A 53,496-nucleotide genomic window follows, 5' to 3' on the forward strand; every position below is an offset into this window, starting at 1 on the left:
CTGTCGCCGTTTCTGGCCAATGTCCTGCTTGATGAGGTGGACAAGGAACTTGAACGCCGCGGGCATTGCTTCGCACGCTACGCCGACGACCTGAACGTTTACGTTCGCAGTCGCCGGGCTGGTGAGCGGGTGATGCGTTTGCTCAGGCGGCTTTATGGCCGATTGCATCTGACGGTCAATGAGACCAAAAGTGCCGTCGCCAGCGTCTTTGGTCGCAAATTCCTGGGCTACACACTTTGGGTGGCTCCGGGCGGTGTGATCAAACGCAAAGTCGCCGACAAGCCGCTGGCGACGTTCAAGGCTCGCATCCGCCAAATGACCCGACGAAACGTCGGGCGCAGCATGGCCGATGTGGTGGGGCAGTTGCGGCCCTACGTTCTGGGATGGAAAGCTTACTTCCGATTGGCGCAAACACCAGGCATCTGGCTGCGGCTGGATGAATGGCTGCGCCATCGGTTGCGGGCCATACAGCTCAAACAGTGGAAGCGCGGGCCAACCATGTACCGGGAACTGAACGCATTGGGCGCAAAGCCCGATATTGCGCGAAAGGTGGCGGCCAACAGCCGTCGCTGGTGGCGCAATAGCGGCATGCTCCTCAATGCGGTGCTGACCTTGTCATGGTTCGACCAGCGGGGCCTACCCCGGCTCTCATGACCTCAACTTCTCGAACCGCCGGGTGCGGACCCGCTTGCCAGGTGGTGTGGCAGGGGTGCGACTGATAAAGTCGCCCCCTATGCCGATTCCGCGCTCGCCCTGTAAGATTGCCGACGAAGCCAACCGCATGAGGCGATATCTCGCAGCTCGCCGGATTCACTTCTTCGGCTGGATGCAGTATGGAGGGCCGACGAAACCCGGGAGAGCAGATGAGCCAGGACAGCGCGCAATTTCCGCCGGTCGATCCGGTCAAGGTCGGGCTGAAAGGCTGCTGCCCGCGCTGCGGCGAGGGCAAGCTGTTCGAGGGCCTGTTGGCGCTGAAGCCCCGTTGCGCCGCCTGCGGCCTCGATTATGCCTTCGCCGATTCCGGTGACGGCCCGGCGGTCTTCGTCATTCTCATTGTCGGTTTCGTCATCATCGGCCTTGTGCTCTGGCTGCAGGTCAATTACGGCCCGCCGATCTGGGTGCATGTGCTGCTGTTCGGGCCATTGACCATCATCCTTTCGCTTCTGTCGCTGCGATGGTGCAAGGGGATCTTCGTCGCCATGCAATATCGCCATAATGCGAGCGAGGGGCAGATCAATCATGACTGACGCCATCGTCCCCACGCGCCGTGCTCGCCCGATCTGGCAGGTTGCCAAGGCTGTCTTCCTGCTCGCGGTGCTCGGCATTCTCCTGTCGCTCGGCACCTGGCAGGTCCAGCGGTTGCACTGGAAGGAAGGGCTGCTGGCCGATATCGCCGCGCGCCGCACGGCTCCCGCCGTGCCACTCGTCGACATAGAGGCGATGGCCAACAGCGGCGGTGACATCGAATACCGCAACGTGACGGCATCGGGCCAGTATCTGAACAACAAGGAACGGCATTTCTTCGCGACCTATGACGGCGCGCCAGGCTTCTATGTCTATACGCCGCTGCAGCTGTCCGATGGGCGCTATCTCTTCGTCAATCGCGGTTTCACGCCCTATGAGGTCAAGGAACCGGAAATGCGGATGCAGGGCCAGTTGACCGGCCAGCAGACTGTGACCGGCCTTGCGCGCGCCAAGCTCGCCGGCAAGCCATCGTCTCTCGTTCCCGACAACGACCTTGCCAAGAACATCTTCTATTGGAAGGACCTCGACGTCATGGCGTCGAGCGACGGCCTTATGAAAGACAAGGTACTGCCCTTCTTCGTCGACGCCGACGCGACGCCAAACCCGAAGGGCCTGCCGATCGGTGCTGTCACCATCATCGACCTGCCGAACGATCACCTGCAATATGCCTTCACCTGGTACGGCCTTGCCGCGACGCTGGTGGCGATCGTCGCGATTTCCTGGTTCCGCAAGCGTCTTCCGGACGCGACGCCTCAGTGACAGGTTTCACGGCTGTTCCCGCGTGCCAGCCGAGGATGTCCGCTGGTCGTCGTCGTCGAGGTCCGTTGCGACGAGGTAAGTATCGCTGTGTTGCCGGGCGGCCTCCCGCATCGCCCGCGGATTGGCCAGATCGTCACCTTCGAACGTGTCGCTATCGGTCCCGGCGGCGTTCTCATCCTTTGGCCCCAATTCCTCTTCTGCCTGGCGCCAATGATCGAGATCGGCACCTTCAGGACGTCCTTCGCGCTCCCATATAGCGTGGGCGACGCGCTTCAGTTGTTCTTCTCTGTCGGTATGCATGATGTTCTCCTCCTTGATGTCAGGTGCACATGAACCGACAGGACGCCTCGGTGTTCCAGATTTGGCTGCCGTTACGCAAATGTGATCGCCTGCTTTTGATCATTCTATGCAGGAGAGCTGTCGGAGGGATGACAATGGTATTGCGGACCCGACCGTCGCCTTGAATTTTGCTGGCTTTGCCGCACCCGACATCCTATATGGCTCTTGAACCACCGCCCTTCGGCTCGACGTGCAGGATGACGATGAACATTGCGGTTTCCAAGCCTCCCTTGACCATCCGGCTCTGCGGTCCGCGCGGCTTTTGCGCCGGCGTCGACCGGGCGATCCAGATCGTCGTTCTGGCGCTGAAAGCCTATGGCGCCCCGGTCTATGTCCGCCACGAGATCGTCCACAATCGCTACGTGGTCGAAGGCCTCGAGGCCAAGGGCGCGATCTTTGTCGAGGAGCTCGGCGAGATCCCGCCAGAACACCGCAAGCAGCCCGTCGTGTTCTCGGCCCATGGCGTGCCGAAATCGGTGCCCGAGGATGCCGACAGCCGCAATCTGTTCTATCTCGACGCGACCTGCCCTCTGGTCTCAAAGGTCCACAAGCAGGCGATGCGCCACAATCGCCTCGGCCGCCATGTCGTCCTCATCGGCCATGCCGGACATCCGGAAGTGATCGGCACGATGGGCCAACTGCCGGAAGGCTCGGTATCGCTGGTCGAGACCATCGAGGACGTCGATGCCTATGAGCCGGCCGACCCCGATAATCTCGGCTATGTTACGCAGACGACGCTGTCGGTCGACGACACGGCTGGCGTCATCGAGCGGCTGCAGCAGCGCTTCCCCAATCTGACGGCGCCATCTGCCGATTCGATCTGTTACGCGACGACCAACCGCCAGGAAGTGGTGAAGGAAGCGGCTCCCGGCTGCGATCTTTTCATCGTCGTCGGCGCGCCGAATTCGTCAAATTCGAAGCGCCTCGTCGAAGTGGCGCTCCGGGCCGGTGCAAAAAAATCTATTCTCGTCCAGCGCGCGTCGGAAATCGACTGGGTTGGCATCGGCGATATCGCTACGGTCGGCCTGTCGGCAGGGGCGTCGGCGCCGGAGGTAATCGTCAACGAGATCATCGAGGCGTTCCGCGCCCGTTACGATGCCGAGGTGGAGCTTGCCGAGACTGTCAAGGAAACCGAGAATTTCCTTGTCAATCGCGAGCTGCGCGCGATCGAACTGACGGCGGCCGACATGGCCTTCGTCAACGGCGAATAAAACATATCCAGATTTGCGTTCCCCGATGCGGGTCATTCCAGATTTGTGACATCCCAGATTTACGCCAACGCAGGAACAGCTCGTGGCAGTTTATACCGATATTACCGAAGACGATCTCAAGCGTTTCCTGGCCGAATATGATGCCGGCGAACTCACCTCTTACAAGGGCATTGCCGAGGGCGTGGAGAACTCCAATTTCCTGCTGCACACCACGCGCGAGCCGCTGATCCTGACCCTCTATGAAAAGCGTGTCGAAAAGAACGACCTGCCTTTCTTCCTCGGCCTGATGCAACATCTGGCAAGCCGTGGGCTGTCATGTCCGCTGCCGCTGCCCCGTCGCGATGGCGCGCTGCTCGGCGAGCTCTCCGGCCGCCCGGCCGCTGTCATTTCCTTCCTCGAAGGCATGTGGCTCCGAAAGCCCGAGGCCCGGCACTGCCGCGAGGTCGGCAAGGCGCTGGCGCAGATGCACGTGGCGGGCGAGGGGTTCTCGATCGCCCGGCCGAACGCCCTGTCGCTTGAAGGCTGGCAGGTGCTCTGGGACAGGTCGCAGGCCCGCGCCGACGAGGTCGAACATGGCCTGCAGGACGAGATCCGCGGCGAGCTCGAATACCTGGCCGAGCATTGGCCGCGGGATCTGCCTGCCGGCGTCATCCATGCTGATCTCTTTCCCGACAATGTGTTTTTCCTTGGCGACCAGCTATCGGGTTTGATCGACTTCTATTTCGCCTGCAACGATCAGCTCGCCTATGACGTCTCGATCTGCCTCAATGCCTGGTGCTTCGAAAAGGACGGCGCCTACAACATCACCAAGGGCACCGCGATGCTGGACGGCTACCAGAGCGTGCGGCCGCTGAGCGACGCAGAGCTTGCGGCATTGCCGATCCTGTCGCGCGGGTCGGCGCTGCGCTTCTTCCTGACACGGCTCTACGACTGGTTGACGACGCCGGCGGGCGCGATGGTGACGAAGAAGGACCCGCTCGAATATCTGCGCAAGCTGCGCTTCCACCGCCAGATCGCGACATCGGCCGAATATGGACTAACTCCACGATGAAACATGTCGATGTCTTCACGGACGGCGCCTGCTCGGGCAACCCGGGTCCCGGCGGCTGGGGCGCGGTCCTTCGCTATGGTGATATCGAAAAGGACCTGAGCGGCGGCGAGGCTGAGACGACCAACAACCGCATGGAATTGATGGCGGCAATCTCGGCACTTTCGGCATTGAAGACGCCCTGCGAGGTCGATCTCTATACCGATTCCAAATATGTCATGGACGGCATTTCGAAGTGGATCCATGGCTGGAAGAAAAACGGCTGGAAGACCGCCGACAAGAAGCCGGTGAAGAACGCCGAACTTTGGCAAGCGCTCGACGAGGCACAGCAACGCCACAAGCTGACGCTTCACTGGGTAAAGGGCCATGACGGCCATATCGAGAACGAACGCGCCGACGAACTCGCCCGCAAGGGCATGGAGCCGTTCAAGAAGCGGTAGAAAAAAGACGCCTTCCCACAAGGGAGGGGGAGGGGGTTAGGACGCTGCTCCTTGCCGTTCTAGCAAAGTCGCTTGTCCTGCTCGGAGCGGCCCACAGGTTTACCCCCCCTTTGTGGGGAGGGTCTTTCTTTTTGCGGAAGGGTCTTCCTTGTCACGGCTTTCCCTCTATTCTGCGCCTCGACCAAAGGGAGGTTTCGAATGATACAGCATTGCGTGTTCATGCGCCTGAAGGCAGCCGTCACACCGGCGGAGAAGCAGTCGCTTTTTGAAGCCGTCGCCGCCCTGAAGCAGGTTATTCCAGGGATACTCGACGTGAAATACGGCCCCAACGTTTCGCCCGAAGGCCTGCATGGCGGCTTTGTCGATGGGTTCATCGTCACGTTCGACAGCCTCGAGGCGCGCGACGGCTATCTGGTCCACCCCCAGCATGTGGCGGTCGGTGAGCGCATAGTCTCCTCGTCCGACGGCGGGCTTGCCGGACTGCTGGTGTTCGATCTGAATGCCTGAGAGCAGAACGACCCAATGAACGAAGCCGCGGTTTGAGCCGCGGCTTCCCTTATTTTTGATCAGCTCGATTTTTCCATCGCCGCGGCCAATTGGTCGACGTTGTAGCGGAACATCTTCTCGTAGGTCGGAGCCGGTCCGTTGGCCTTCGACAGCGACTCGACATAGAGCTCGCCGCCGGGCACTGCTCCGGTTGCCTTGGCAATCTGCTCGACGAGGCGCGGATCGTTAGAGTTCTCAATGAAATATGCCTTCACATGCTCGGTCTTGATCTGCTCGATCAGCTTGGCGACGGTGGCGGCCGATGCCTCGCTTTCGGTGGAAAAGCCGGTTGGAGACAGGAAGCTGACTTTGTATTCCCGGCCGAAATAGCCGAAGGCATCGTGGCTCGTCAGGATCTTGCGGCGATCGCCGCTCACCTTGTCGAATTTCGAATGGGCATAGGCGTCGAGGTCGGCCAGCGTCCTGGTGTAGGCCTTGGCATTGGCCTTGAAGTCGGCAGCGTCCGCAGGATCGGCGGCTGAAAGCGCCTTCTCGATGTTGGCGACCCAGACCTTGACGTTGACCGGGCTGTTCCAGACATGCGGATCGGTGATCGTCTTGCCGTCGTCGACCATGGTGCGGGCATTGACGCCCTCGGAAGCTACGACCGGCGTGCCCTTGTAGCCTGACGCGCTGATCAGTCGGTCCATCCAGCCTTCCAGTCCTTCGCCGCTGACAAAGGTAAGCCTCGCTGCGTTGAGCTTCATGGCGTCAGCCGGCGAGGGCTCGAACTCATGGGGGTCTCCGTTCGGCCCCACAAGGTTCGATACCTTCACATGGTTGCCGCCGACATGGGCGACGACGTCCGCAAGTACCGTGAACGAGGCAACGACATTCAACGTTTCGGCGGAAGCGGGAGCGGCAAGGCCGAGCGCAAACAACGTCGGCAGTGCGGCGGAGAAATGCAGTCTGCGGCAATTCATGGATATATCTCCTTTGAAGAATCTGATGAAAGCTAGCCTTTGAGATGCGGGCTTGGGTAGAACCGCCTGATGACGCCAGATGGTGCGAAGAGGATTGAGACGACGTAGATTGTGCTCGCCGTGATGATGATGGTCGGGCCGGAGGCAAACTCGAGATGGTAGGAGGCGATAAGGCCGATATAGCCGGAGGCCGTCGCGGTTAAGGCGGCGATCGCCATCATCGACGGCAGGCTGCGCGACCAAAGCTGGGCGATTGCCGCCGGCAACATCATCAACCCGACCGCCATCAGTGTTCCCAGCGCCTGAAAGCTGGCGACAAGATTGAGCACGACCAGAAGAAGAAAGACGAAGTGGTAGACAGGCCCGCGCCCGCCGATCGCCCTCAAGAAGCCGGGGTCGAAGCATTCGGCGACCAGCGGACGGTAGATCAGCGCCAGGGCGATCACTGTCATCGTGGTGATCGCGCCTATCAGGTATAGCGCCGAGGCATCGATCGCAAGGATCGTCCCGAACAGCACATGCAGAAGGTCGATGTTCGATCCGCGCAGCGACACGATCAGGACGCCAAGCGCCAGCGAGGTCAGGTAGAAGCTCGCAAAGCTCGCATCTTCCTGCAGCACCGTCGCGCGGCTGACGAAGCCCGAAAGCAAAGCCACCGACAGGCCGGCGACAAGCCCGCCGAGCCCCATCGCGGTCAACGACAACGAACCTGCGATAAGATAACCCACAGCAGCGCCGGGAAGCACCGCATGGCTCATCGCGTCGCCGACAAGACTCATCCGCCTCAGCATCAGGAATACGCCGATCGGCCCCGAACCGAGCCCCAGGCAGACGCAGGCAATCAGTGCCCGTCGCATGAAGCCATAGTCTGCAAAGGGTGCGAGCAGGATGTCGTAGGCCGTCATTCGGCTGCCTCCGACTTATCTTGATGGGTATGGGGAACGCAGGCATTGGCTTCCTCGTCCCAGCTTTCCGCCATCGCCCTTGCGCGAACGAGGTTCTGCCCCGACATAACGTCCTCTGTCGGTCCCCAGGCGATGAGCTCGCGCGCGATCAGCAGGGTCTGCGGAAAATGGCTGCGAACCTGCTCGAAATCGTGCAGCACTGCGATGACGGTGCGGCCGTCGCGGTGCCAGCCGAGGACAATGTCGAGAAGATCGCGGGTCGTGCGCTGGTCGATTGCGGTAAAGGGCTCGTCGAGCAGAATGACGCGGGCGTCCTGTAGCAGTAGCCGGGCAAAGAGTACGCGCTGAAACTGCCCGGCCGACAACGAGCCGATATGGCGGCGCTCGAAACCGGCAAGCCCGACGGCGGCCAGCGCTTGCCGGGCCTGCCTGATATCATCGCTGGAAAATGCGCCGAAGGCGCCGGATTTCTTCCAGGCTCCCATCATGACGGTGTCGGCGACCGAAATCGGAAAACGGCGGTTGATCTCGGCTGACTGCGGCAGATAGCCAAAATCCGCCCGCTGGTACGGGCCGCGGTCGATCGAGCCGGTTGCCGTCTTAAGTTCGCCGATGATCGCCTTCAGCAGGGTCGACTTTCCTGCCCCGTTCGGGCCCGCCACCGCTGTCAGGCTGCCGGCGCCAAAGACGCCCGAGAGATGATGGACCGCAGGGTGGCGCTCATAGGTGATGGTGACATTGTCGAGTTTGATCAGCGGCGCATTCATGGAAGAACCACCGCCCAGCCGATCGCCAGCCATAGTAGCGCGATCCCCAGGACGACGAAGACGATCCGCATCAGCGCAGAGCGCCCGATCAGGGACGAGGATAAGGGATCGCGTTGAAATGGCATGCCGCCGCCCATCATTAATGTAATAACATAACATCTGATAACGGGATGATTGCGGCGGAAAAGAGGCGAGGTCCGTCTATCGGGCTTTTGAACTGTTCAGGGTTGCGGCGGCGCGGATCAGCGCCTTGAAGGCATCCTCATCAATTTCCTCGCCCTCGTGTACATCGATGGCGCGCCTGGTGTTGCCCTCGAGGCTGGAGTTGAACAGTTTAGAAGGGTCGTCCAGCGAAGCGCCCTTGGCGAAAGTCAGCTTCACGGCGCTCTTGTAGGTCTCGCCAGTGCAGATGATTCCGCCGACGGACCAGACCGGAACGCCTCGCCATTTCCACTCCTCGACCACATCGGGCTCGGCCTGCTTGATGAGCGCGCGGACATGGGCGAGCGTCTTGCCCCTCCAGTCGCCCAGCTCCCTGATCCTCGCGTCGATCAATTCAGAAGGGGATTCATCCGTGGTCGCTGCGCTCTTTTTCATAGTGTTCGCACCTCGTTTGGCCGATTTTCTGTCCTGGCAAGGTACCAATCAGCAATCGTAAGTGCCAGCCAGCGGACATCGACGACGACTCTGAACGATAGAGCAAAAAAAGGGCGCCCACGGGGCGCCCTCATGGTCGATCGGGCCTAAAGCTGCTCGATCATCGCCGCCGCGCCAGAAACCGTCGCCTGGCCGGGGCTTTCCTCGATGTTCAGCGATTTGACGACGCCGTCTTCGACCAGCATCGAATAGCGCTTGGAACGAACGCCGAGACCGCCGCCGGAAAGGTCGATATCAAGGCCCAGCGCCTTGGTAAAGGAGCCGTCGAAATCGGCGAGAAAATGGATCTTGCCCAGCCCGCCGGCAGATTGCGCCCAGGCGCCCATGACGTGCCAGTCATTAACGGCGATAACGGCAATGTCGTCGACGCCCTTTGCAAGGATCGCATCGCGGTTTTCGAGATAGCCCGGCAGGTGGTTCAGCGAGCAGGTCGGCGTGAAGGCGCCGGGAACGGCAAAGAACACGACGCGCTTGCCCTTGAAGAGCTGTTCCGTCGTGATCTCCACCGGACCGTCAGAGGTCTTTTCCTTGAATGTGGCAGCAGGCAATGCGTCGCCGATAGCGATGGTCATAGGCGTCTCCTCGTGGATTGACAGGATGCGGCAAGCTCCTTGCCGGTTGGATCGGAATATAAAAGCGGATCAGTCGAAAGCAAGCGTGGTCTCCATGGCGCGGTTGCCCGAAACGACCAGAATGCCCCAGCTCTTGCCATGGATATCGTAGCTATTTGGCAGCTTGCTGAGGGCTATGTCGACATCAAAATTTGTGCCTTTGCGCTCGCCGTTCGCTTGTCTGAAGAAGGCATATCCGCTCGGCCCGGTGACATAGATTCGTGGGGCAGGGCCATCGGTGTCCGGCAGCGCCAGCTTCAACGCCAGCGTTTTGCCATCAGTCGAAAGCGTGTGGCCGAGGACGGAGAAATCGGGCGAGGGGGCCTCCGGAAGCGATGCTGTTGCGGCATTGAGGACGGAAAATTCTTCGGCGCTCGCCTTGCCTGCTCCCGGCAAAGGCAGCGAGAAACTGGCCTGGAAGGGGATGCAGATATCCCGGCATATGCCGATAAAGGCGGTCAGGTCGAGCTTGGCGGATTTGGCCGGGCCGGTGACCTTGAGATCAAGTGGCAGGGTCACCGGGCCGTCATAGCCGATCTCCTCGATCGAGCCGATCATCAGCGGTTTCGGTACCGGATAGGCGATCGCCTTCAGCGTCACGTCGTCGCCGGTGACCGTCAGTTGCGGCGGGATACCGCTCTCTCCCGGTTCGCGCCAGTAGGTTATCCAGCCGGGTTTGGGCTCGATCTGCAGCCCTGCCCGAACGGTGCCGTCCGCGTCCGGGGAAAGTGCCACGACACGCATCCTGCCGCCTTCGCTTGACGCCCAATCGCTGGTTGCGGCAAAAGCCGGAAATGACGCAAATCCGACCGCTGCAAGCATGGCGATCAGTTTCAGCGCTATTTGAATTCTCTTGGAATTTATCAACATGGATCAATGGTTTACCGGATGGTGGCCAACTGTACCAGAACGGCCATCAAATAAATCGATCATTTTCAGTTGATTGATTTATGACATTGGCCCATCTTTCTTGATGTCGAGGCGCGGTTGCACGCTGAAGTCAGGAGGAATCATGTCCTTATCGACTCTGAAAAATAGGCGCGAGCGCGGTTTCCTCGATGGCCAGTTCCTGATCGCTATGCCCGGGATGGCCGATACCAATTTTGCGCGCACGGTCATCTACATCTGCGCCCATTCGGACGCCGGCGCCATGGGCTTCGTCATCAATCGGCCGCAGACCCTGACCTTTACCGATGTGCTCCTGCATCTCGAGATGATCAAGAGCGATGACGCAATCATGCTGCCGCGCGCAGCGCGCGAATTTCCGATCCAGACTGGCGGCCCTGTCGAAAGCGGCCGCGGCTTCGTCCTGCATTCGGACGATTATCTGAGCGACAGCAGCATCCCGGTCAGCGACGACATCAGCATGACGGCGACGCTCGATATCGTCCGCGCCATATCCAAGGGCGGCGGTCCCAAGCGGGCGACGATGCTGCTCGGTTATGCCGGTTGGGGTGCAGGCCAGCTCGAGGCGGAAATCGGCAACAATGGCTGGCTCAATTGTGCGCCGAACGAGGAATTGATCTTCGATCGCAGCCTCGACGACAAGTATGAACGCGCGCTTGCCCTGCTCGGCGTCACCCCGGCGATGCTCTCCAGCGAAGCCGGCCACGCCTGAAGCGCGCCATTGTGGCGGTCAAATCGGTCGGAACGAAATTGTTTGAACCACGTTCCCTTCTCACAACGGCGGACACGGCGTTCGTCGCTGAACAAGGAGATGACCGATTATGGGCAGCACCAGTGATAAGATTTCCGGTAAGGCGAACGAAGTTGCCGGCAAGGCGAAGCAGGCCGTCGGCAAGGCCGCCGGCGATGGCGAAATGCGCGCCAAGGGCATGGTCCAGGAAGCCAAGGGCAGGGCCCAGGTCGCTTCCGGCAAGGTGAAGGAAAAGATCAAGGGCGCCGTCGACCGGACGTGATATGCCAGATATTCCAAGGAAAAAGCCTGCCGTGCCATCCGCGGCAGGCTTTTTCTTGGGGGATGGGCCAATCGAAAAGGGACTGAGATATGCGGCTATTCGACTGCGACCATTGCGGCCAATCGGTGCATTTCGACAATCGCCAATGTGTGCGCTGTGGCTATCGTCTCGGCTTCGTCCCGGACCGGCTGGCTATGTTTTCGCTCGAGCCGGCGATGGAGCCGAACTGGCACCTCGTCGTCGAGCCAGCCCGCTCCGTTCGCTTTTGCGCCAACGCCGCGCTCGACATCTGCAACTGGATGGTCGACGCCGATGATGTCCAAGAGCTCTGCATCGCCTGCCGTCATAACAGGCTGGTCCCCAATGTCGATACGCCTGACGGGGTTAACCGCTGGCGCCGCATCGACCAGGCGCAACGCCATCTGTTCTACTCGCTGCTGAGGCTGCGGTTGCCGCATCCGGACCGCAAGCAAGATCCCGTGGGCGGCCTCGTCTTCGATTTCCTCGAGGACAAGGTCAACAGCATGGGCATGGTCGAGCCGGCAATGACAGGCCACGAGGAGGGCCTGATCGCCATCCGCGCGGCGGAGGCCGACGACGTGACCCGAGAGATGGCGCGCATGTCGATGCACGAGCCCTACCGCACGCTGCTCGGGCATTTCCGCCATGAAACCGGGCATTTCGTCTGGAACAAGCTCGTGAGAAACCGCGACGATTTCGATGGCTTTCGTGCCATCTTCGGCGACGAGCGCGAAGACTATGACACGGCCCTCCAGCGGCACTACGAAAGCGGTCCTAGGCAAAATTGGCAGACAAGCTTCATCAGCGCCTATGCAAGTTCGCATCCCTGGGAGGACTTTGCAGAGTGCTTCGCGCATTACCTCCACATCGTCGACACGCTGGAGACGGCACGCTCCTTCGGCCTCGCTGTCGACCCGCGCGGCCATGAGGAAATGGCAAGCGAGGTCGATTTCGATCCCTACCGGGCAAACAACGCCGAGCAGCTCGTCAGTGCCTGGGTCCCCCTGAGCGTCGCTGTCAACAGCATTCAGCGAAGCATGGGCCAGCCGGATTTCTATCCATTCGTCTTGTCTCCGCCGGTGGTCGAAAAGCTGGAATACCTTCACCGATTGATCCAGGCGGCGGGACGCGAGAGCGAGGCGAGGGCGGCTTGAGGGCACTTCAACCCTCCCTCTTGGGAGCAGGCAATTGGATATGGGAGCGGATTAGCGGCTGCTTGCTACAGCCCTCATGGTGAGGAAGCCCGAACGGCTTTCTCGAACCACAAGGGGTTGCCCCGCGGCCGCTTGCGTGCACAAAACCGCGCACATCGGCGCCCTCGCCCTTCGAGGTAATTCTTCGAATTTTACCTCAGGATGAGGGCTCAAAGCCCCGGCCCCGGTTCCGGTCGCTCTTTATATGGGACCACCCTCCTCTTGGTGGCAAGGGTCGGCACGAAGTGCCGGGGTGGGTGTGATCTCTTGCGACATCCAATGGTTCCCCCCACCCGTGTGTTCGGCGCGACCGCCAAGCGGGAGGTGAAGGGTAACTTTAAGCCCGCTTCGTCAGCGGAAACCGCTCTTTCAGCAGTCTCAACACCGAATCCGAGCCCATCGGTGGGCCGAAGATGAAGCTTTGGCCGTAGGTGCAGCCCATCTTTGCAAGCTCAAGTGCGTCGTCTTCGGACTCGATGCCTTCGGCCACAACCTGCATGCCGAGTTCGCGCGCCATCGAGATCACCGAGCGCAGCAGGACGGCCTTCTTGTCGCTCTCGTCGCGCACCATGCTCTTGTCGAGTTTGACAGTGTCGAAGGGGAACCGTGTCAGATAGGAGAGCGAGGAATAGCCGGTGCCGAAGTCGTCGAGCGACAGGCCGAGGCCCGCTTCCTTGAGCTTGTCGAGCACGAGGCGCGCCTGTTCCGGGTTCTCCATCACCATGGATTCCGTCAGTTCCAACTTTATGCGGCTTGGGTCGCAATGAGTCTTGGCCAGAAGCGCGCGGACGTCGTCGTAAAGCTCCTTGTTGAGGAGCTGCGCGCTCGAAAGATTGATCGACACGAACATCGGCAGGTCGCCGGTCTGCCGCCGCCACGCCATCAGGTCGTTTGTCGCCTGCTCCATCGCGAACATGCCAAGCGGCACGATGATATCGGAGGCCTCGGCGATCGGGATGAATTCCGATGGCGGTATGCTGCCGCGCTTCGGATGCTCCCAGCGCATCAACGCCTCGAAGCCTGCGACTTCAGCATCCTCCAGCCGAACGATCGGCTGGTAGACCATGGAAAGCTCCTTGCGCTCGATGGCCCGGCGCAAGTCCGTTTCGAGCTGCAGGCGGTCGGTGCCGAAGCTGCGGAAGGCCGGCCGGAACGGCTCGACGCGATTGCCGCCGGCGCGCTTGGCGCGGTACATGGCAAGTTCGGCGTCGCTCAAGAGGCCGGTTGCGTTCTCCTGCTGGTCGACCCAGGATGTCAGCCCGATCGAGGCCGTCAGAATGATCTCGCGGTTGGCGAAATTGAGCGGCACCATGATCGCCTTGCTCACGGCATCGGCGAAATCAGCGACCTTGGCCGGGTCGCGCTCCGAAACAAGGATCAGGCCGAACTGGTCACCGGAAAGACGCGCCAGCGTGTCCTGCGGCTTGAGCAGCCGGCGCAGCCGCCGCGTCAGCGCAATCAGGATATTGTCGCCTGCAGCGAAGCCGAGTGCGTCGTTGACGAGCTTATAGCGGTCGATATCGATGACCATGACGGTCGGGCGGACCAGGTCGCCGCTGGGCGCAAGCGTCAGTACCGCCTGCAGGCGGTCGATAAAGATCTGCCGGTTTGGAAGCCCGGTCAGATTGTCGTGCAGCGCCTCGTGCAGCAGCCGTTCGATCGAGTTCTTCTGCTCGGTCACATCGACGACCGTGCCGACGCAGCGGATGATCTCGCCATTGGACCCGAGCACCGGACGCGCACGGATTGCCAGCCAGTGAAAATGACCGTCCTCGGCGCGGATGCGGAATTCGTGGTTCAACCGCCCGCGGCGATGTTCGAGCAGAACGTCGAGTGTCGCGCGAAAGCGGTCGCGATCGTCGGGGTGCAGCCGCGGCAGCCAGTTTCGCGCCGGCCCATGCATACTTCCGGGCGAAAGGCCGAGCTTGTAGGAAATGTCGGGAATGGTGACGACGCGGTCTCGCGCCACATCCCAGTCCCAGACGGTATCGCCGGACCCGGTCAGCGCCAGCGACTGCCGTTCGAGATCGGAGAACAGGCCCTGCTGGAATGCGCCGCCGGCAAAGGCATGCTGCATAACGGTAAAGCCGATCAGCAGCACGATCAGGACGAGGCCGCCGCCGAGCGCCGGCTGGATGATGTCGTTGTCGAGCTTGCCGGTGATCGTCATCCACGCCCCGAACAGCCAGACCATGATCAGCACCCAGGCGGGCACCAGCAGAATGGCGCGGTCGTAGCGGTTGAATCCGAGATAGACGATGAGCAGGATGCCGGATGTTGCCGTCAGCGCCAGCGATACGCGCGCGATGCCAGCGGCGATCGACGGATCGTAGATCGCCACGCCGAAAAGCAGCGCGAGGCCAAGCACCCAGGCAAGCGTCACGTAGCCCAGATGCGCATGCCATCGGTTGAGGTTGAGATAGGTGAACAGGAAGATGACGAGGCTGGAGGCAAGCGCCACCTCCGCGCAGGCCCGCCATATTCGCTGATCTCCCGACGTGATGCTGATGAGCTTGCCGAGAAAGCCGAAGTCGACGCAGATATACCCGAGCACCGCCCAGGCAAGCGCTGCCGTCGCCGGCAGCATGGAGGTGCCCTTGACGACGAAAAGGATGGTCAGGAACACCGCAAGCAGGCCGGCAATACCGAGCACGATGCCGCGATAGAGCGTGAAGGCGTTGACCGTATCCTTGTAGGCGTTCGGTTCCCACAGATAGATCTGCGGCAGGTTGGGTGAGGAGAGTTCGGCGACGAAGGTGATGACCGAGCCCGGATTGAGGGTGATGCGGAAGACATCGGCCTCGTCGCTCGGCTGCCGGTCAAGCGCGAAGCCCTCGCTCGGAGTGATGGCGATGATGCGCTGCGAGCCGAGGTCCGGCCAGAACAGCTTCGAATTCACCAGGCGAAAATGCGGTGCGACGATGACGCGCTCCAGCTGTTCTTCCGAGACGTTGGCAAGCGCAAAGACCGCCCAGTCGCCCTGGTGGCCCGGCGAACTCGAGCGCACCTCGATCCGCCGGCGGATGCCGTCGGCGCCGGCAGCGGTAGAGACCTGAAAGGCCTGCCCCTGGTTGGCGTAGATCTCGGTCGTTGCCGTCAGGTCGAGCGCGGTATCGTCGCGGGAAATCTTCACAGGCTCTGCGGCGCGGGCAGCGCCGGTGCAGGCAAGACCAATCATTGCCATCATGGCAACAAGGATCGAAAGAACGATCCGTCCAGACGGCAGCATTGTCGATAGGCGGTCGGTGGTCATAGGTTCTCGGTTTTCCTGATCGGACCCGTGTCCGTTGCCAATCGGGAAAACATCACGTGATCGCGCCATTGACCGTTTATTTTCAAATATCCGCGCAAGTAACCTTCCCGTTGAAAACCGGCCTTCTCCAGAAGCCTCATACTACGTTCATTGTCTGGAATACAGGCTGCCTCGATACGGTGCAACTCAAGTCCTGAAAAGATGTACGGTATAACCATCTCAAGTGCGGCGAACATATGGCCTTTGCCCGAGTGGCGCTCGCCCATCCAGTACCCAATCATACAGCTTTGCGCAGCACCGCGCCTGATATAGCCGATGGTAACACCGCCGAGCAGCGTGCCGTCCTTGTGGAATATGAACAGCGGAATAGCCTGGCCGGAATTGTATTCCTGCTTGCCGCGAATGACGCGGGCGCGATAGCTGCCTTCCGTCAATTCGTCGTGGCGCCATGTCGGCTCCCATGGCTCGAGGAACCGGCGGCTTTCAGCCCGCAGCTTGTGCCACTGGTTGAAGTCGGAATAACGGGGCAGGCGGAGGATATGGTTGGGGCCATCAAGTTCCAAGGTGTCCGGCTGCCGCGACAGAAACCGAAAAACCGACTTTGGCATCCGTCCATTTCTCCCGGAAAGGTTGAACTCGTGGTTATCAGACCCCGCTGGCCGCTGGCGGTGGATCAGCCGCGCGCTTTTTTAATGGCGGTTTCTGGCAGTGAAAGAGAGGTGACGATGTCTTCCATCGGCGCGAGCTGCTCCAGCGGACCGATTGCCGAAAGCGTCGGCACCGTGTCGAAGAACAGCCGGCCGGCAAGGTCGGTCAGGCGCTCGATCGTAATACCCTCGAGACGCTCCATCATCTCGGGATTGGGGATCGGGCGACCGTAAAGCATCATCTGGCGGGCGATCTGGCCTGCACGCGCTGCCGGGCTTTCCTGGCCCATCAGCAATTGCGCGCGGATCTGGGCGCGGGCGCGCTGGATTTCCTGCTCCTCGATGTTGTGCGAGGACTTGCGCAATTCCCCGACGATGACGGGCAGCAGTTCCGGCAGGTTCTCGCCCCCCGTCGCGGCATGGATGCCGAAGATGCCGGTATCGGAAAAGCCCCAATGGAAGGCATAGACCGAATAGCACAGGCCGCGAACCTCCCGCACTTCCTGGAACAGCCGCGAGGACATGCCGCCGCCAAGGATATTGGCAAGGATCTGCGAACAGTAGAAGTCACGGGCGTGATAGGCGCGACCCTCGAAGCCGAGGAGGATCTGCGCGTCCATCAGGTCGCGCGTTTCGCGGACGCTGCCGCCAATATAGCGGGCGGTCTCGATAACGGGCGTCGCTGAGGGAGCGGTGGGAAGACCCGCAAACCGCTTCTCGACTTCGCGCACGAAGCTGTCGTGATCGACCGCACCGGCAGCAACGACGAACATGCGGTCGGTCGTGTAGTTGCGGCTGAGATAGCCGCGGATCTGTTGCGGCGTGAAGGAGACCACTGTCTGCGGCGTGCCGAGGATCGCCCGCCCGAGCGTCTGATCGCGATAGGCGACTTCGGAAAACTTGTCGAAGACGACGTCGTCGGGCGTGTCGTTCGCCGCGTTGATTTCCTGCAGGATGACCTGCTTCTCGCGCTGCAGTTCGTCTTCCTCGAACGCGCTCTCGATCAGGATATCCGCCAGGATATCGACGGCAAGCGGCACGTCTTCCTTGAGGACGCGCGCATAATAGGACGTTGTCTCGGTAGATGTCGCAGCATTGACTTCGCCGCCGACATTCTCGATTTCCTCGGCGATCTCGCGTGCGGTGCGCCGCGCGGTGCCCTTGAAAGCCATGTGTTCGAGCAGGTGAGCGATGCCGTGCTCCGCTTCAGTCTCGTTCCGTGAACCCGATTTTATCCAGACTCCGAGCGCAACGCTTTCAAGATGCGGCATCGTCTCAGTTACTATCGTCAGCCCCGAATTAAGCCGGGTGCACTCAACTGTCATCGCTCGTCTTTCTGCGCTTATCGCCCCTTGGCCCGGGCATGTTCGCCGATGAAGCTCTCAACGGCTTTAAGTTCCGGATCCAGGACGTCGAAGCGCTCCTCCCTGTCCATCAGATCAGCAAGCCACGTCGGAAGCGCCGGGTCAATACCGCATGCCGATTTTACTGCGGCAGGGAATTTCGCCGGATGCGCGGTTGAAAGCGTCACCATCGGACTGTTCGGCTTTTCGTGTTTCGCAGCGACGAAAGCGGCGATAGCCGTATGCGGATCAAGGAGATAGCCCGTCTTAGCGAGTGTGTGCCTTATCGTCTCGGCCACCTGGCTTTCGCTGGCCCGGCCGGCCCGGAAATCGCGCTTGATGAATTTCAGTGCTTTCTCACCAATCTCGAAGCCGTTCGATTGCTTCAGGCTGTCCATGGCCGCGCGCACCTTCGATGCGTCGCGCCCATAGGCCTCGAAAAGCAGGCGTTCGAAATTGGATGAGATCTGGATATCCATTGACGGCGACGTGGTGGCCTTGACCTCGCGCATCTCGTAGCGGCCGGTCTTCAGGGTCCTCGCAAGAATGTCGTTCTCATTGGTGGCGATCACCAGCCTGTCGATCGGCAGACCCATACGCTTGGCGACGTAGCCGGCGAAGATGTCGCCGAAATTCCCGGTTGGAACCGTGAACGATATCTTCCGGTCCGGGCCGCCGAGCGCGACGGCGGCCGTGAAATAATAGACGACTTGCGCCATGATCCGGGCCCAGTTGATCGAGTTGACGCCCGAAAGCTTCACCCTGTCGCGAAAGGCCGTGTCGTTGAACATCGCCTTGACGAGGTTCTGGCAATCGTCGAAATTTCCCTTGATCGCCAGCGCATGTACATTCGAAGCCGTCGAGCTGGTCATCTGCCGCTGCTGGACCGGCGAGACCTTGCCATGGGGAAACAGGATGAAGATGTCCGTCCGGTCACGCCCCGCAAAGGCGTCGATCGCCGCCCCGCCGGTATCGCCCGATGTGGCGCCGACGATGGTCGCCCGCTCGCCGCGTTTTGCCAGCGAATAATCCATCAGCCGCGCCAGCAATTGCATGGCGACGTCCTTGAAGGCGAGCGTCGTGCCATGGAAAAGCTCCATGATGAAGCTGTTCGGGCCTGTCTGCACCAGCGGCGCGATCGCCGGATGGCGGAAGGTGCCGTAGGCCTCGTCGATCATGGCGCGGAACGTGTCGGCCGGTATCTCGTCACCGACGAACCGCGAAAGCACCGCAAAGGCGATGTCCTGATAGCTATTGCCGCGAAAGCCGCGAATGTCCTTCTTGCTGAACTCAGGCCATTCGCGCGGGACATAGAGCCCGCCGTCGCGTGCAAGCCCCGCCAGAAGGGCGTCGCAAAAGCCAAGGGCAGGGGCCTCTCCCCGCGTTGAGATATAGTCCACGGTCGTTTACCTCGATATCGGAAATGGAATGTCTGGAAGGTGTCGAGCGATCAATTCTAGGGCGAAGGAGGGTGCTCTACCCGGTCTCTTTGCGCCAAATCAACGGCGCCGTTTTCGCAGCCACGCAACTGGGCCGTCGCTATTGGCGCAAGGCGGCGGTTTGGAGGAATCCGGTAGCGTTGAAAAGTGAATCAAAACGGTGCTTACCCAATCGATTTTTCGTAGCACGGCTGGTATAGACCATCGCCAAGTGTCATGAAAGGCCCCGCGGACTAAGCCGGGACCGCTAAAAATGCATATCGTGCAGAGGGTTGAATAATCGTGTCAGGCAGGATTTCGCGTCTTCTTTTCTCCGCATCGCTCGTGGCAGTCCTTTCCGGCTGCAGTTCGCTCGGCTTCGGTGGCGACAAGCAGCCGGCAACGCAGGTGACCGTCCAGCCACAGGCGGACAACGGTTCCGCCTCCGTGCCTGTCGGTGCTGCCACCCCGGCGGCACCCGCTGCAGGCGGCGCCTATGTCGCCGGTAAATGCCCGCAGGTGGTGGTTCGCGACGAAGGTTCCGTTCACCAGGTCTACAAGGGCGCCAAGACCGATCCGCAGCAGCTTTCCTACCAGGCCTCGCTCGTCCAGGCGACGCGCCAGTGCACGACCAACGGCACCAGCCTCAACATAACCGTCGTCGCGCAGGGACGTCTGGTGTCGGGTCCGGCCGGCATGCCGAGCGCAGTCAATCTGCCCATCAAGGTAGAGGTCATGGACGGCGAGAAGGTGCTCTACACCGACACCACGAGCTTCCCGCTCACCATGCCTCCGGGCGAGAGCACGACGCAGTTCCTCTATACCGACAGCAAGGTCACGACGACGGGCGGTTCGGGAGGCTTCACGCAGGTTGTCGTCAGCTTTGACCAAGGCGGTGCGCAGAAAACCAAGCAGCCGGTCAAAAAGAAAAAGAAGTAGGCGGTCGCAATGTGACACTCTCCCCTTGGTGGGAAGGGTCCGCACGCGGTGCCGGGGTGACTTTCCGAGGCACCCAAGGATCACCGCCACTCGCGCGTTCGCGCGACCTCCCCCATCAAGGGGGAGGTGGAGGCAAAGCCCTCAAATAACAGCTGTCCATTCCGAAAGTGCCGCCACGACGCCGGGCAGGTCGGACATGCGCGAGATTACTGTCTCTGCGCCGGCGTCGGTCAGCTTGTCTGCATGCGATGGATAGGTATGCGACGCGCCGGTAAAGCCGATGACCCGCATGCCAGCGGCGCGCGCCGCACGGACGCCATGCATCGAATCCTCGACCACGATCACCTGCGACGGAGACAGATCGAACTGGGCCGCACCATGCAGGAAGATATCCGGCTTCGGCTTGACGCGATCGGGCCCGAGGTCCTTCGCCGAGTAGATATGCGGCGCAAACAGCTTCTTCAGGCCGACCTTGGTCAGCATCGTTTCTAACCGCACGGAGCTCGAATTCGAGCAGATGCAGCGGGGCATATCGAGGCGCGCCAGTGCGAATTCCACGCCCGGAATGGCTTTGACCTCGTTGGCAAGCCTGATGTCTAGAAGCTTTTCCGATCGGTCGAGCAGGGTTGCTGACAGGGGAATGCTTGCCTCGCGCTCGACCTGGAACAGGATATTTTCCCAGGTCATGCCGGCGAAGCGCTCGGCCAGCTCTTCGGCTTCGATCGGATAGCCCGCTTCGGTCAGAAGCTTGGACTCGACATCCGCCGCGATGATTTCCGAATCGACCAGTACGCCGTCGCAGTCGAAGATGATCAAGTCGAAGCCGGTATTCACGGATTGGCTGATATTCATGGAATGGAATGCCTCAAGAACCGAATGCTGCGCTTTACACGATGACCCGCCAAAGCTCAACCGGCGGGCGGGCATGCCTGTCCTGCACACAATGGGCAGCTATATCGTCTCGACAAGCGCAAGGCCCGTCATTAAGGATCGCGCATGGCCAGGGAAAAGGACGACACCATCGCCAGCCGTATCAGCCGGGTGCTTGCCGAGCGCATCATCCGAGGCGAACTCGCGCCCGACAGCCGCCTGCGCCAGGATCACCTGGCCGAAGAGTTCGGCGCAAGCCACGTGCCCGTCCGCGAGGCCTTCCGTCTGCTGGAGGCGCAAGGATTGGCGATTAGCGAGCCGCGTCGCGGCTTTCGCGTCGCCTCCTTCGATCTGAAGGAGGTTCGCGAGGTCGCCGAGATGCGGGCAGCGCTCGAAAGCCTGGCGTTGAAGCACGCCGCCCCGCATCTGACAGCGTCAATCCTCGATGCGGCTGAAGAGGCCGCAAGGCAAGGGGATGCCGCCTCCGAGGTCCACAGCTGGGAGGAGGCCAACCGAAGTTTCCATCGCCTGATCCTTGCTCCTTGCACCATGCCGCGCCTGCTGGCGACGATCGACGACCTGCATGCGGCCAGCGCCCGGTTTCTGTTCTCTGCCTGGCAGTCCGGCTGGGAAAAGCGAACCGATCACGACCACCGCGCTATTCTTTCAGCCCTCCGCAAGGGTCGAACCGACGAGGCCGCGGCCATTCTGCAAAAGCACGTCCAGTGGATCGGCAAAGCGGCCGTCCGCACGCCCTCAGGCGCGACCCGCGAAGCTTTTGCCATCGTAGGTTAAAAAAATTCCAAAATTATAGATAATTTGGCATTGCGAAAAACGCGGTGTTCTTTGCCTATTTTCGGCCCATTTGGCTATGCAAGAGTCGACGCCTCGTATTTTATCTGGAAATTTTCGGCAGGTGGCTTGCGTCATCCATTTCTCCTGGTCATGAAATAGATGGCAATGAGAAATTATCTATATTTTAGCCCAGGAGAACTTCATGTCCCTCTTCGACGCGCATCAGGTGGATGCATTCGACCCCCTGCGCCTTGGTCAACGCTCTTTTGCCGTCAAGGCCGTTTTTATTGTCGCCGGTACACTGGCCTTGGCCCTGGCCTCCCGGATCAGCGTGCCGATGGTGCCGGTGCCGATCACCATGCAGACCTTTGCCGTCACCATGATCGGCGCGCTCTACGGCTGGAGGCTCGGCGCAGTGACGATCCTTGCCTGGCTCGGCGAGGCAATGCTCGGTTTTCCGGTTCTGGCAGGCGGGGCAGGCGGCCTTGCGCCCTTCGTCGGCCCGACAGCCGGTTACCTCGTCTCCTTCCCTGCAATCGGCGTATTGACCGGCTGGCTTGCCGAGCGTGGCTGGAGCGGTGATCGCGTGGTCAGCAGTTTCGCTTCGCACCTTGCCGGCAACATTCTGTGCCTAGCTATCGGCGGCGGATGGTTGGCCGTGCTGATCGGCGCTGAAAAAGGCTGGCTGTTCGGCGTTGCACCGTTCATCCTCGGTGCCGTGCTGAAGTCGGCGCTTGCCGCAGCTGTGCTGATGGGCGCGAAGATCTATCTCGGCAGGGCCCAACTGAATTGACTGTCAGGCTGCGCGCCCATCACCTGCTTTGCATGCTAACCTTCGTCGGTGAAGGCTATAGCCGGGCCTTCACCGAGAACTACCGTAGCATCGCTAGGCGCCTCTCGGCCGGAGAGGAGATCGAACTCGTCTCCGGCCCCGACGACATCTGCGCGCCGCTGATGAAGGGCGCAGATCCGCATTGCCTCAAGGCGAGCGTGATCAACCGCGACGCGGCCGCCGCTGAAGCTGTCGCCCACTTGCTCGGCAGCAAGATCGAGCCGGGGTCGATCATCAGCTCGGATGCACGGCTGCTTTCGAATCTCCGCCGAAATTTCGCCTCCGGCGATATCCGGAAAGCCTGCCGCGGATGCGACTGGGAAAGCCTGTGCACCGGCATCGCCGCTGAGGGCTATCAGGGAACGCTCGTCAACCGAGGTTAGCCATCGACAGGAAAGAGCGTCAGAAACTGGCGCTCGCCTTCGCCGGTAAACAGGATCGAGCGCGTGTTCTCCGATCGCCGCGCCCAGCCTTTGTCGAAGAAATTGGCAAGCATTGCCTGGCCGAGCGTTCCTGCCAGATGTGCGCGCCGTTCGCTCCAGTCGAGGCAGGAACGGCAAAGTGGCCGGCGTGTCGATTTGAGGCCTGATACATCGATGCCGATCGCCTTCAGCTGATCTTCGCCGCCTGACGTCAGGCTCAAACCCTCGCCGACCTTGGAAATCGCCCCCGACGCAATCAGGCTGTCGAGCATCCTGACGCCATAGTCGCCGGCCAGATGATCATAGCAGATGCGCGCCTTGCGCAGCGCCGGCTCCTTCGGTCCTGGTTGATGGCGCAGATGCCCGCGGCTGGCGGCAAATCCCATAATGCCTTCGAGCAATTTGCCCACTGCATCGTCAGCGAGCGTGAAATAGCGGTGGCGTCCCTGCTTGCGTTGCGAAAGCAAGCCGCCCGCCTCGAGCTTGGCAAGATGCGTGCTTGCCGTCTGCACCGTGATGCCGCCGGCCTCAGCAAGTTCCGTTGCCGTCAACGCTCGACCGGCCATCAGCGCGGTGAGCATGTTTGCCCGCGCCGGATCGCCGATCAGCGCACCGATCTGCGCAATGTCAGGACCTTCCTTCAAGTGTCATCCTCCTGCATACTTCGATCGTAACCGAAGCATCGACGTCGGGCAACATGCGAAAGTGGTCTTCAGAACCGCACAGCAAGAGGAGCCGACCATGATCACCTGTTTCATCCGCTATGAGATCGACCCGTTCAAGAAGGAGGCCTTTGCCGAATATGCCCGCAACTGGGGCCAGGCGATCCCCCGCTGCGGCGCCGATCTCATCGGCTATTTCGGCCCGCACGAGGGCTCGGCGACGATGGCCTACGGGGTCTACAATATCGAAAATCTCGCAGCCTACGAGCGGTATCGCGCCGGCCTGGTTGCCGACCCGCTCGGTATCGAGAACTACGAATTCGCCAGACGAGAGCGCTTTATCCTCAAGGAAGACCGTCTGTTCCTGAAATGCGTTTCGACGCCGCACGCCCCGAAGGTGGCGCTATGATCGCTGTCATCTTCGAAGTCGTTCCCTTCATCGGCGAACGGCACAATTACCTCGATCTCGCCGGATCGCTGAAATCCGAGCTCGAAACCATGGACGGCTTCATCTCCATCGAGCGTTTCGAGAGCCTCAAGCTGCGCGGCAAGATCCTCTCGCTCTCCTTCTGGCGCGACGAGGCCTCCGTCAAGGCGTGGCGCAACACCGAAGCCCATCGCGCCGCCCAGAGAGCCGGCCGCAACGGCATCTTCGCCGACTACCGCCTGCGTATCGCCCACGTTGTGCGGGACTACGGGTTGAATGACCGAGGCGAAGCCCCGAGGGATAGCCGGGAGGTGCATGCTGCTTGACAGCAGAACCACGAGGGTGGCCTCAGGGCTGATTGCCTACACAAAACCGCACAGATCGGCGCAAGCGCCCTCGTCCGTCGAGGCAATTCTTCCAATTGCACCTCTGGATGAGGGCTCATAGATGAGGAGAGGTCGCCCCGAGTGCCCGAACGACATCGCCCCGTTTTTTCAGTCGTGCGATCGTCTCGTGCTTGTCCATGTCGCTTTACAACGCATCCACCTCAGTTTTTCCATCGCGCTAAGAAGACGATTAATTTCCCAAATCCGTCACTGCTTTAGTCTTTGGTAACCAACTTAGGTAACCATACCGATCAGTTAAAGCGTAATGCGTAAGCGTAACAGCGAGTATAAAATGGCGTCAGTTTTGTTAAGCGCAGACCTCAAGGCATCCTCTCGTCCCGGCGCCTATATCGACACGATTATCAAGGGTGATTGCGTGGCCGCGCTCGAGGCCTTGCCGACCCATTCCGTCGATGTGATCTTTGCCGATCCGCCCTATAATCTCCAGCTTGGCGGTGCCCTGCATCGCCCCGATCAGTCGCTCGTCGATGCCGTCGACGACGAATGGGACCAGTTTGCGTCCTTCGAGGCCTATGATGCCTTCACCCGCGCCTGGCTGCTGGCCTGCCGGCGTGTGCTGAAGCCGACCGGCACGATCTGGGTCATCGGCTCCTATCACAATATCTTCCGCGTCGGCGCGTTGATGCAGGACCTGAACTTCTGGCTCCTCAACGATATCGTCTGGCGCAAGACCAATCCGATGCCGAATTTCAAGGGTCGCCGTTTCCAGAACGCCCATGAGACGATGATCTGGGCAAGCCCGAGCGCCAAGGCCAAGGGCTACACCTTCAACTACGATGCGATGAAGGCGTCGAACGACGACGTCCAGATGCGATCCGACTGGCTGTTCCCGATCTGCAGCGGCAACGAGCGCCTGAAGGACGATGCCGGCAAGAAGGCCCATCCGACGCAGAAGCCGGAAGCACTGCTCGCCCGCGTCATCATGGCCTCTTCCAAGCCGGGCGACCTCATTCTCGATCCCTTCTTCGGCACCGGCACGACGGGCGCCGTCGCCAAGCGCCTTGGCCGACATTTCGTCGGTATCGAGCGCGAACAGGAATACATCGATGCCGCATCCGCCCGCATCGCCGCCGTCGATACGCTCGGCAAAGCTGAACTGACCGTCATGACCGGCAAGAAGGCGGAGGTGCGTATCGCCTTCAACGTGCTTGTTGAGAACGGTATGATCAAGCCCGGCCAGGTGCTAACTGACGCAAGGCGCCGCCACAGCGCGATCGTTCGCGCCGACGGCACGGTCGCGTCCGGCGGAGATGCCGGCTCGATTCATCGCCTTGGTGCAAAAGTCCAGGGCCTTGATGCATGCAACGGATGGACGTTCTGGCATTTCGACGACGGGCAGACTCTGCGCCCGATCGATGATCTCCGGTCCATCATCCGCAACGATCTGGCAAAGGCGGAGTAGTTTCGCCATCCGCCAGAGCGCATGACTTCTTCTTTGGGTTTGTACCTCCAGTTACGGAAGAAGAATCAAAGACGCCTAGGGTTCATCGCTCTGGGCTTCTTTGTTTTCAAAGGCTTGTCGGGAGGTCAGAACGCCTTGTAGTCAGTGACGTCGACGCTGACCACTTCCCCGTCCTCGTTGAAGGTGATCGTCTCTTCGCCTTCGCGCACCAGGGGCTTGCCGGTTCTCGAATGTGTCGCGCGGACGGACCAGACGGCGCGGCCGGAGAGGGGCGTCAGCGTCTCGACCAGGGTGTTGACGGCGGTCTGGTTGGGATAGGCCTCGAAATAGAGCCGGATGGCCGAAAGGATTTCCTCCCGGCCCGACAGGCTTCCGACGCCGTTCGAGACATAGGTCGCGTCCTTGGCGAAGAGCTTCTCCATTGCCTCGAAGTCCATGCCGTTGACGGCTTCATGGAAGCGTTCGATGCGCTCGGCGGGATCGAATGTCATGGTGTCACACCTCGATGCCGTAGCTTGAAAGATCTGCGCGCAGCTTGTCTGCCCCGGTAAAATGAACGGCCTTCCAGCCGGCCGCTTTAGCACCGTCGACGTTTGCCTGGCTGTCGTCGATGAAGATTGTCGATGCAGGATCAAGGCCGAAGTCCCTTGCATGCGTCTCGTAGATTGCAACATCAGGCTTGATGAGGCCGATATCGCCGGAGACCGTAACGCCGCGCGTGGCTTTTAGGAACGGAAACCGCTGTTGCGCTTCGCGGAACGTGTCGGAGGCGAAGTTTGTCAGCAGCGTGACGTCGCGCCCTTCGGCGATCAGCTTTTCCATGATTGCGACGCTTTCTTCGTAGTGATGCGGGACCATTTCGTGCCAGTTCTTGCGGAAGGCGCGGATCTGTTCGGCGCGCTGCGGATGGTCGGCGATCAACAGTGCCTCGGCCTCTTCCCAGGTCCGGCCGCGATCCTGCTCGACGTTCCAGTCATGGGTGCAGATCTCAGCAAAAAACCGAGCCCGCTCCTCCTCGTCGGGAATGATCCGGGCGAAGGCCAGGTTCGGATCGTAGTGGATGAGGACCTTGCCGATATCGAAGACAATATGCTGTATTTCCGTCGTCATGAACCGTCCCTTGGAATCTAAATGAATGCACGTGGAATAGCCTGAGCGATCGCTTTTTTCATGACCGTCGGCAAGGCCTGCGCTTCAAGATTTGTAACCGGTTCCCACCAACCGTCATCCGCGCCCGGCCCGCCCGCAATAGAGGCGCGGAAAATTGCAAGCCTGAGCTCAAAATGCGTGAAGACGTGGGTGACGGTGCCGCAGGCCTGCCAGTCCGCCGCAAACGGCGCCGCTTCCGTTGTCGTCTCCCCATCGATCCGCGCCGTCCAGCCGGTTGTAGGCACCTCCGTCATGCCGCCGAGCAGGCCAGTCTCGATGCGCCGCCGCAACAGGATCTCGCCGTGGTCATTGACGGCGATGAACGCAGCGCCTTGGCGCACGGGCTTGTCCTTTTTAGCTGCCTTGACCGGAAATTGCTCGGGATCATGCAGCCGCAGCGCCTCGCAATTGTCGCGAAACGGACAGATCGAACAAGTCGGCCGCTTCGGCGTGCAGATCGTCGCGCCGAGATCCATCATTGCCTGGGCGAAATCGCCCGGCCGTTCCCGTGGCGTCAGCAAGGCGACCTGCCTTTTCATCAGCGGCTTTGCCGCAGGCAGAGGCATCGCGATCGCAAAGAGCCTAGAAATCACCCGCTCGACATTGCCGTCCATGACTGCCGCCTGTCTGTCAAAGCCGATGGCTGCAACGGCCGCGGCCGTATAGTCGCCGATCCCCGGCAGCGCCTTAAGCCCTTCCTCGGTATCAGGAAAATGCCCTCCGTGGTCGCGTGCAACGGCTTCGGCGCATTTCTTCAGGTTCCGGGCACGGGCATAGTAGCCAAGCCCCGCCCAGGCGGCCATGACGTCGTCGCCCGGCGCCTGCGCCAGCGCGTCGACGGTCGGCCAGCGTGCGAGGAATTTGGCGAAATAGGATTTGACGGCGGGCACCGTGGTTTGCTGCAGCATCACCTCGGAAAGCCAGATATGATAAGGGTCGGGTCGGACGCCCCGCGCCGCCATCGCAGGCGATATCCGCCAGGGAAGATCGCGATGGTGCCGGTCGTACCAGGAAAGCAGCGGCGCTGCAGATGGAGGCGTAAGGGTGTTCTGTGTCATCATTTGCCGCATGGAGGGGATGTGATCTATACTTGGCCGAGCCATGCCGGACGATCAAGGTCCGAAGTGCAAAAGAGGGCCGAAGAGCACAATCGCGATGAGTTATCCCCGCCATGGCGTCAAACAGATATCGGAAGTGGCAAACGGGCTGATCGACCCCGTTCTCGCCCGCCGTGCCGGCATCAACACGTCGCTACTCGGCTCCTGGGACGAGATCGTCGGCGAGGATTTTGCCGACTGCACGAGGCCGGAGAAGATCGCCTGGGCAAAACGCGGCGGCAACAGTGAGGATGGCGGCTATCAGCCGGGGGTGCTCACCATCGCTTGTGAAGGCGCCCGGGCGCTGTTTTTGACCCATGCCCAGGGTGAGCTCATCCAGCGCATCAACGGCTTTTTCGGCTTCCCCGCCGTCCACCAGATCCGCATCGTCCAGAAGCCGGTCTCCCAGCTCGTCAAGCGCTCGCGCAAGCCGGTGCCGCTGAAGGGCGAGGCGGCGCGCAGGCTGGAAACCATGATGGATGGCATTGAGGGCGAAAAACTGCGTGCGGCGCTGGAAAGATTGGGCACGGCCGTGATGGGGAAGCAAAAAGATCGGTAATTGTCGAAGCTTGGCGCCGCAAAGCCAATTTCAACGCCTTTGCCCCAACGATGTCACAATTCTTTGAAGAAAGTTGCGCAACCTCGCCTTGTTAGCGGCCTCAAGCCGTTATATCGCATGGATTTAACAGACCATTCTCTAACAACGGGTGATATATGCCGCTTTCCGACATGCTGATGACCAAACGCCACCTGCTCGGCGGCGTTGCCCTGACGGCCTTTGCCACTGCGGTTGTTTCGACGAGCGGAACAGCCTTCGGGGCCGCTTCCGACGTTCCAAAGTCGGACGGCGAAGTCGAGATGTCCGATGTGCTAAAGCCCGGGGCTCTGCCCGAGATGGCGCTCGGCGATCCGAACGCCAAGGTCAAGATCGTCGAATACATGTCGACCACCTGCCCGCATTGCGCCCACTTCGCAGCGACGACCTTCGATCAGATCAAGACCAAGTATATCGACACCGGCAAGGTCTATTTCGCCATTCGCGAGTTCCCGATCGATCCGCAGGATCTTCCGGCCTATGCCGCGTTCATGCTCGTGCGTTGCGCGCCGAACGGCCCATCCATTCCGCTGCTTGAAACCTTCATGAAGCAGCAGGAAAACTGGGCGCGCGTCCAGGATGTCCGCGGCGCATTGCTCCAGATCTCCAAACTTGCCGGTTTTACACAGGAGAGCTTCGAAGCCTGCTTGACGAACCAGAAACTTGTGGATGATGTCAATTCCGTACGCGACCGCGGCTCCAAGGAATTTGGCGTCAGTGGTACGCCGACCTTCCTGATCAACGGGAAGCGTTATGCAGGGGACATGTCGGTTGAGGCCATGTCGACGATCATCGACAGCATGCTCTGATCCGCTCTCAATATTGGGGACGGGCAGCGGGCAGACCCGCGCGCTGGTTTTTTCGTACTACCTCCCCCTTGATGGGGGAGGTCGCGCCTTGGCGCGGGGCGGGGTGACCGCCGTATTGCGAGAAATCACCCCACCCCGGAGCTTCGCTGCGACCCTCTCCCTCAACGGGAGGGTGGAGACCGGCCCATGAAGTTCAACAAGCTGCGCCTTGTCGGTTTCAAGTCCTTCGTCGAACCATCGGAATTCGTCATCGAGCGCGGCCTGACGGGCGTCGTCGGGCCGAACGGCTGCGGCAAGTCCAATCTTGTCGAGGCGCTTCGCTGGGTGATGGGCGAGAACTCCTACAAGAACATGCGCGCATCGGGCATGGACGACGTCATCTTTTCCGGCTCCGGCAATCGCCCGGCCCGCAACACGGCCGAGGTGGCGCTTTATCTCGACAATGGCGACCGCACGGCGCCGGCCGCCTTTAACGACAGCGACGAAATACAGATCACCCGCCGCATCGAGCGCGAACAGGGTTCGATCTATCGGATCAACGGCAAGGAGGCCCGCGCTAAGGACGTGCAATTGCTGTTTGCCGATGCCTCGACTGGGGCGCGTTCACCGTCGATGGTCGGGCAGGGCCGCATCGGTGAGCTGATCCAGGCCAAGCCCCAGGCGCGTCGCCAGCTTCTCGAAGAAGCAGCCGGCATATCCGGCCTGCATTCCCGCCGCCACGAGGCCGAGCTCCGGCTGCGCGCTGCGGAAGGCAATCTCGAGCGGCTGGAGGATGTCACCTCGCAGCTCGACAGCCAGATCGAGAGCCTGAAGCGGCAGGCGCGGCAGGCCAACCGCTTCAAGATGCTTTCGGCCGACATTCGTGCCCGCGAGGCAATGCTGCTGCACATCAGATGGGTCCAGGCAAAGGAAGTCGAGGCCGAGGCCGACAGCGCGCTCAACCAGGCGACCATCATCGTCGCCGAAAAGGCGCAGGCGCAGATGGAAGCTGCCAAGTGTCAGGGGATCGCCGGGCTGAAGCTGCCGGAACTGCGCGAGGAAGAGGCAAAGGCTGCAGCCGGCCTGCAACGGCTGCAGATCGCCAAGTCGCAGCTGGAAGAGGATGTCGGCCGTATTCTTCGCCGCCGCGATGAGCTGACCCGCCGGTTGGCGCAACTGGGCGAAGACATCCGCCGCGAGGAGCGGATGGTCGCAGACAACGAGGCAATCCTGGCAAGGCTTGATGCCGAGAAAGCCGAGATCGCCGATATTCTCGCCGATAGCGGACGTCTGGCTGAGGAGAGCCGCGAGGTTTTCGAGGGCGCTGCCGCGAAACTTGCCGATAGCGAGCGCCTGTTTACCGCGCTGACCGCCGAGCGCGCTGAGGCTGCCGCCGCCCGCAATGCGCTGGAGCGCGCCATCCGGGATCTGGCAGACCGGAAGATGCGGCTCGAGCGGCAGATGGACGAGGCAAACCGCGAGCTTGCAGGCATCGACGCCAGGATGGCCGATCTCCCCGATCCCGACGAGAAGCGTGCCGTAGTCGAGGCGACGGAGATCGCCGTGACCGAGGCCGAGATCGCGGTTCAGGCCGTGGAAGCGCTGCTTGCCGATGCGCGCGCGACTGAGGCGCTGTCGCGAGCGCCGGTCGATCAGGCTCGCTCCCGGCTGAACGAGATCGAGACCGAAGCGCGGACGATTTCACGCATGCTTGCGGCCGGTGCAGCGTCGGGGTCATTTCCGCCGGTCGCCGACGAGTTGCGCGTCGATCGCGGCTTCGAGACTGCTTTGGGCGCCGCCCTCGGCGACGATCTCGAATCGCCCCTGAACAGCGAAGCACCGGTCTACTGGGCCGGCAATGGCGACGGCGCCGCCGACCCAGACTTGCCCGAAGGTGCGGTGCCGCTGATATCGTATGTCGGCGCGCCAAAGGCGTTGACGCGCAGCCTGAGGCAGATCGGCCTTGTGAGCGGGGCAGATGCGCTGCGGTTGATGCCGTTCTTGAAGCCCGGCCAGCGGCTGGTGACGAAAGAGGGTGCGGTGTTCCGCTGGGACGGCCACGTCACCGGTGCAGACGCCCCGAGTGCTGCCGCACTTCGTCTGTCGCAGAAGAACCGACTTGCCGAGTTGCAGGCCGAATCCGAACTTGCCCGTGACATTCTCGCCGAGGCCGAGGATCGCCTGGCCGTTGCCGCTGAGGCAATTCGCGCCGGCGAGGGACGCCTGTCGGATGCCCGCGACTCGAGCCGCCTTTCCGCTCGCTATCTCGGCGACGCGCGCGAGGCGCTCGCCGCGGCCGAGCGCGCCTCCGGCGATCTCATCCGCCGTCGCGCCGTGGTGGCCGAAGCGGCGAGCCAGTTGCGCAGCCAGATCGAAGACGTCGCGATCCAGGATGAGAATGCCCGCATCGAGCTCGAAGATGCGCCGGATCTTTCGGCGATCGAGCTCAAAATGCGCCAACAGGAGCTGGCGGTCGCGACCGATCGCAGCCTGGCAGCGGAAGCCCGCGCGCGCCACGACGGGCTCAATCGCGAAAACGAGGCCCGCCAACGCCGCATTCTGGCGATCGGGCAGGAGAGGGATACCTGGCGCCAGCGGGCGGCAAGCGCCGAAGAGCATATCCAGACGCTGCGCGACCGCGAAGAAGAAGCGCGCGAGGAGGCCACAAGCCTTGAGCTTGCCCCCGACGAGTTCGACGACAAGCGCCGGGCGCTGATGAGCGAATTGCAGAAGATGGAAGAGGCGCGCCGCCTTGCCTCCGATCGGCTTGCCGAGGCCGAAAGCCTGCTGCGTGAAGCCGATCGCCAGGCCGTGACGGCGCAGTCGGCCCTTGCGGAGAGCCGCGAGAAGCGCGGTCGCGCCGAAGAACGACTGGTCTCAGCCCGCGAAAAGCGGATGGAAAGCGAACTACGCATCCGCGAGGCGCTCAATATCGCGCCACACGAGGCCTTGAGGCTTGCCGGCACGCAGGACCACCAGCACATCCCAGACCTGCGTGAGGTCGAGCGCGATGTCGAGCGACTGAAGATCGAGCGTGAACGGCTCGGCGCCGTCAACCTTCGGGCCGAGGAGGAGAGCAAGGAGCTAAGCGATCGGCTGGCGGCGCTGATCAAGGAGCGGGACGATATCATCGACGCCATCCGCAAGCTGCGCGGCGCGATCCAGAGCCTCAACCGCGAAGGCCGCGAACGCCTGATCGCCGCATTCGATATCGTCAACGTGCAGTTTCAGCGGCTGTTCACCCATCTCTTCGGTGGCGGTACGGCGGAGCTGCAATTGATCGAATCCGACGACCCGCTCGAAGCCGGGCTTGAAATCCTCGCCCGCCCGCCCGGCAAGAAGCCGCAGACCATGACGCTTTTGTCCGGCGGCGAGCAGGCGCTGACGGCGATGGCGCTCATCTTCGCCGTGTTTCTCACCAACCCGGCGCCGATCTGCGTGCTCGACGAAGTCGATGCCCCGCTCGACGACCACAATGTCGAGCGCTACTGCAATCTGATGGACGAAATGGCTGCCTCGACCGAGACCCGCTTCGTCGTCATCACCCACAATCCGATCACCATGGCCCGCATGGACCGCCTTTTCGGCGTGACCATGTCGGAGCAGGGCGTCTCGCAACTGGTCTCCGTCGACCTGCAGGCGGCAGAACGCCTGCGCGAGATTGCCTGAATTCGACCGCCACACGCCGCCCTGACATTTTTTTGAGAGCTATTTCCTCGGTTCGCTCCTCAGATGCAAGGCCACAGGCTGATTTCCCCTCCAATTGGGTGATGTTGCGGAACCATATCTGCACTAAGCTGTTTTCGGATAAGGAGACGTCTCGTACTGGCGAGATCGAATGTCTCCATGGGTTAAGGTCGTCGCTGGTGGACCTCCAGTGCGGCGGACCGAAAGAACCCCCCGTCCGGTTTTTCCTGGCCGAACGGAAATGGCTTTGCGGGATCGTTGCCATGGTCCCGCAAAGCTTTTTTATGCCCGGCGTCACGCCTGCAAGTTGCAGCTGCGCACCGCCCATAGAAAAAATGCGGTCCAGATCCCGGTTCCGGCCCCAATTCATTGTGCGGCGCAACATTCCGCCGCATTTGTCGATTTTCATTTGTCCCGCGATCATCTAGGTTCGGCTCCTGGAGTTGGGCGGGGGAAAATGGACAAGTGGGTCTACACATTTGGTGACGGTCGTGCCGAGGGGCGCGCCGGGGATCATGCACGTCTTGGCGGCAAGGGCGCAAACCTTGCGGAAATGTGCAGCCTTGGATTGCCTGTTCCTCCAGGGCTTACCATCGTCAGCGATGCCTGCGCCTTCTATTTCAAGCATGGGCGCAGCCTTCCCGAGGAACTGAAGTCCGAGGTCATGCGGGGCATGGCCGAAATGGAGCGCATCACCGGCCGTCGTTTTGGCGACATGGCGCGACCGCTTCTTGTCTCGGTTCGCTCCGGCGCCAGGGCGTCGATGCCCGGCATGATGGACACCGTTCTCAATCTCGGCCTCAACGATCAGACGGTGGAGGCTCTTGCCAAGGATTCTGGCGACGCTCGTTTCGCCTGGGACAGCTATCGCCGCTTCATCCAGATGTATGCCGATGTGGTCATGGGCCTCGACAACGAGATTTTCGAGGAAATCCTCGAGGACGAGAAGGCGCGGCACGGCCACGAGTTCGATACCGACATGTCCGCCGCTGAGTGGCGGCGCATCGTCGGGCTCTACAAGAAGGTCATCGAGGAGGAGGTCGGCAAGCCTTTCCCGCAGGATTGCGAAGTCCAGCTCTGGGGTGCGGTCTATGCCGTCTTTGCCAGCTGGCAGAACGCGCGCGCTGTCACCTATCGCCATCTTCATAATATTCCTGAAGCCTGGGGAACGGCCGTCAATATCCAGGCAATGGTGTTCGGCAATCTCGGCAATTCCTCGGCGACAGGGGTCGCCTTCACCCGCAATCCTTCGACCGGCGAGAAGGAACTTTACGGCGAATTCCTGGTCAACGCGCAGGGTGAGGACGTGGTGGCGGGCATCCGCACGCCGCAAAGCATTACCGAGGCCGCGCGCATCGCGTCGGGCTATGAGCGGCCATCAATGGAAAAGCTGATGCCGGAGGCATTCGCCGAATTTACGCGGATATGCACCGAGCTCGAACGGCACTACCGCGACATGCAGGATCTCGAATTCACCATCGAGCGCGACAAACTCTGGATGCTGCAGACCCGCTCGGGCAAGCGCACCACCAAAGCGGCGATGAAGATTGCGGTCGATATGGTGGACGAGAAGCTGATCACCGAGGACGAAGCAGTGTCGCGCATCGAGCCTTCGACGCTCGATCAGCTGCTGCACCCGACGATCGATCCGCGCGTCCACCGCGAAGTTATTGGCTCCGGCCTGCCCGCATCGCCGGGTGCCGCCACCGGCGAGATCGTCTTCACCGCCGAAGAGGCCGTCATCGCCAATGACGAGGGCCGCAAGGTTATCCTCCTGCGCATCGAGACCAGCCCGGAAGACATCCACGGCATGCATGCCGCCGAAGGCATCCTGACCACGCGCGGCGGCATGACGAGCCACGCGGCAGTCGTGGCCCGAGGCATGGGCATTCCCTGCGTCGTCGGCGCGGGGACCATGCGCATCGACTTGCGCGGCGAGCGATTGATCGGCATCGGCGCAACCCTGAAAAAGGGCGACATCATCACTATAGACGGCTCGGCCGGCCAGGTGCTCAGAGGCGAGGTGCCGATGATCCAGCCGCAACTGTCGGGCGATTTCGGCCGTATCATGGAGTGGGCAGACCGTTCGCGCCGCATGACGGTTCGCACCAATGCCGACACGCCGGCAGACGCGCGGGCCGCACGCTCGTTCGGCGCCGAAGGCATCGGTCTTTGCCGGACGGAGCACATGTTCTTTGAAGGCGACCGCATCAGCGTTATGCGCGAGATGATCCTTGCGGAAGGCGAGGAGGGCAGGCGAGCAGCGCTTGCAAAATTGCTCCCCATGCAGCGGTCAGACTTTATCGCGCTATTTGCCATCATGCACGGCCTGCCGGTGACCATCCGCCTGCTCGACCCGCCGTTGCACGAGTTCCTGCCGAAGACGGACGAGGAAATCGCCGAGGTGGCGGCGGCCATGGGCATGGAACCGCAGATATTGCGCCAGCGCGTAGATGCGTTGCACGAGTTCAACCCCATGCTCGGTCATCGCGGCTGCCGGCTTGCAATTTCCTATCCCGAGATCGTCGAGATGCAGGCCCGCGCCATTTTCGAGGCGGCGGTTGCCGCGGCAAAGGAGACGGGCTCCCCCGTCGTGCCCGAGATCATGGTGCCCCTGGTGGGTCTCCGCTCCGAACTCGACTACGTCAAGGCCCGCATCGACGAGGTGGCCGCCGCCGTCATGGCCGAGGCTGAAATGCGGATCGACTATCTCGTCGGCACGATGATCGAGCTGCCTCGCGCAGCCCTTCGCGCCCACATCATCGCGGAAGTCGCCGAGTTCTTCTCCTTTGGCACCAACGACCTGACCCAGACCACATTCGGCATGTCGCGCGACGATGCTGCCGCCTTCATCCCGACCTACCAGCGCAAGGGCATCATAGAGCACGACCCCTTCATCTCGCTGGATTTCGATGGGGTGGGCGAGTTGATCCGCATTGCCACCGAGCGTGGCAGGCGCACCCGCAACGACATGAAGCTCGGCATCTGCGGCGAGCACGGCGGCGACCCGGCCTCCATTCATTTCTGCGAGGAAATCGGCCTCGACTACGTCTCGTGCTCACCCTTCCGCGTGCCGATTGCAAGGCTGGCCGCAGCGCAGGCGGCAATCAAGGCCCGTCTCTGACCGTTCTTTGTGTCAGTGCCAGTGACGGCGTCCGCCATAGCCATAGCCGCCGCCGACAATGAGGGTCGGGCCGCCCCAGAAGAAGTCGTCGTTGCTGTCGCGAAAGCTGCGCGCATCGGCGCGTCGGTCAAGATCGAGCCGCATCAGGCAATTGGCAAAATTGTCGCTATTCCGCTTGAATCCGTAGCCGATGCAGGTCTGCTCGTCGCGGGCGCGTTGCTCCGCCGGAGTGATCGTCTCGCAGGCTGATAATGCGAAGGCGAGGACAACGAATGAAAGAACGGCTTGGATACGCATCAGGGTCTCCCTGGTGACGCAAGGACAATTGAATATGAAAAGCGACTGGAACCAAGGCTGAGAGGCTGAGCCCTCATCCTAAGGTGCAATTCAAAGAATTGCCTCGAAGGGCGAGGGCGCTTGCGCCGGTGTCTGCTGTTTTTTTGCAGACAACGGGCCTCTTGGCCAACCCTCGTGGTTCGAGACGGCCCTGCGGGCCTCCTCACCATGAGGGCTGGAGCAAGCAGCCGCCAATCCGCCTCCCATAGGCAATTGCCTCCATGGCGACGCGAGGTCGAAATGATTCAATGAAAAACGGATGCACGACAAGATAGTCAATCGGTGAACGGGTTTACGCTGACCATGGTTTCACGTTGAAATCAAGCGTCCCTGGCCTGCTCGGGCAGGCGCTGTAAGACGTCGACGAAAGCATCGGCGAAGCGGACCAGATGCTCGGTCGCGTCGTCAGGCTCGTTCAGGTGAATTTCAGCGCGGTCGTCGTCCAGCATGGCAAGAACGACCCGCATCGTCTGGCCCTCGGCCGGGATGCGGATGACCGCGACGCGGTGGCAATCGCTCACCAGCCCCTGGGCAGGCAGATCGAACAGGAACTCTCCTCCGGCGTCCGCGGCGGCTTTGCGCACAGCCTCGCGAAATCCCTGCTCGCCGCCCGCAAATCCTTCGAGCGACAGCTCCAGTTCCAGAAGCTCCAGCGGCAGATGCGGGTTGTCTGCGTCGCCTGTCGGGGCGGCTTGGGCAGGCTTCGTCGGTGCGGCTAAGTCCTGAGAAAGCATCGCTCGTTCTCCTCAAGTCCCTCAAAGGCCAAGTAAAACGCGGTTAGAATGTTCCTTTTTTCGCATTTAGGCAAGTTTCCGTGCATGGGGGCCGCCGGCGCTCGCCATTGTTGCCGAAGATCGTCCTGGCTGCAGCCGCGACAATCGGTTTGTTTTCGCCCGCTCTTGCACTAAACAAAGAGTGTTCCATCCATGAGATTCTCTCGTGCGGAACGAGCGCCGCCGTGCCGACGAGCCCTTGATGACCATTCGTTTCGATCGTCCCGTTTCGCATGCCGCCCACGCCTCGCGCCTGGTGGCGGCTTTCGCGCTGGTGCTTTGCGTTTTGGTCCTGCTCGGCCATCGGTTCGGCCCGCTTGAAACGCCCTATTTCGTGCTATTTTTGCTAATTTCGGCAGCGATCGCCGCCATCGCTGTGCTGCTGTCTGCGATAGGCTTCGTGCATTTGTGGCAACGCGGCGCCGAGGGCGGTGTCTCGGCCTTCAAGGCGCTGGTCTATGCGGCGCTACCGCTGGCATTGGTCGGCTACGGCATGGAGCGCTATGTTACCCGCCCTGATATCCATGACGTGTCGACGGACCTTGCCGACGCCCCGGCATGGCTGGTGTCGCCGCATGCCGCCCAGATCTGGTTGCCGCACGATGAAGTCAGCACCAGGGATCGCCAGATGCAGGCTGATGCCTATCCGGCGCTGACGGGCCGCCGCTATGAAGGAGCGATGGACCGCGTTCTGGAAGCGGCGCGCGCCGTCGCCAGGGACAACGGCATCAGGATCACCAAGGTCGACGGCGCCAGCAACACCGAGCCGGATGTCGATACCAAGCGGACGAGGCGGGCAAAGCCGCGGCCTGCCGACGAAAGCGCCGTCACCGACGCCCCTGACATCGTGCCCATTCCCACCCCGCGTCCCGCCACCGAGGACGAAGTGGCGTCGCTGATCCAGCAGAATTCGGACGTGACGCTGCAGGGTGAAAAGCGCACCGCCATTCTCGGACTGCGTTTCGATGTGGTGATCCGGTTGCGCGAGGAGGCCGAGACCACCCTCGTCGACATCCGCGTCGCCTCCCGCTACGGCCCGCACGACCTCGGCCTCAGCGCCGGCATCGCCGAGGCCTATCTGAAGGCGTTGGACGCCGAACTGCTGGGGATTTCAGGCGGGTGAGGCCGGTGCCTCTGGCAACTCCCTCCCCTTGTGGGGAGGGGTCTTTCTTTTGTTAGTTGCACCCAACTGAGCAACGACGAGATTTTGCGACGATCCGAAATTGATAAATGGATGGAACTGCGGGTGGGAAAAGAACCCCTCCTCACAAGGGGAGGGGGTTACGCCCTCCAGCCAAGCCTCACCTCGCCGGCCGATACACACCCATCAGCGCCGGTGGCCCGTCCGTCTCCACCAAGCCCTTCTCCACCAGGTCCTCGATATGGGCCAACACCGACAGCGCCGCCGCCCCATGCAATCGCGGATCGGTGTCACGGTAGATTGCCTTGACCATGTCGGGGATCAGCCTGTCGCCGGCCTTGATCCGCTCCAGCACGGCGCGCTCGCGCATGCGCCGGTGGGCCCGAAGCCCACGCATGAAAGAGGCCGGGTCCTTGACCGGGCCGCCATGACCGGGGAAGAAGATGCGGTCGTCGCGGGCGAGCAACTGCTCGAGCGAGGCCATGTACTCGGCCATCGAGCCGTCGGGCGGCGCGACGATCGAGGTCGCCCACGCCATGACATGATCGGCGGAAAAGACGATGCCGGTCCCATCGAGTGCGAAAACAGTGTGGTTTGCCGCATGCCCCGGCGTCAGAAGCGCCGTCAACTGCCAGCCGTCGCCTGCAATGCTCTCACCATCGCCGATCGCAATGTCGGGTATGAAGGCGGTGTCGGAGCTCTCGGCGAAGGGATTGACCTCGCCCTTGTGCAGTGGCCGCGAGGCCCGATGCGGCCCCTCGGCGACAACCAGCGCCCCGGTTGCGGCCTTGAGGCGGGCTGCGAGCGGCGAGTGATCGCCATGGGTGTGGCTGACGAAGATATGCGAGACCTGCCGGCCCGAAAGCGCCGTCATCAGCGCCTGGAAATGCGGCTCGTTCAACGGGCCTGGATCGATCACCGCAACCGAAGAGCCGCTGCCGACGATATAGCTGTTTGTCCCATGGAAGGTGAAGGCGCTCGGATTGTTCACCGTCATCCGCTCGACACCGCGCGCGACCGGCACGGCGCGGCCATATTCGGGTTCAAAGCTCAGGTCGAATTCGGGGACGCTCATGGAAAGGGACATGCCAGCTATTTATATTCGATCTCGATGAAGGACATCGGCTCCGCGCCCGCATTGACGACATTATGCGCGACACCCGCCTCGCGCCGATAAGCGGCACCCTTGGCGACATCGACCCTGCGCTCGCCATCGGCCTCCTCAAGCAGAAACCGGCAATCCGTCATCGGCACGACGACATAGCCGAACCCATGCACATGGTGCCCCGTATCGGCGCCCGGCTCGAAATCCCAGCGGATGACGCGCACGACAGCGTCATCGATCAAAGTCGTCGGAACTGCCGGCGGGCGGGCGCGATATTGGCTCATATGATCTCCAGGAGGGCAGGGAAGCCTCAAGACCTAACATATCGGCCCGAATGCCGCACAGAAATATAGGCCCGCGCAAAACTTAGTGATTGTGACCGGAAGCGACCTTTGCTAATCAGGCGTCGATTTGGCAGCACAAGCGCTACCAAAATCCTCCGGTGGGGCGTCGCCAAGCGGTAAGGCAACGGTTTTTGGTACCGTCATCCCTGGTTCGAATCCAGGCGCCCCAGCCATTGTTTCAGTTATTGTTTCTTTGGTTCCTGTAAAGCCGATACCGGACCCTTGAGCCGAGCATTCTCTCAAAAGGCCTCGTCAAGCTCCGAAATCTCGCTGAAATCAATCTCTTCATCGGAGATCGCTGCAAGTTCTTCAAGGCTCAATTCTCTCGTATAGAGCCTCTTGATAGCTCAAACTTGCCTGCTCAATCTCAGACTATCCCCACAGTCTACACGACACTACCCCAAACAAGAACAGACGGCCCATCGGACCGCCTGCCAATTCTTTCCCCCAAGATCGCCTGCTTAGCTTTTCGCCTGTTCCGGCGGCGCCAGCAGTTCGGCGCAATAGGAGGAGCCTGTCGTGCCGGGCATGTCGCCGAGGATTTCGATCGAGCGGATGACATAGTCCGACGAGGTGGTGATGTCGGCCTTGCAGCTGAGATGGAGCCTACCGCCGGCGGAGCGGCCCTTCTTTGCGTCCTCGCCCGAAATCTTGACCGTCTTGTAGCCGCCGCGCCAGTTGTAGACGCGGCCACCGCCTGCGTCGTGGTCGGAGATCGGCGGGCCGTAACTGGCGAAGAAGCGTCCCGCCGACTGGCCGACCCAGCGGGCCGAGACCGGGTTGGACGATGCCATCGACGGCATCGGAATGGTGTTGCATCCAGCAAGGGCCAGCATCAGCCCTGCCGCAGAAATCGTGCGGAGTTTCATCGTATCGTCCTTGAGCTTTGTCGCGCATTCGACCGTTGGAAATGCCGCTGTCCCGCGCCGTTCCCGCTTGTCCCATCTCAGGCTTTAACCCCAAAGCTGGCAAAAGAAAATTGCCCTGAGCGGGCTTATGTGGAATTTGCCAAAGGTGTTGCGTTATATGCACTTTTCACGCGTCGTCGCAGCGCTTGCGTGTGGCGCCGTCCGGCACACGCAAGCGAGCGCTTTTGGCCAAGAAACAGGCGCCTTTTGGATTTTCGCGCTTGTGCAACGAAAACGGCTGGTCTATAGAGGCGCCGCTGGTCACGGAGTGTAGCGCAGTCTGGTAGCGCACCACGTTCGGGACGTGGGGGTCGAGTGTTCGAATCACTCCACTCCGACCAGTCTGAAGGCCCGGTTTCCCGGGCCTTTTCTCTTTCTGCTAATGTTCAGGAAATTTCCCACCGGGATTATCACCGGGAGAAACGCTTACAGTGCTCGCCTCGGACGCTGACACGGCGTTGACATCGCATAGCGAAGCGTCACAACCATTTGTTGCTTGACGATTTTGCTAGACGGAAAGAGGCAGCATGGCGGACGAAACAATCTGGACGACGAAAGAGATTATCCTAACGGTCCTGGGCACGGGCATCGTCTCGGGGTCGGCCTCATTCGTACTCGATTTTTTTCGAAGCCGCTCCGGACGGAAACGCAGCCGGACATATCTCTGCATGAGAATTACCGCAGCGCTCGAAGCCTACGCCATCAACTGCGCTGAATCGCTAGAGGCAGCCGAAGCGCACTACGGGCAGACAAAGATACCGGTGATCCTTTCCCTCCCGGACCCGCCCGTCTATCCGGAGGATGTCGATTGGCACTCCGTTGAGCCCGACATAGCGTATCGGATCATGAGTTTTCTGAACGAGCGCGAAGCCCAGGCGGCCGCTGCTCGGTACGTGGAGCATTTCGAAGGAAATCCGTTCGGCTCGGAGGAGGCTGTTAAGAGCACCGGTAAGAAGGCCTATGAATTGGCAAACGTGTTACGGTCGTTGGCCAACCTTCAGCCACCGGATTTCGGCCGGATGCTGCAGCCACTGTTTAAGTAGCCACAAATTCAAACCGGCTTCAACGCCAGTCCCTCGAAATCCTCGGATGACCAGAGGTATTCGTCTCGACCGTCGAATGTTGCTTTGTCGGATTTATAGCACAGCTCGCCGTCGACGCCGATCTCGCGCAGGGTCGTCAGGGTTTCTGAGACCGTCTCTTCGTCCGACGCAGCACAGTACACGCAGATGAGATCGTGGCCGAGTTGCCTGCGGAGTTCCCGGGTTGATTTCTTCACCGCTAGCAACCTGCCTTCGACCGCTGCGTCTTCCAAGGCTTCCCAAATCAGGCCGATGTCGGGAGCTTGGACCTGCGCCAGCCATTTGCCCGTCGACGTAGTGTCGTCGTCAGTGATTATCGAGCGGAAACTGGATTTTGAGAGAGTGGGATACCACAGCATGATATTCCTGAATGATAAAGATCGAGCCGACATTACGATTGCTCGTCGGCATGCTATATGCAACTCATTGCTTCAGCCTTGATTATTGCAGCTGGGGGATGCCTTGGAGAAAGACTTAGAGTTTGCACGAACGAATGCGATTTCCTTCGGTATCTCGAACGGCAAGAAGCTCCATTACTTTGAGCACTGGCACACCCTGCGGATTATCCTCGACGATTACGACCTGATCCGAGCTGTCGGCGGGTACGAGCAGGACTTCGGAAAGAATATTTTTGCGGACTTTCCTGGGGACGGCTGGCGCGAGCGGACCAAAGAGGGCTTCGAAGAATACAACAAGCTTCGGCTCGCTCAGATAAGACCGGCTCCGAACAGGACCGCCTACGGAATCACCGGCCTCGGCCAGATTGAACGCGACAGGATCGTCGGAGCGTACGTTCGTGATCCTGCTCGACCTCCGCCAGACCGCGATGATACGAGCTACGAGAAGAGCTTTAGGGACGTGATCGTAACGGTCACTGGCGTGACCGACGAAGACGATAATGCTGGGTCTATATTCCTTTTCACCGAAGACAGCGGCGATATCCGGCCGGGTGAAGACAATCTCCATCTGACGCTTTACCTGCCATCCGAGCGGCTCAAAGATTTGATCGCAGAAATCCGGTCTAGCAGAACTCGTCCCCAACTCCATGTCGCCGCTATCGTCGCTCTCTATCAGTCTGAGGTCGAAGCGTCGCTGCGGGACTGGCACCATCCCCAGACATTCTTGCTCCCGCAGCCGCACAGCAACGCACCGGCTCGATTGATGCAGATCAGGTTCGGGTTCGATAAGGCACAGTAGATACTCTTGATCTACCGGAACCAACGCCGATTCGCGAAAAGTTGATCGCGGATACGAGAACCCAGGTCGCGCAGCCGTCAGTGTCGACCACGAGCCTGAAAAGCATTAAGATCGCGCTTTGGATTATCGCTGCTGCTAGCGTGTTGAGGCTATTGATAAGATGATGATCACAAAACTCATCCGCGAGTCGATGCCCGCTATCAAGCAAATGGGTCGCGACGAGATTGCAGCACATGCTCAAGGCCTACCCGGCGTCTATATGATCGGCGAGGAGATCGTCTGGGAATATCCTGGCGGCGAAGTTTTCGGCGAGACCGAGCACCGTCAACGACAGGAGACGCGACATGTCAGCGACTGATGTCGAAGAATACACACTAGAAGAAGCGGCTGCAGTGCTCGATCTCGATGCCGTTCTGGTAAGGTTCCGCTTGCAGTCAGGAAGCCTACAGTCGTTGCGACGCAGTGATGTTGAGGCTATGAAGCCAGTCCTCGAAGAACAAGCCCGGTTGATGATCGAGATCAACGATGATTTCGATGAGTATCACAAGATCGTCAACGACGGCCTTCGTATAAAATGGATGCCGATGGGCCCCGGATTCCGTGTTCGCGATCTAGACAGATACGAAGCTTTTCTCGACAGCAGCGACGCCGAGCAGGCCGAATTTCTGAAGACAGTCGATGAAGACGAAGTCGAGTTCTGGCTCGAACTTCTGACGGCTCGGGCGATGTACGTGCATCCGGATGATAAACGCGACGGCAGTATCACTGAGGCCAAGGTAGCTCGTCACCCCGAGCGATACGATTGGCCGTCGGATGAGTGACGGGAAATACGACGTCGATTTCTACGGCTGGACACAGGAGCAGGCAGCGCTTCTGCGGGCGCTTCCGCGTGAAACCGGTCTCGACATCGAGAACATTGCAGAAGAGATCGAGGCGGCCGGAAGGGAGTCCATCAACCAGCTTTCCGAAGTTCTCATGCGGACCCTCGACAGCCTCATTCAGATCACCGCCGTTATTCCACACGGGGTCGGCGACAAATCCGCCGCGACCAGCGCCCAAATCGAAGCCATCATTTTGAAAGGGCAGAGCGTCGAACGGCATGTTGACTTGTCGAAAATCTGGAGGCTTGCCCTTCGGAACGCGACGCACACCCTCAAGGAAGACGGCTTCGATGTTCCGGAGTTGCCCGATGCGTGCCCACTGTCCTTGGATCAGCTCTTACGCGATGATTTCGATCCGCGCGAAGCCGTGAAGATAATCGCAGCAGCGATGGCAGCCCGATGACAGTCGCGGACGAGGTCAGAGCCATCACCGCACGTCACGGGATCGAGCCGAGTACCGAGTATCCTGAATGGGTCGGCCGACAGTTCCAACGTTTGTCCGGCTTCGAAGGCGACGAAACATTGTGCGTCATCGCTGATCTTAAACGCGAAGGCATCATCGACGGGAAGCAGGCAACGGACCTCACGCTTCAGCATGTCCGAGAGACCGCTGATGACGCTGCCTGAATTCCTGATCTGGGAAACCCGGCAGCCGGACCGCTTCGAATTCGTCGGCGATCAACCGCTCCTTCTCGAACCATCAACACAAGCTCGCTCATTATTAATTGGCGATATTGTCGCTATCCTGCGTCCAGCCGTACGAGGCACCGGCATGCGCATTCTGCCTGGCATCCGCGTCGTAGTCGGCCGCGAAGTCAGATATCCAGCAGTTGTCGTCGACGCCGGACCATACCTCCCGGAGGCAACAGAGCCATCGCGGCCGGTGATGATCGTCGACGTCGACCGCCAGCGTGACTGGTCAGCCCTACCAGACGTCCGATATCTTTCGATGGAAATCGGGGACGATGTGGGACAAGTGTCGACATTGCTTCGGATGAGAACGAAATAGGAACATTCCCGAGGAGCATGTTCTTGAGGCAGCGCAAAGGCATTGATCTAGTCCGCGACAACAGCGGCTATACCGTCGGAGACGGCAGTGCGCGTGGCCCCGGTTCGTCGGAGCATACATACAGAGTGGAAGTCTGGTCAGAACCGCCGGAAGCTGGCGGCATCCTGCTGGAGACGATCAGCCGGGCTACCGAATTCTCAGTTTCCACTGCAGCATATAAAGCGGCCGTTCGTGCTCGGCCTGGCAAGACGCTAGTCCATCTCAACGGCCATCACCGCATGTCCGCAGAGTTGGCCCCGGACCCACCCATCCCTCTTCTCCAAGGCCGATCAGGCGGGATCGGCCTCAACACGCGAACAGGTAACACTCGACAGCCTTGAGCAATGGTTCGTGCTCGGCGCTAGGTGTTCTGCATGTCAACACAAGGGCTGGCTTGACCGCCATGAACTGAAGCGACGGTACGGCAAGGGAACGTACTTGATATCGCTGGTGCCACGCCTTCATTGCAAAGCCTGCGGCAACAATCGTGGCAACACGCTCCGGCTTGGAAAGATGCCGCGATAAATGATAGGTTATAATTTTTCCAAGTTCCGATATCTCATAAGTTCTCGCAAACCGAAGTATTAGGCGTTTCAAATGTTACTAATCGGGGGCAAAATCGGAAAATTGCCCCCGATTAGTAACATTTTACTGCCACCGTCCACATTTTTTACTTTATTTTCGTGATGATCGTTGAGTCTATAGATTCTTTTAATATTTTGTTTACGTTTGTTGCTCCAATCTATGGACGTTGAATTCAAAAGGAAGCCGGTCATGTCAATGTACACCTCGAAAAACCCCGCTGGTGTTGTCGCCATGGAGACCGGTGCGATCTTTGCGATTTTGGCTGCGGGGGCTGTTAACGCGGGCATGCAGACCCGGGAGGCAATGCGTCAGGCTCGCGAGGCTTCGAATTCTTATCAGCTCCGTTCGCAGTTGGATGCTGCGATCCGTTACAGCGAGCGGTTGATGGACGTTGCCGTGGCTCAGACGACCGAGATTGAGCAGCTGAAAGCCGAGAACGCTCGCCTCCGCACCGCTTCCGCGACCTACCTGGCCGCTGCCCGTAGCGCGTCAAAGAAGGCTGCTTAACGGTGGATATCGACGACGCGCTCGACCTTTGGATGGAAAGCAAGCTGTCCGTCAAAGGAGTTTTGATGGCGACCGGTTTTCGGCGGCTGACGGACATCTATCAGGAAGTGGTGTGGGACCAGCAAGACGCGGAAAACGCTCGGGAGTTAGAGATGGAAAACCCAGAAGCCGAGCGACACGCTCAGGAGCAGAAAGAACTGGAAGCAGAAGCTTGGTACAAGTTCGAATTCCTCCTTGAGGAGTCGCCCTGGTATTTGGAAGCGTGCGTGCGTGCGCTCCGCCGCGAACGGGCTGACGCGTTCGGTTTCGGCCGCCACCAGAGGGTAGCGGCCGGATCGGCGGTTAATTGATAGCGTAGTTCGTCGATGCGGGCGCGAGTGTGCCCGCTCTGAACGCTGTGATACGAGCCGCAAGCGCGGTTTCAGTAACGGGGTCCCGCTGGTTGACTGACAAGATTGCAGTGAGAGCGTTTGGCTCCCCAGCCAGTGCAGCCGCGACTCGGCGATCTGACGTTTCCGAGACAGCCTTTAGCTGTGCATCATTCAGATCGAGGAGCCACCCTACCTGATCCTCAGACAGCAGTGTCAGGTCAGCCGACAGGCGATCCACTTCGCACATTCCTGCAAAAATCTTGACCTGCATTTCCGGCGAGCGTTTGAAAATATTGTCGACCGTCTTCGCCTTTCCGACCTCAAGGTCGCGGGCTTCGGTCAATTTCTCTGGGTCGGGTAAGGCGGCTTCGATGTCCTGGACCGGAGCAGCCGGGGGGGCTCCCCCTATTGCCAGTCTGGCTAGCAGCCAGTCGAGAAAGCCAGTCGCGGTGTTAATTGCAGCCATCGTCAGATTGATGAGCGCGTTGATGATTGCTTGTAGAAATCTAAACATGTTTGAATCTCCCTATTATTTCTTTATTGAGACAATCATCGTGCGTATTTGCGGCGCTTGAAACAAATCGGCCGACAGTCCCACAGATTTGCAAAGCCTATTCTGTTGACGCAGCCAGTATTCGTCAGTGTTTGACGCGCAAGCAACTGATATTCCCCCACAAATTACTTGCGGCTGACACGTTTCGATCAAACCCTTGTTGATGAGGACGTTGTTGTCCTCCAACAAGGTGAGACATCTATGAAGATGAAGATCGATGAAATGCCGTATCGGCTGCGAGAATTCCTGCCGGTCTTCGGTCCGACATTCAAAGCCAAGCTTGCCGAGCGGATCGAGGGCCTCGCTGAATTCTTGGGCAAGCAACCGAGAACAATCGAAGCCTACCTGTCATATCGCGAGGATCGCGCGATCTCCGCTGAAGACTACTGGCGCGTCGCGGTCGAATGGGTCAAGCGGAAGGCGCGGTCGAAGATGGAGCCGGGCTTCATCGTCTACGGCATCGACGACGAGTCGATGTTCGAAACGCAGTGGTACTGGCAAGCGCGGTTCCTTTCCGACGTTGAAGGCAGTCAGATCGCGATGCGTCGGCTACCGGCCGCTCACCGGATGGACGAGCGAATGGAGCGTCGCTCGCGTCTTCGCCATCTCGTCCGCGATAACATCGTCAGCAAGCAGCAAATTTGCGAGGTCTTCGCCTTCGACGAACATTGCCTCGTCGACTACCAACTCGAAGGCGTGGACTGGCTGTCGACGCCGGACGAGTTGAGGCTGCGGGTGCTCGAAGGGTTTGTCGCGGAACAAATCGGAGAAGCACCATGATCGAAAAGGAGTTCATCCACTTCATCGCCCGCAACGGCCACCTGATCGAGAACCGCTTTCGCAGTTCCATGCCGTGGCCGAGGGCCTGCCGCATGTATGCTTTGGCGTCGGACCCGATTGCAGTCGAGCGCTGCCGGTCCTTCGCGATCTCGAATTCCGGAGTCATCCCCGAATATCGGGAAATTTTTACTGAAATCGGTATAGCCCGGAGTGCAGAGCTGACAGCATCAGCGGCGGAGCTGGTTCCAAAGAAGGTGGCCATACAGGTCAGGAGGACGCCATCGATGATGCCTCGCCGCCCGAAAGCTTGAATGCCGGAAAGTCTGCTTTATGTCTGTGCGACCCCGGTCATCTCGGGGTTATCTGCGAATTCCATCGGCGGATTATCGGCGGCGGATGTGTGGGCAATTCTGTTTACGAGATGATGTGCGGGTAACGCTTTGAAAAATAACAAAACATCGTGCTTGTGTGGGATTAAATCTCACAACATCGTTCCTTGTCAGCAGCGAAATGACTGACGGGAACACAACAAACAAAGGGTAAGAAAAAATGCTTTATGAAATCCTAGCTAATAGCACATCGATGGGAATCTACGAGGCAGCTGACAAAACAGCCGCACTCGAAGCCCTAGCTCGTGATGCTGGCTATCGTAATCTAGAAGAAATTCGTCGCCTCGATAACAGCAATGTTCCAGCGATGGACGTGTTCCTGGCTCAGTACCAGGTGAGAGAAATCACGATCCAAAACATCCGCACGGAAACATGGGAAGGAGACGCTGATCAACTCGCAGTCTATTTCACGCTCAATCTCGACGATGAAAAAATCGAGACGCTTGAATGGATTGACAGTGACGGGGACCTTGAAACGGTCGACAGCCATGTAGAGTCCGCTCACGGCTTCAGCAGCTATGTCAATAACTTCATCCGCGACAGTCTAAACGACTACATCGAAAGGAACCGTGCGAAGATCGAGGAATTGCAGGACGCATAGCACCTGTATCGACACCAAAAGGCCCCGAGGACAGGTTCACCGGGGCCTTTAATTTTGTCTGTCGCCCAGCTTCTTGACCGTCGACAGTATCATCAGGCAATCCTCGACTGATTACCGCCAGTCCGGCTGATCCTCAACCGGTCCTTTCGTTATTGCCGATTAAGTCGAACGACGACATCGGAACTCCCGTCGATGCAACTTTCAAGAGATAGGGGGTGAAACGGGCAGAATCGATACGTGTCGGCTCTCGGGCGTGTGCCCCCTCATCGGGGCGTTCTTTTTGCTCGTAAAAAAGTTCGTTGCAAAGGCATCTGGGCCAAGGTTGCGAATACTATACCAAGTCGTAAGAGCGAAGAGCTCGTTTGGGAATGTCGCGTGATTACTCGTTTTTCGCGTCGGTAATTGAAGTTAAATCTCGTTAACTTCAAAAGTGACCGATGGCCTGATTCGTTGCCTGGCGTCCGATAACATTCATTATCGGACACTAGGCACTAGCAGACACGACGCCGGTCGATCAGCGGTTCACATTTCAGCTAGAGAACGGAAAATCAAAAGTCAGCCAACGCAGAACTTAAAGCATTTGCTCGGACAAGAGAGCCAGATATTGCGACCTCTGTCTCAAAACCGTAGATTTAAGAAACGGTCGAACGTCGTAATAGCGACCGCCTGCGAAACCAAGGCTATCGATGAATGCAAGTTCAGCGCTGAGCGAACTCCGACGGTTTGCGATTTCTCTTCGCCAGTCATCCAGAGTCAATTCCCCACCAGCAGTATCTGAAGCAATAGCTTCGTCTATTTTGCCTTCCATCGAACTAATAAGAGCAGCTAGGACTTCCTCCTCGCTGACAGGAAATCCATCTTCACCTAGTTTGTTTGGAAAATTCGAAGGAGCAACCTTGGTCACCACATCTTCGATAGTCCTCATCATACCTAGCAGTCTCTCACCTCCGCTCAGCGCGGCCTCAAAGCTGTCAAAATCCCGCACATTCGGATGACCAATCGTCTGAATCCCGATCTCGTGAACGAGGTCGTTTCGGCCTAAATAAAGCTCTTCAAGAACTTGGCCTAGCGCGGCATCATCTTTCTTATCATCTAGAATCTGGGAAAGGGTGCCGTCTTGAGCGCCGATAGTGCTGAAGACTCGGGAGATGGCGGCAATGTAGCTGTCTCTGGAACTGATGCTGTTGGAGCCAGCTAGGAGATGAGGGATCGTCAGTCCTTCAGAAACCATTGATACGAGCTTCTCATTCGAGATCGCCTGCTTGAGATCGTCGTTTTTTATAGTCTTGGGATCGTAGCAAAACATGTCATATAACCGCGACTTCGCGTGCCATTCTAAGCAGGTCACAAATCCGACCTTGTAATAAGCGGTGAACTCGAAAAAGCTCGGAGAAATGCGGGTATCCAGCAAAGGCTGCAAGACAGGTCCGACTTCTCGAATATCCTCAAGTAGTCTTTCCAAACGCTGATCGCCGAGAAAGCGGTAAATGTAGACTGCTCACGTACGAGATAGCGCTTCGCAAATTCAATTTGGGCTGACGATGGTTTTGACAAAACTGGCTCCAAAAAATGACGCGTGGGTTGAAATGAGAATTGAGCGCTTTTGACGGGGAGTTTGGTCGACTAACTGCCGAAGCCGTAATAGCCCAACAGCGCCTTTTCTAGGAGAGCGCCCCCAGCCTGCATGCTTACGTTCCATGCGCCAGATGCCGCTTTGCTTAACATCCCGCCGACCCACTTCCCAACCTTCGGGCCGAATTTTTTCTCACTGCTAATCTTCGGCTCTTCATTCAAAGCGACCGCGAGTTCGTCGAGGTCGTCATTGGTCACGCCGAACTGGGTCAATTGGTGACGAAGGTCTTGGAGATCACCATTGTTGACTGTGATGTTGACGGTAGAATTGTGAGCCGCCCCAATCACTCCCGCATTACCATGAACTGTCGTATTGAAAATCTGTGTCACAACTTTCTCCACTGAGGCTTGTTTCGAACTTACGGCGTCAATTTCGCCCGCATCAGGATACTGCTTCTTCAGCGCCAGCACGAAATCTAAGACTCGATTTCTGACAGCATCGACAATCCCTAATACCTCCGAAACTGGAAGTTCTCCCCAAAAAGCGTGGATAGCGTAGCTTCGCTCAGTTACTTTACCAGGCAAGAAATGCGCGTAGTTCATCATGTCGACCGACAATGATTCGGCCTTTTTAATTTCGTCTACATCAATGCTTCCGATAGCTTGCCGGTATTTCAACATGTTAATATCATTATTTCCAGTCGCCACCATAACTGCTGCGGAGGCCACAGGAGCATTCGTGATCTGATATGCCATGTTCCCTCCTGTGACCTTGAAGTTCATCTTGATGCGCCGATACTCGGGAACTTCTGCTTGACGGGGATAACCGTTCATCTCGAAACGAACCCACTCTTCGAGCACGTGGCTGTCAAGATTCGAGGCAAGCACCAGCAGTTTTCTAAGAAGGGTCGCAACGGGAACCTTGTCTGAAATAGCGTCGTTTTGAATATCTACGAGAAGACCCATAATTTGCTGCGCCTTTGCACTATCGCTGCTGTTGACCTTCCGCTTGAATAATCCGACACGGTCTGGCCCTCCATCTCACGGTGCGAGATCAGATGGTTCGCGCTGGAATGTCAACATTGCCGTCAGCTGGTAATGATTGATCGGCCTTATCGGTCATCAAAATCGGGAGTTTGATCGAGTGCGGCCAGGTCAGAATAATCCTTCAATTCGCCTCTTGCTTGCTTCGAGGCGATAAAGTGCGCCTTCGACAGCACCGGCACCGTTTCCCCCTCACAACATACAAGCAAGGCCTCGTCGATTGCTTGGCTTGTTTCAAGCCCGGCCGCAGAAGTTAAGACGTCAATAGCGTAGAGACGCATCTGAAGTGCCGGTCTGGCGATCCGTTCGACGTTAGCAGCAAGAGTGGGGAATCTGTCTTGCAAAGCCGCGACGAACAGCGCCGCGTTGTGTGCTGATGGTTCCAGCAGGACATCAAGGTCATCACGGGGCCGCTCGACGCCGTGATACTGCGCCGCCGCCCCGCCGATCACAACGAACCGAACGCCGCCCTTTACGAGGAATGTTAGAATCTCATTTTCCACCGCATCATAAAAAGGTTCACTTCGTCTATCCCTCGCCTTTGTCAGACTCAAGACTTTCTAGCTCGCCAATGAATGCAAACATCAAGTCCGTTATACGATTATAGGCATATTCAAACGTTCCGAGCGAACCCAGTAAAGCATTTGCAATCATATCCCGCGAGCCGCCGGTATCACGCAGGCCGCGACCGAAATAAGTGATGAAGTTTTCTTTGTCGATCTTGGAATACAGCCCCGCTACTCCCGACCAGTTGGGGTGCGCGAACTCGCTCAACCTGTCGTAACTTGCCATGACGCCCGGCATCTTTTTGTCGATGCTCCTTAGCAGATCGTTGACGTGGACGGGCTTGGGCGATTCCGGCCATAGCCGTGAACCTGCCAGCATTTGCATCAGTAATTCGTTTAGTCTCTCGGGATCGTATTTGCTGCGGTTCTCTAGTAACTCCATGAGGCTCCAGGTCATTGCCGCATTTTCGGTAACGGCGCGTGTCATGATCGCAGCAGCGGCGAAATCATCACGTTCCAAAGCCTCGCAAGCGTTGCGGGCGAGTTCCTCAGTTCGCCAAATCACTGCTTCTCTTGTGGTGAGCAATTGATACGGGGCTTTAGACTTCACCCCAAGGGCTGCGACATCAATAGACCGGGGCAAGTTCTCCCGTATCAAATCCACCCGTGCCCGCGCCTCAGCCACGAGATTAGATTCATCTGTCATGAATTATCCCTTCCCCTGGCGGCGAATTGAGGCCCTTGGGCACCTATTCAGGCTGTTCGTTCGAATCCTTTTCCCACTCGTCTGGTTTATCAAACATGTGGGCAGAGATGACGCACTTCTTCCGTTCTACCTTCGTCTTTGGCAGATCAAATCCGGGCGCTAGCTTGCAGTTGATATAAGGTGCGCGGAAATCATATGAGTCATGAGCCGCAACCTGATTGCGGTAGTGCCACATGGCCCTCATGACGGCAGCAGCCCGAGAATCCGACAGGTTCAAATTGAGCGAGACGCCATCTGTTAACGTCGAGTCCAAGTCTTTTTCCCCGTAACGCTCGTTCATAGCCTGAAGAGTCAAGATGAAGCCCTCGACGAAGTGCTTGCAGAACGATGGGTCTTTTATCGTTGTGCCAGCGCAATAGGTTGTCGGGCCATCATTAGCATACGCGCTCGCCGGAGTTGGAGCACTCGTAGCTGAGAACGGAAACGACGGAAACGACGGAAAGAAAGGCGACAGGCCGACAGACTCGCATTCAATTCTCCATTGCGGGCGATTGCGAAGACCAGTTTGCCCCTACCTCAGGGCTCTAGCGTAGTTTCCGAGAAACTCATATGGCCACCGGCTGCTC

At 59.6% G+C, this 53,496-nt stretch carries 64 protein-coding genes and 2 tRNA genes (1 of these 66 only partly in view); 36 read left to right on the forward strand and 30 right to left on the reverse strand.

The features are described 5' to 3' along the window. The 3 genes from AB4Z52_RS29160 to AB4Z52_RS29170 form a co-directional block, all read left to right on the forward strand. Positions 1-654, forward strand: a 654-nt coding sequence (locus tag AB4Z52_RS29160) for a group II intron maturase-specific domain-containing protein (protein ID WP_442221370.1), incomplete at its 5' end; no start/stop codon positions are given. 209 nt (positions 655-863) lie between these two features. After that, positions 864-1,247 carry a DUF983 domain-containing protein gene (locus tag AB4Z52_RS29165; protein WP_442221371.1) on the forward strand — a complete coding sequence of 128 codons (384 nt, stop codon included), beginning with the start codon at positions 864-866 and terminating at the stop codon, positions 1,245-1,247. After that, a complete protein-coding gene (locus AB4Z52_RS29170; protein WP_442221372.1) occupies positions 1,240-2,004 on the forward strand; it encodes an SURF1 family protein in 765 nt (254 codons plus the stop codon). The genes AB4Z52_RS29165 and AB4Z52_RS29170 overlap by 8 nt, the downstream gene beginning before the upstream one ends. 6 nt (positions 2,005-2,010) lie before the next feature. On the opposite strand, the gene AB4Z52_RS29175 is transcribed toward AB4Z52_RS29170, so the two are convergent. After that, complete coding sequence (locus AB4Z52_RS29175) at positions 2,011-2,304, reverse strand: DUF2934 domain-containing protein (protein ID WP_442221373.1); 294 nt, start codon at positions 2,302-2,304, stop codon at positions 2,011-2,013. 242 nt (positions 2,305-2,546) lie between these two features. On the opposite strand from AB4Z52_RS29175, the gene ispH reads away from it, so the two are divergent. The 4 genes from ispH (at position 2,547) to AB4Z52_RS29195 (ending at position 5,549) form a co-directional block, all read left to right on the forward strand. Next, on the forward strand, positions 2,547-3,554 hold the full coding sequence (gene ispH, locus AB4Z52_RS29180; protein ID WP_442221442.1) for a 4-hydroxy-3-methylbut-2-enyl diphosphate reductase: 1,008 nt from the start codon (positions 2,547-2,549) through the stop codon (positions 3,552-3,554). Positions 3,555-3,636: 82 nt separating this feature from the next. Further along, a complete protein-coding gene (locus AB4Z52_RS29185; protein WP_442221374.1) occupies positions 3,637-4,605 on the forward strand; it encodes a homoserine kinase in 969 nt (322 codons plus the stop codon). Continuing rightward, positions 4,602-5,042: a ribonuclease HI gene (gene rnhA / locus AB4Z52_RS29190; RefSeq protein WP_442221375.1), complete on the forward strand. Its 441-nt coding sequence runs from the start codon at positions 4,602-4,604 to the stop codon at positions 5,040-5,042. Before AB4Z52_RS29185 ends, rnhA begins: the two co-directional genes overlap by 4 nt. A 198-nt stretch (positions 5,043-5,240) precedes the next feature. After that, complete coding sequence (locus tag AB4Z52_RS29195; RefSeq protein WP_442221376.1) at positions 5,241-5,549, forward strand: Dabb family protein; 309 nt, start codon at positions 5,241-5,243, stop codon at positions 5,547-5,549. A gap of 59 nt (positions 5,550-5,608) precedes the next feature. Here the strand turns inward: AB4Z52_RS29195 and AB4Z52_RS29200 are convergent, their stop codons facing one another. From AB4Z52_RS29200 to AB4Z52_RS29230, 7 genes are all read right to left on the reverse strand, one after another. Then, positions 5,609-6,511 carry a metal ABC transporter solute-binding protein, Zn/Mn family gene (locus AB4Z52_RS29200; RefSeq protein WP_442221377.1) on the reverse strand — a complete coding sequence of 301 codons (903 nt, stop codon included), beginning with the start codon at positions 6,509-6,511 and terminating at the stop codon, positions 5,609-5,611. A gap of 32 nt (positions 6,512-6,543) precedes the next feature. Then, complete coding sequence (locus tag AB4Z52_RS29205) at positions 6,544-7,416, reverse strand: metal ABC transporter permease (RefSeq protein WP_442221378.1); 873 nt, start codon at positions 7,414-7,416, stop codon at positions 6,544-6,546. Next, positions 7,413-8,183 carry a metal ABC transporter ATP-binding protein gene (locus tag AB4Z52_RS29210; protein ID WP_442221379.1) on the reverse strand — a complete coding sequence of 257 codons (771 nt, stop codon included), beginning with the start codon at positions 8,181-8,183 and terminating at the stop codon, positions 7,413-7,415. The genes AB4Z52_RS29205 and AB4Z52_RS29210 overlap by 4 nt, the downstream gene beginning before the upstream one ends. Further along, positions 8,180-8,308: a hypothetical protein gene (locus AB4Z52_RS29215; protein ID WP_442221380.1), complete on the reverse strand. Its 129-nt coding sequence runs from the start codon at positions 8,306-8,308 to the stop codon at positions 8,180-8,182. Before AB4Z52_RS29215 ends, AB4Z52_RS29210 begins: the two co-directional genes overlap by 4 nt. 76 nt (positions 8,309-8,384) lie before the next feature. Continuing rightward, on the reverse strand, positions 8,385-8,780 hold the full coding sequence (locus AB4Z52_RS29220; protein ID WP_442221381.1) for a DUF1801 domain-containing protein: 396 nt from the start codon (positions 8,778-8,780) through the stop codon (positions 8,385-8,387). A 146-nt stretch (positions 8,781-8,926) separates the two neighbouring features. Continuing rightward, positions 8,927-9,412, reverse strand: a complete 486-nt coding sequence (locus AB4Z52_RS29225) for a peroxiredoxin (protein WP_442221382.1) — start codon at positions 9,410-9,412, stop codon at positions 8,927-8,929. A 69-nt stretch (positions 9,413-9,481) separates the two neighbouring features. Further along, complete coding sequence (locus tag AB4Z52_RS29230; protein ID WP_442221383.1) at positions 9,482-10,321, reverse strand: protein-disulfide reductase DsbD domain-containing protein; 840 nt, start codon at positions 10,319-10,321, stop codon at positions 9,482-9,484. Between the two features lie 142 nt (positions 10,322-10,463). Here AB4Z52_RS29230 and AB4Z52_RS29235 point away from each other — a divergent pair, with 142 nt between their 5' ends. From AB4Z52_RS29235 to AB4Z52_RS29245, 3 genes are all read left to right on the forward strand, one after another. Beyond that, positions 10,464-11,069, forward strand: a complete 606-nt coding sequence (locus AB4Z52_RS29235) for a YqgE/AlgH family protein (RefSeq protein ID WP_442221384.1) — start codon at positions 10,464-10,466, stop codon at positions 11,067-11,069. A gap of 109 nt (positions 11,070-11,178) precedes the next feature. Next, positions 11,179-11,370 (forward strand): CsbD family protein, encoded by a 192-nt coding sequence (locus AB4Z52_RS29240; protein ID WP_442221385.1) that lies wholly within the window; start codon positions 11,179-11,181, stop codon positions 11,368-11,370. Positions 11,371-11,459: 89 nt separating this feature from the next. Next, positions 11,460-12,545, forward strand: coding sequence for a zinc-binding metallopeptidase family protein (locus tag AB4Z52_RS29245; protein WP_442221386.1), 1,086 nt, complete (start codon positions 11,460-11,462; stop codon positions 12,543-12,545). 376 nt (positions 12,546-12,921) lie between these two features. Here AB4Z52_RS29245 and AB4Z52_RS29250 read toward each other — a convergent pair whose 3' ends face one another. The 4 genes from AB4Z52_RS29250 to thrC all read right to left on the reverse strand — a co-directional run bounded on the left by AB4Z52_RS29250 (position 12,922) and on the right by thrC (position 19,227). Beyond that, entirely contained in the window at positions 12,922-15,771 is a 2,850-nt protein-coding gene (locus tag AB4Z52_RS29250; protein WP_442221443.1) for an EAL domain-containing protein, read from the reverse strand. 62 nt (positions 15,772-15,833) lie between these two features. Continuing rightward, positions 15,834-16,445 (reverse strand): GNAT family N-acetyltransferase, encoded by a 612-nt coding sequence (locus AB4Z52_RS29255; RefSeq protein WP_442221387.1) that lies wholly within the window; start codon positions 16,443-16,445, stop codon positions 15,834-15,836. Positions 16,446-16,510: 65 nt separating this feature from the next. Next, positions 16,511-17,809, reverse strand: coding sequence for a M16 family metallopeptidase (locus AB4Z52_RS29260; RefSeq protein ID WP_442221388.1), 1,299 nt, complete (start codon positions 17,807-17,809; stop codon positions 16,511-16,513). 17 nt (positions 17,810-17,826) lie between these two features. Next, entirely contained in the window at positions 17,827-19,227 is a 1,401-nt protein-coding gene (gene thrC / locus AB4Z52_RS29265; protein WP_442221389.1) for a threonine synthase, read from the reverse strand. 321 nt (positions 19,228-19,548) lie between these two features. On the opposite strand from thrC, the gene AB4Z52_RS29270 reads away from it, so the two are divergent. Then, complete coding sequence (locus tag AB4Z52_RS29270) at positions 19,549-20,184, forward strand: hypothetical protein (protein WP_442221390.1); 636 nt, start codon at positions 19,549-19,551, stop codon at positions 20,182-20,184. 141 nt (positions 20,185-20,325) lie between these two features. Here AB4Z52_RS29270 and AB4Z52_RS29275 read toward each other — a convergent pair whose 3' ends face one another. Next, complete coding sequence (locus AB4Z52_RS29275) at positions 20,326-21,036, reverse strand: HAD family hydrolase (protein WP_442221391.1); 711 nt, start codon at positions 21,034-21,036, stop codon at positions 20,326-20,328. 144 nt (positions 21,037-21,180) lie between these two features. On the opposite strand from AB4Z52_RS29275, the gene AB4Z52_RS29280 reads away from it, so the two are divergent. The 3 genes from AB4Z52_RS29280 (at position 21,181) to AB4Z52_RS29290 (ending at position 23,064) form a co-directional block, all read left to right on the forward strand. Beyond that, on the forward strand, positions 21,181-21,849 hold the full coding sequence (locus AB4Z52_RS29280; protein ID WP_442221392.1) for a GntR family transcriptional regulator: 669 nt from the start codon (positions 21,181-21,183) through the stop codon (positions 21,847-21,849). A 202-nt stretch (positions 21,850-22,051) separates the two neighbouring features. After that, a complete protein-coding gene (locus tag AB4Z52_RS29285; RefSeq protein WP_442221393.1) occupies positions 22,052-22,642 on the forward strand; it encodes a biotin transporter BioY in 591 nt (196 codons plus the stop codon). Continuing rightward, positions 22,639-23,064 carry a DUF1284 domain-containing protein gene (locus tag AB4Z52_RS29290; RefSeq protein WP_442221394.1) on the forward strand — a complete coding sequence of 142 codons (426 nt, stop codon included), beginning with the start codon at positions 22,639-22,641 and terminating at the stop codon, positions 23,062-23,064. Before AB4Z52_RS29285 ends, AB4Z52_RS29290 begins: the two co-directional genes overlap by 4 nt. Here AB4Z52_RS29290 and AB4Z52_RS29295 read toward each other — a convergent pair. Next, the gene (locus AB4Z52_RS29295; RefSeq protein WP_442221395.1) at positions 23,061-23,747 is read right to left on the reverse strand and encodes an ArsR/SmtB family transcription factor; all 687 of its coding nucleotides are present in this window, start codon (positions 23,745-23,747) and stop codon (positions 23,061-23,063) included. The genes AB4Z52_RS29290 and AB4Z52_RS29295 overlap by 4 nt on opposite strands. Before the next feature lie 97 nt (positions 23,748-23,844). Between AB4Z52_RS29295 and AB4Z52_RS29300 the strand changes: the two genes are divergently transcribed. From AB4Z52_RS29300 to AB4Z52_RS29310, 3 genes are all read left to right on the forward strand, one after another. Beyond that, entirely contained in the window at positions 23,845-24,174 is a 330-nt protein-coding gene (locus tag AB4Z52_RS29300; RefSeq protein ID WP_442221396.1) for an NIPSNAP family protein, read from the forward strand. Continuing rightward, positions 24,171-24,518 carry an antibiotic biosynthesis monooxygenase family protein gene (locus AB4Z52_RS29305; RefSeq protein WP_442221397.1) on the forward strand — a complete coding sequence of 116 codons (348 nt, stop codon included), beginning with the start codon at positions 24,171-24,173 and terminating at the stop codon, positions 24,516-24,518. The genes AB4Z52_RS29300 and AB4Z52_RS29305 overlap by 4 nt, the downstream gene beginning before the upstream one ends. A 352-nt stretch (positions 24,519-24,870) precedes the next feature. Then, positions 24,871-26,001: a site-specific DNA-methyltransferase gene (locus AB4Z52_RS29310; RefSeq protein ID WP_442221398.1), complete on the forward strand. Its 1,131-nt coding sequence runs from the start codon at positions 24,871-24,873 to the stop codon at positions 25,999-26,001. A gap of 125 nt (positions 26,002-26,126) precedes the next feature. On the opposite strand, the gene AB4Z52_RS29315 is transcribed toward AB4Z52_RS29310, so the two are convergent. The 3 genes from AB4Z52_RS29315 to mutY are packed head-to-tail and all read right to left on the reverse strand — an operon-like array spanning position 26,127 to position 28,208. Further along, positions 26,127-26,492, reverse strand: coding sequence for a nuclear transport factor 2 family protein (locus tag AB4Z52_RS29315; protein WP_442221399.1), 366 nt, complete (start codon positions 26,490-26,492; stop codon positions 26,127-26,129). Between the two features lie 4 nt (positions 26,493-26,496). Beyond that, a complete protein-coding gene (locus AB4Z52_RS29320) occupies positions 26,497-27,111 on the reverse strand; it encodes an HAD family hydrolase (RefSeq protein ID WP_442221400.1) in 615 nt (204 codons plus the stop codon). A gap of 17 nt (positions 27,112-27,128) precedes the next feature. Further along, positions 27,129-28,208, reverse strand: a complete 1,080-nt coding sequence (gene mutY, locus AB4Z52_RS29325; protein ID WP_442221401.1) for an A/G-specific adenine glycosylase — start codon at positions 28,206-28,208, stop codon at positions 27,129-27,131. A 97-nt stretch (positions 28,209-28,305) separates the two neighbouring features. On the opposite strand from mutY, the gene AB4Z52_RS29330 reads away from it, so the two are divergent. The 4 genes from AB4Z52_RS29330 to ppdK all read left to right on the forward strand — a co-directional run bounded on the left by AB4Z52_RS29330 (position 28,306) and on the right by ppdK (position 36,441). After that, positions 28,306-28,806 (forward strand): DUF721 domain-containing protein, encoded by a 501-nt coding sequence (locus tag AB4Z52_RS29330; protein WP_442221402.1) that lies wholly within the window; start codon positions 28,306-28,308, stop codon positions 28,804-28,806. A 155-nt stretch (positions 28,807-28,961) separates the two neighbouring features. Next, positions 28,962-29,651 carry a DsbA family protein gene (locus AB4Z52_RS29335; protein WP_442221403.1) on the forward strand — a complete coding sequence of 230 codons (690 nt, stop codon included), beginning with the start codon at positions 28,962-28,964 and terminating at the stop codon, positions 29,649-29,651. Positions 29,652-29,837: 186 nt separating this feature from the next. Continuing rightward, a complete protein-coding gene (locus AB4Z52_RS29340) occupies positions 29,838-33,299 on the forward strand; it encodes a chromosome segregation SMC family protein (RefSeq protein ID WP_442221404.1) in 3,462 nt (1,153 codons plus the stop codon). 475 nt (positions 33,300-33,774) lie between these two features. Next, on the forward strand, positions 33,775-36,441 hold the full coding sequence (gene ppdK / locus AB4Z52_RS29345) for a pyruvate, phosphate dikinase (RefSeq protein ID WP_442221405.1): 2,667 nt from the start codon (positions 33,775-33,777) through the stop codon (positions 36,439-36,441). Between the two features lie 12 nt (positions 36,442-36,453). On the opposite strand, the gene AB4Z52_RS29350 is transcribed toward ppdK, so the two are convergent. Together AB4Z52_RS29350 and AB4Z52_RS29355 are read right to left on the reverse strand one after the other, a co-directional pair. After that, complete coding sequence (locus AB4Z52_RS29350; protein ID WP_442221406.1) at positions 36,454-36,738, reverse strand: hypothetical protein; 285 nt, start codon at positions 36,736-36,738, stop codon at positions 36,454-36,456. Between the two features lie 359 nt (positions 36,739-37,097). After that, positions 37,098-37,511 (reverse strand): hypothetical protein, encoded by a 414-nt coding sequence (locus AB4Z52_RS29355; RefSeq protein ID WP_442221407.1) that lies wholly within the window; start codon positions 37,509-37,511, stop codon positions 37,098-37,100. A gap of 241 nt (positions 37,512-37,752) precedes the next feature. Here AB4Z52_RS29355 and AB4Z52_RS29360 point away from each other — a divergent pair, with 241 nt between their 5' ends. Further along, on the forward strand, positions 37,753-38,673 hold the full coding sequence (locus tag AB4Z52_RS29360) for a DUF1499 domain-containing protein (protein WP_442221408.1): 921 nt from the start codon (positions 37,753-37,755) through the stop codon (positions 38,671-38,673). A 178-nt stretch (positions 38,674-38,851) separates the two neighbouring features. On the opposite strand, the gene AB4Z52_RS29365 is transcribed toward AB4Z52_RS29360, so the two are convergent. Together AB4Z52_RS29365 and AB4Z52_RS29370 are read right to left on the reverse strand one after the other, a co-directional pair. Further along, the gene (locus AB4Z52_RS29365; protein ID WP_442221409.1) at positions 38,852-39,766 is read right to left on the reverse strand and encodes an MBL fold metallo-hydrolase; all 915 of its coding nucleotides are present in this window, start codon (positions 39,764-39,766) and stop codon (positions 38,852-38,854) included. Between the two features lie 17 nt (positions 39,767-39,783). Then, positions 39,784-40,080 carry a cupin domain-containing protein gene (locus tag AB4Z52_RS29370; protein WP_442221410.1) on the reverse strand — a complete coding sequence of 99 codons (297 nt, stop codon included), beginning with the start codon at positions 40,078-40,080 and terminating at the stop codon, positions 39,784-39,786. Positions 40,081-40,239: 159 nt separating this feature from the next. Between AB4Z52_RS29370 and AB4Z52_RS29375 the strand changes: the two genes are divergently transcribed. Then, positions 40,240-40,313 (forward strand) — tRNA-Gln (locus AB4Z52_RS29375). A 288-nt stretch (positions 40,314-40,601) separates the two neighbouring features. Here AB4Z52_RS29375 and AB4Z52_RS29380 read toward each other — a convergent pair. After that, positions 40,602-41,009, reverse strand: coding sequence for a hypothetical protein (locus AB4Z52_RS29380; RefSeq protein WP_442221411.1), 408 nt, complete (start codon positions 41,007-41,009; stop codon positions 40,602-40,604). Positions 41,010-41,312: 303 nt separating this feature from the next. Here AB4Z52_RS29380 and AB4Z52_RS29385 point away from each other — a divergent pair. Then, positions 41,313-41,389, forward strand: a tRNA-Pro gene (locus AB4Z52_RS29385). Positions 41,390-41,575: 186 nt separating this feature from the next. Then, entirely contained in the window at positions 41,576-42,091 is a 516-nt protein-coding gene (locus tag AB4Z52_RS29390) for a hypothetical protein (protein ID WP_442221412.1), read from the forward strand. A gap of 8 nt (positions 42,092-42,099) precedes the next feature. On the opposite strand, the gene AB4Z52_RS29395 is transcribed toward AB4Z52_RS29390, so the two are convergent. Further along, positions 42,100-42,489, reverse strand: a complete 390-nt coding sequence (locus AB4Z52_RS29395; RefSeq protein WP_442221413.1) for a putative phosphothreonine lyase domain-containing protein — start codon at positions 42,487-42,489, stop codon at positions 42,100-42,102. 85 nt (positions 42,490-42,574) lie between these two features. Between AB4Z52_RS29395 and AB4Z52_RS29400 the strand changes: the two genes are divergently transcribed. From AB4Z52_RS29400 to AB4Z52_RS29435, 8 genes are all read left to right on the forward strand, one after another. Further along, positions 42,575-43,327: a hypothetical protein gene (locus AB4Z52_RS29400; protein ID WP_442221414.1), complete on the forward strand. Its 753-nt coding sequence runs from the start codon at positions 42,575-42,577 to the stop codon at positions 43,325-43,327. Positions 43,328-43,487: 160 nt separating this feature from the next. Then, on the forward strand, positions 43,488-43,685 hold the full coding sequence (locus AB4Z52_RS29405; RefSeq protein ID WP_442221415.1) for a hypothetical protein: 198 nt from the start codon (positions 43,488-43,490) through the stop codon (positions 43,683-43,685). Further along, positions 43,672-44,148, forward strand: a complete 477-nt coding sequence (locus AB4Z52_RS29410) for a hypothetical protein (protein ID WP_442221416.1) — start codon at positions 43,672-43,674, stop codon at positions 44,146-44,148. Before AB4Z52_RS29405 ends, AB4Z52_RS29410 begins: the two co-directional genes overlap by 14 nt. After that, a complete protein-coding gene (locus AB4Z52_RS29415; protein ID WP_442221417.1) occupies positions 44,141-44,611 on the forward strand; it encodes a DUF29 family protein in 471 nt (156 codons plus the stop codon). Before AB4Z52_RS29410 ends, AB4Z52_RS29415 begins: the two co-directional genes overlap by 8 nt. Beyond that, positions 44,608-44,835 carry a hypothetical protein gene (locus AB4Z52_RS29420; RefSeq protein WP_442221418.1) on the forward strand — a complete coding sequence of 76 codons (228 nt, stop codon included), beginning with the start codon at positions 44,608-44,610 and terminating at the stop codon, positions 44,833-44,835. The genes AB4Z52_RS29415 and AB4Z52_RS29420 overlap by 4 nt, the downstream gene beginning before the upstream one ends. Then, positions 44,822-45,217 (forward strand): hypothetical protein, encoded by a 396-nt coding sequence (locus tag AB4Z52_RS29425; protein ID WP_442221419.1) that lies wholly within the window; start codon positions 44,822-44,824, stop codon positions 45,215-45,217. Before AB4Z52_RS29420 ends, AB4Z52_RS29425 begins: the two co-directional genes overlap by 14 nt. Positions 45,218-46,030: 813 nt before the next feature. Then, positions 46,031-46,348: a hypothetical protein gene (locus AB4Z52_RS29430; protein ID WP_442221420.1), complete on the forward strand. Its 318-nt coding sequence runs from the start codon at positions 46,031-46,033 to the stop codon at positions 46,346-46,348. 2 nt (positions 46,349-46,350) lie between these two features. Beyond that, on the forward strand, positions 46,351-46,698 hold the full coding sequence (locus AB4Z52_RS29435; RefSeq protein WP_442221421.1) for a hypothetical protein: 348 nt from the start codon (positions 46,351-46,353) through the stop codon (positions 46,696-46,698). Here AB4Z52_RS29435 and AB4Z52_RS29440 read toward each other — a convergent pair. Further along, on the reverse strand, positions 46,691-47,233 hold the full coding sequence (locus AB4Z52_RS29440) for a hypothetical protein (protein WP_442221422.1): 543 nt from the start codon (positions 47,231-47,233) through the stop codon (positions 46,691-46,693). The two genes, AB4Z52_RS29435 and AB4Z52_RS29440, sit on opposite strands and share 8 nt — an antisense overlap. Before the next feature lie 240 nt (positions 47,234-47,473). Here AB4Z52_RS29440 and AB4Z52_RS29445 point away from each other — a divergent pair, with 240 nt between their 5' ends. From AB4Z52_RS29445 to AB4Z52_RS29455, 3 genes are all read left to right on the forward strand, one after another. Further along, the gene (locus tag AB4Z52_RS29445) at positions 47,474-48,052 is read left to right on the forward strand and encodes a hypothetical protein (protein ID WP_442221423.1); all 579 of its coding nucleotides are present in this window, start codon (positions 47,474-47,476) and stop codon (positions 48,050-48,052) included. Next, positions 48,049-48,363 (forward strand): hypothetical protein, encoded by a 315-nt coding sequence (locus tag AB4Z52_RS29450; protein WP_442221424.1) that lies wholly within the window; start codon positions 48,049-48,051, stop codon positions 48,361-48,363. Before AB4Z52_RS29445 ends, AB4Z52_RS29450 begins: the two co-directional genes overlap by 4 nt. A gap of 238 nt (positions 48,364-48,601) precedes the next feature. After that, positions 48,602-49,042 carry a hypothetical protein gene (locus AB4Z52_RS29455; RefSeq protein ID WP_442221425.1) on the forward strand — a complete coding sequence of 147 codons (441 nt, stop codon included), beginning with the start codon at positions 48,602-48,604 and terminating at the stop codon, positions 49,040-49,042. 571 nt (positions 49,043-49,613) lie between these two features. Here the strand turns inward: AB4Z52_RS29455 and AB4Z52_RS29460 are convergent. The 6 genes from AB4Z52_RS29460 to AB4Z52_RS29485 all read right to left on the reverse strand — a co-directional run. Beyond that, a complete protein-coding gene (locus AB4Z52_RS29460) occupies positions 49,614-50,504 on the reverse strand; it encodes a hypothetical protein (RefSeq protein ID WP_442221426.1) in 891 nt (296 codons plus the stop codon). A gap of 161 nt (positions 50,505-50,665) precedes the next feature. Continuing rightward, positions 50,666-51,580 (reverse strand): AbiTii domain-containing protein, encoded by a 915-nt coding sequence (locus tag AB4Z52_RS29465; protein WP_442221427.1) that lies wholly within the window; start codon positions 51,578-51,580, stop codon positions 50,666-50,668. 146 nt (positions 51,581-51,726) lie between these two features. Next, entirely contained in the window at positions 51,727-52,212 is a 486-nt protein-coding gene (locus AB4Z52_RS29470; RefSeq protein WP_442221428.1) for a hypothetical protein, read from the reverse strand. Continuing rightward, entirely contained in the window at positions 52,187-52,870 is a 684-nt protein-coding gene (locus AB4Z52_RS29475) for a hypothetical protein (protein ID WP_442221429.1), read from the reverse strand. Before AB4Z52_RS29475 ends, AB4Z52_RS29470 begins: the two co-directional genes overlap by 26 nt. A 43-nt stretch (positions 52,871-52,913) precedes the next feature. Next, the gene (locus AB4Z52_RS29480) at positions 52,914-53,225 is read right to left on the reverse strand and encodes a hypothetical protein (protein ID WP_442221430.1); all 312 of its coding nucleotides are present in this window, start codon (positions 53,223-53,225) and stop codon (positions 52,914-52,916) included. Between the two features lie 269 nt (positions 53,226-53,494). Next, on the reverse strand, positions 53,495-53,496 hold a 2-nt sliver of the coding sequence (locus AB4Z52_RS29485) for a hypothetical protein (protein ID WP_442221431.1). 703 nt of this gene lie beyond the right edge of the window; only 2 of the gene's 705 nt are visible here; its start codon lies beyond the right edge, outside the window — the gene reads right to left on this strand; its stop codon straddles the right edge of the window (only 2 of its three bases are visible, at positions 53,495-53,496).

This window comes from Rhizobium sp. 2YAF20 (genome assembly GCF_052114685.1).
Taxonomy (GTDB): Bacteria; Pseudomonadota; Alphaproteobacteria; order Rhizobiales; family Rhizobiaceae; genus Rhizobium.

Coding starts and splice junctions, on each gene's coding strand:
- AB4Z52_RS29165 (WP_442221371.1), top strand. CDS start 864: ATGAGCCAGGACAGCGCGCAATTTCCGCCGGTCGATCCGGTCAAGGTC.
- AB4Z52_RS29170 (WP_442221372.1), top strand. CDS start 1,240: ATGACTGACGCCATCGTCCCCACGCGCCGTGCTCGCCCGATCTGGCAG.
- AB4Z52_RS29175 (WP_442221373.1), bottom strand. CDS start 2,304: ATGCATACCGACAGAGAAGAACAACTGAAGCGCGTCGCCCACGCTATA.
- ispH (WP_442221442.1), top strand. CDS start 2,547: ATGAACATTGCGGTTTCCAAGCCTCCCTTGACCATCCGGCTCTGCGGT.
- rnhA (WP_442221375.1), top strand. CDS start 4,602: ATGAAACATGTCGATGTCTTCACGGACGGCGCCTGCTCGGGCAACCCG.
- AB4Z52_RS29195 (WP_442221376.1), top strand. CDS start 5,241: ATGATACAGCATTGCGTGTTCATGCGCCTGAAGGCAGCCGTCACACCG.
- AB4Z52_RS29200 (WP_442221377.1), bottom strand. CDS start 6,511: ATGAATTGCCGCAGACTGCATTTCTCCGCCGCACTGCCGACGTTGTTT.
- AB4Z52_RS29205 (WP_442221378.1), bottom strand. CDS start 7,416: ATGACGGCCTACGACATCCTGCTCGCACCCTTTGCAGACTATGGCTTC.
- AB4Z52_RS29210 (WP_442221379.1), bottom strand. CDS start 8,183: ATGAATGCGCCGCTGATCAAACTCGACAATGTCACCATCACCTATGAG.
- AB4Z52_RS29215 (WP_442221380.1), bottom strand. CDS start 8,308: ATGCCATTTCAACGCGATCCCTTATCCTCGTCCCTGATCGGGCGCTCT.
- AB4Z52_RS29220 (WP_442221381.1), bottom strand. CDS start 8,780: ATGAAAAAGAGCGCAGCGACCACGGATGAATCCCCTTCTGAATTGATC.
- AB4Z52_RS29225 (WP_442221382.1), bottom strand. CDS start 9,412: ATGACCATCGCTATCGGCGACGCATTGCCTGCTGCCACATTCAAGGAA.
- AB4Z52_RS29230 (WP_442221383.1), bottom strand. CDS start 10,321: ATGTTGATAAATTCCAAGAGAATTCAAATAGCGCTGAAACTGATCGCC.
- AB4Z52_RS29235 (WP_442221384.1), top strand. CDS start 10,464: ATGTCCTTATCGACTCTGAAAAATAGGCGCGAGCGCGGTTTCCTCGAT.
- AB4Z52_RS29240 (WP_442221385.1), top strand. CDS start 11,179: ATGGGCAGCACCAGTGATAAGATTTCCGGTAAGGCGAACGAAGTTGCC.
- AB4Z52_RS29245 (WP_442221386.1), top strand. CDS start 11,460: ATGCGGCTATTCGACTGCGACCATTGCGGCCAATCGGTGCATTTCGAC.
- AB4Z52_RS29250 (WP_442221443.1), bottom strand. CDS start 15,771: ATGATGGCAATGATTGGTCTTGCCTGCACCGGCGCTGCCCGCGCCGCA.
- AB4Z52_RS29255 (WP_442221387.1), bottom strand. CDS start 16,445: ATGCCAAAGTCGGTTTTTCGGTTTCTGTCGCGGCAGCCGGACACCTTG.
- AB4Z52_RS29260 (WP_442221388.1), bottom strand. CDS start 17,809: ATGACAGTTGAGTGCACCCGGCTTAATTCGGGGCTGACGATAGTAACT.
- AB4Z52_RS29275 (WP_442221391.1), bottom strand. CDS start 21,036: ATGAATATCAGCCAATCCGTGAATACCGGCTTCGACTTGATCATCTTC.
- AB4Z52_RS29280 (WP_442221392.1), top strand. CDS start 21,181: ATGGCCAGGGAAAAGGACGACACCATCGCCAGCCGTATCAGCCGGGTG.
- AB4Z52_RS29285 (WP_442221393.1), top strand. CDS start 22,052: ATGTCCCTCTTCGACGCGCATCAGGTGGATGCATTCGACCCCCTGCGC.
- AB4Z52_RS29300 (WP_442221396.1), top strand. CDS start 23,845: ATGATCACCTGTTTCATCCGCTATGAGATCGACCCGTTCAAGAAGGAG.
- AB4Z52_RS29305 (WP_442221397.1), top strand. CDS start 24,171: ATGATCGCTGTCATCTTCGAAGTCGTTCCCTTCATCGGCGAACGGCAC.
- AB4Z52_RS29310 (WP_442221398.1), top strand. CDS start 24,871: ATGGCGTCAGTTTTGTTAAGCGCAGACCTCAAGGCATCCTCTCGTCCC.
- AB4Z52_RS29315 (WP_442221399.1), bottom strand. CDS start 26,492: ATGACATTCGATCCCGCCGAGCGCATCGAACGCTTCCATGAAGCCGTC.
- AB4Z52_RS29320 (WP_442221400.1), bottom strand. CDS start 27,111: ATGACGACGGAAATACAGCATATTGTCTTCGATATCGGCAAGGTCCTC.
- mutY (WP_442221401.1), bottom strand. CDS start 28,208: ATGACACAGAACACCCTTACGCCTCCATCTGCAGCGCCGCTGCTTTCC.
- AB4Z52_RS29330 (WP_442221402.1), top strand. CDS start 28,306: ATGAGTTATCCCCGCCATGGCGTCAAACAGATATCGGAAGTGGCAAAC.
- AB4Z52_RS29335 (WP_442221403.1), top strand. CDS start 28,962: ATGCCGCTTTCCGACATGCTGATGACCAAACGCCACCTGCTCGGCGGC.
- AB4Z52_RS29340 (WP_442221404.1), top strand. CDS start 29,838: ATGAAGTTCAACAAGCTGCGCCTTGTCGGTTTCAAGTCCTTCGTCGAA.
- ppdK (WP_442221405.1), top strand. CDS start 33,775: ATGGACAAGTGGGTCTACACATTTGGTGACGGTCGTGCCGAGGGGCGC.
- AB4Z52_RS29350 (WP_442221406.1), bottom strand. CDS start 36,738: ATGCGTATCCAAGCCGTTCTTTCATTCGTTGTCCTCGCCTTCGCATTA.
- AB4Z52_RS29355 (WP_442221407.1), bottom strand. CDS start 37,511: ATGCTTTCTCAGGACTTAGCCGCACCGACGAAGCCTGCCCAAGCCGCC.
- AB4Z52_RS29360 (WP_442221408.1), top strand. CDS start 37,753: ATGACCATTCGTTTCGATCGTCCCGTTTCGCATGCCGCCCACGCCTCG.
- AB4Z52_RS29365 (WP_442221409.1), bottom strand. CDS start 39,766: ATGAGCGTCCCCGAATTCGACCTGAGCTTTGAACCCGAATATGGCCGC.
- AB4Z52_RS29370 (WP_442221410.1), bottom strand. CDS start 40,080: ATGAGCCAATATCGCGCCCGCCCGCCGGCAGTTCCGACGACTTTGATC.
- AB4Z52_RS29380 (WP_442221411.1), bottom strand. CDS start 41,009: ATGAAACTCCGCACGATTTCTGCGGCAGGGCTGATGCTGGCCCTTGCT.
- AB4Z52_RS29390 (WP_442221412.1), top strand. CDS start 41,576: ATGGCGGACGAAACAATCTGGACGACGAAAGAGATTATCCTAACGGTC.
- AB4Z52_RS29395 (WP_442221413.1), bottom strand. CDS start 42,489: ATGCTGTGGTATCCCACTCTCTCAAAATCCAGTTTCCGCTCGATAATC.
- AB4Z52_RS29405 (WP_442221415.1), top strand. CDS start 43,488: ATGATGATCACAAAACTCATCCGCGAGTCGATGCCCGCTATCAAGCAA.
- AB4Z52_RS29410 (WP_442221416.1), top strand. CDS start 43,672: ATGTCAGCGACTGATGTCGAAGAATACACACTAGAAGAAGCGGCTGCA.
- AB4Z52_RS29415 (WP_442221417.1), top strand. CDS start 44,141: ATGAGTGACGGGAAATACGACGTCGATTTCTACGGCTGGACACAGGAG.
- AB4Z52_RS29420 (WP_442221418.1), top strand. CDS start 44,608: ATGACAGTCGCGGACGAGGTCAGAGCCATCACCGCACGTCACGGGATC.
- AB4Z52_RS29425 (WP_442221419.1), top strand. CDS start 44,822: ATGACGCTGCCTGAATTCCTGATCTGGGAAACCCGGCAGCCGGACCGC.
- AB4Z52_RS29430 (WP_442221420.1), top strand. CDS start 46,031: ATGTCAATGTACACCTCGAAAAACCCCGCTGGTGTTGTCGCCATGGAG.
- AB4Z52_RS29440 (WP_442221422.1), bottom strand. CDS start 47,233: ATGTTTAGATTTCTACAAGCAATCATCAACGCGCTCATCAATCTGACG.
- AB4Z52_RS29445 (WP_442221423.1), top strand. CDS start 47,474: ATGAAGATGAAGATCGATGAAATGCCGTATCGGCTGCGAGAATTCCTG.
- AB4Z52_RS29450 (WP_442221424.1), top strand. CDS start 48,049: ATGATCGAAAAGGAGTTCATCCACTTCATCGCCCGCAACGGCCACCTG.
- AB4Z52_RS29455 (WP_442221425.1), top strand. CDS start 48,602: ATGCTTTATGAAATCCTAGCTAATAGCACATCGATGGGAATCTACGAG.
- AB4Z52_RS29465 (WP_442221427.1), bottom strand. CDS start 51,580: ATGGGTCTTCTCGTAGATATTCAAAACGACGCTATTTCAGACAAGGTT.
- AB4Z52_RS29475 (WP_442221429.1), bottom strand. CDS start 52,870: ATGACAGATGAATCTAATCTCGTGGCTGAGGCGCGGGCACGGGTGGAT.